This is a genomic window from Vibrio navarrensis (assembly GCF_015767675.1).
In the GTDB taxonomy this organism is placed as follows: Bacteria; Pseudomonadota; Gammaproteobacteria; order Enterobacterales; family Vibrionaceae; genus Vibrio.
On sequence record NZ_CP065217.1, the window covers coordinates 2,535,693 to 2,592,178 of the forward strand.

58 protein-coding genes and 1 pseudogene (2 of these 59 cut by a window edge) are annotated in these 56,486 nt (G+C 49.5%); 20 read left to right on the forward strand and 39 right to left on the reverse strand.

Translation table 11 applies throughout. The annotated features are described in order from the left end of the window. The 19 genes from I3X05_RS12070 to I3X05_RS12160 all read right to left on the reverse strand — a co-directional run. A protein-coding gene (locus I3X05_RS12070; RefSeq protein WP_193157790.1) for a flagellar hook-length control protein FliK crosses the window boundary here: on the reverse strand, window positions 1-246 show its 5' portion. Its footprint begins 1,965 nt before the window's first position; only the first 246 of its 2,211 coding nucleotides appear in the window; the start codon lies at window positions 244-246; the stop codon falls past the left edge of the window. Window positions 247-337: 91 nt separating this feature from the next. Further along, on the reverse strand, window positions 338-781 hold the full coding sequence (gene fliJ / locus I3X05_RS12075; protein ID WP_045570490.1) for a flagellar export protein FliJ: 444 nt from the start codon (window positions 779-781) through the stop codon (window positions 338-340). A gap of 6 nt (window positions 782-787) precedes the next feature. Next, window positions 788-2,107: a flagellar protein export ATPase FliI gene (gene fliI / locus I3X05_RS12080; RefSeq protein WP_045570489.1), complete on the reverse strand. Its 1,320-nt coding sequence runs from the start codon at window positions 2,105-2,107 to the stop codon at window positions 788-790. Continuing rightward, complete coding sequence (gene fliH, locus I3X05_RS12085; RefSeq protein ID WP_045570488.1) at window positions 2,107-2,904, reverse strand: flagellar assembly protein FliH; 798 nt, start codon at window positions 2,902-2,904, stop codon at window positions 2,107-2,109. Before fliH ends, fliI begins: the two co-directional genes overlap by 1 nt. A gap of 57 nt (window positions 2,905-2,961) precedes the next feature. Beyond that, window positions 2,962-4,017, reverse strand: coding sequence for a flagellar motor switch protein FliG (fliG, locus tag I3X05_RS12090; RefSeq protein WP_045570487.1), 1,056 nt, complete (start codon window positions 4,015-4,017; stop codon window positions 2,962-2,964). Beyond that, window positions 4,010-5,695 (reverse strand): flagellar basal-body MS-ring/collar protein FliF, encoded by a 1,686-nt coding sequence (gene fliF, locus I3X05_RS12095; protein ID WP_139046334.1) that lies wholly within the window; start codon window positions 5,693-5,695, stop codon window positions 4,010-4,012. Before fliF ends, fliG begins: the two co-directional genes overlap by 8 nt. 76 nt (window positions 5,696-5,771) lie before the next feature. Continuing rightward, window positions 5,772-6,083, reverse strand: coding sequence for a flagellar hook-basal body complex protein FliE (fliE, locus tag I3X05_RS12100; RefSeq protein WP_045570550.1), 312 nt, complete (start codon window positions 6,081-6,083; stop codon window positions 5,772-5,774). A 120-nt stretch (window positions 6,084-6,203) separates the two neighbouring features. Beyond that, on the reverse strand, window positions 6,204-7,616 hold the full coding sequence (locus tag I3X05_RS12105) for a sigma-54-dependent transcriptional regulator (protein ID WP_045570485.1): 1,413 nt from the start codon (window positions 7,614-7,616) through the stop codon (window positions 6,204-6,206). 18 nt (window positions 7,617-7,634) lie between these two features. Then, on the reverse strand, window positions 7,635-8,678 hold the full coding sequence (locus I3X05_RS12110) for a sensor histidine kinase (protein WP_045570484.1): 1,044 nt from the start codon (window positions 8,676-8,678) through the stop codon (window positions 7,635-7,637). 121 nt (window positions 8,679-8,799) lie between these two features. Beyond that, complete coding sequence (locus I3X05_RS12115; protein WP_193157791.1) at window positions 8,800-10,263, reverse strand: sigma-54 dependent transcriptional regulator; 1,464 nt, start codon at window positions 10,261-10,263, stop codon at window positions 8,800-8,802. A gap of 227 nt (window positions 10,264-10,490) precedes the next feature. Further along, the gene (fliS, locus tag I3X05_RS12120; protein ID WP_039437165.1) at window positions 10,491-10,901 is read right to left on the reverse strand and encodes a flagellar export chaperone FliS; all 411 of its coding nucleotides are present in this window, start codon (window positions 10,899-10,901) and stop codon (window positions 10,491-10,493) included. A gap of 12 nt (window positions 10,902-10,913) precedes the next feature. Then, window positions 10,914-11,216: a flagellar rod protein FlaI gene (locus tag I3X05_RS12125; protein WP_045570482.1), complete on the reverse strand. Its 303-nt coding sequence runs from the start codon at window positions 11,214-11,216 to the stop codon at window positions 10,914-10,916. A 6-nt stretch (window positions 11,217-11,222) separates the two neighbouring features. Beyond that, complete coding sequence (gene fliD / locus I3X05_RS12130) at window positions 11,223-13,334, reverse strand: flagellar filament capping protein FliD (RefSeq protein ID WP_193157792.1); 2,112 nt, start codon at window positions 13,332-13,334, stop codon at window positions 11,223-11,225. A gap of 20 nt (window positions 13,335-13,354) precedes the next feature. Then, window positions 13,355-13,783, reverse strand: coding sequence for a flagellar protein FlaG (gene flaG / locus I3X05_RS12135; RefSeq protein WP_193157793.1), 429 nt, complete (start codon window positions 13,781-13,783; stop codon window positions 13,355-13,357). 73 nt (window positions 13,784-13,856) lie between these two features. Continuing rightward, window positions 13,857-14,990 carry a flagellin gene (locus I3X05_RS12140; protein ID WP_045570479.1) on the reverse strand — a complete coding sequence of 378 codons (1,134 nt, stop codon included), beginning with the start codon at window positions 14,988-14,990 and terminating at the stop codon, window positions 13,857-13,859. 299 nt (window positions 14,991-15,289) lie between these two features. Beyond that, a complete protein-coding gene (locus tag I3X05_RS12145; protein WP_193188672.1) occupies window positions 15,290-16,423 on the reverse strand; it encodes a flagellin in 1,134 nt (377 codons plus the stop codon). A gap of 262 nt (window positions 16,424-16,685) precedes the next feature. Next, window positions 16,686-17,828: a flagellin gene (locus I3X05_RS12150; RefSeq protein WP_045570187.1), complete on the reverse strand. Its 1,143-nt coding sequence runs from the start codon at window positions 17,826-17,828 to the stop codon at window positions 16,686-16,688. A 120-nt stretch (window positions 17,829-17,948) separates the two neighbouring features. After that, complete coding sequence (locus tag I3X05_RS12155) at window positions 17,949-18,851, reverse strand: Dyp-type peroxidase (RefSeq protein WP_045570188.1); 903 nt, start codon at window positions 18,849-18,851, stop codon at window positions 17,949-17,951. A gap of 60 nt (window positions 18,852-18,911) precedes the next feature. Beyond that, window positions 18,912-19,388 (reverse strand): DUF2919 domain-containing protein, encoded by a 477-nt coding sequence (locus tag I3X05_RS12160; RefSeq protein ID WP_045570287.1) that lies wholly within the window; start codon window positions 19,386-19,388, stop codon window positions 18,912-18,914. A gap of 107 nt (window positions 19,389-19,495) precedes the next feature. Between I3X05_RS12160 and I3X05_RS12165 the strand changes: the two genes are divergently transcribed. Continuing rightward, a complete protein-coding gene (locus I3X05_RS12165) occupies window positions 19,496-19,843 on the forward strand; it encodes a DUF2956 domain-containing protein (protein WP_193157844.1) in 348 nt (115 codons plus the stop codon). Window position 19,844: 1 nt separating this feature from the next. Continuing rightward, window positions 19,845-20,201: a DUF4156 domain-containing protein gene (locus I3X05_RS12170; protein WP_193157843.1), complete on the forward strand. Its 357-nt coding sequence runs from the start codon at window positions 19,845-19,847 to the stop codon at window positions 20,199-20,201. A 40-nt stretch (window positions 20,202-20,241) separates the two neighbouring features. Here the strand turns inward: I3X05_RS12170 and I3X05_RS12175 are convergent, their stop codons facing one another. Together I3X05_RS12175 and I3X05_RS12180 are read right to left on the reverse strand one after the other, a co-directional pair. Continuing rightward, entirely contained in the window at window positions 20,242-20,529 is a 288-nt protein-coding gene (locus I3X05_RS12175) for a winged helix-turn-helix domain-containing protein (RefSeq protein ID WP_039430217.1), read from the reverse strand. 9 nt (window positions 20,530-20,538) lie between these two features. Then, a complete protein-coding gene (locus tag I3X05_RS12180; protein ID WP_139046315.1) occupies window positions 20,539-20,745 on the reverse strand; it encodes a hypothetical protein in 207 nt (68 codons plus the stop codon). Between I3X05_RS12180 and I3X05_RS12185 the strand changes: the two genes are divergently transcribed. Genes I3X05_RS12185 through I3X05_RS12200 form a run of 4 tightly spaced genes read left to right on the forward strand, consistent with a single transcriptional unit; the run spans window position 20,732 to window position 23,112 of the window. After that, window positions 20,732-21,079: an ArsC family reductase gene (locus tag I3X05_RS12185; RefSeq protein WP_193157842.1), complete on the forward strand. Its 348-nt coding sequence runs from the start codon at window positions 20,732-20,734 to the stop codon at window positions 21,077-21,079. The two genes, I3X05_RS12180 and I3X05_RS12185, sit on opposite strands and share 14 nt — an antisense overlap. A 16-nt stretch (window positions 21,080-21,095) precedes the next feature. Next, window positions 21,096-22,229: a succinyl-diaminopimelate desuccinylase gene (gene dapE, locus I3X05_RS12190; RefSeq protein ID WP_193157841.1), complete on the forward strand. Its 1,134-nt coding sequence runs from the start codon at window positions 21,096-21,098 to the stop codon at window positions 22,227-22,229. Further along, a complete protein-coding gene (locus tag I3X05_RS12195) occupies window positions 22,229-22,915 on the forward strand; it encodes a M15 family metallopeptidase (protein WP_193157846.1) in 687 nt (228 codons plus the stop codon). Before dapE ends, I3X05_RS12195 begins: the two co-directional genes overlap by 1 nt. Next, window positions 22,912-23,112 carry a DUF2897 family protein gene (locus I3X05_RS12200; RefSeq protein ID WP_045570194.1) on the forward strand — a complete coding sequence of 67 codons (201 nt, stop codon included), beginning with the start codon at window positions 22,912-22,914 and terminating at the stop codon, window positions 23,110-23,112. The genes I3X05_RS12195 and I3X05_RS12200 overlap by 4 nt, the downstream gene beginning before the upstream one ends. A 46-nt stretch (window positions 23,113-23,158) precedes the next feature. On the opposite strand, the gene I3X05_RS12205 is transcribed toward I3X05_RS12200, so the two are convergent. The 3 genes from I3X05_RS12205 to dapA all read right to left on the reverse strand — a co-directional run bounded on the left by I3X05_RS12205 (window position 23,159) and on the right by dapA (window position 28,427). Then, window positions 23,159-26,233, reverse strand: a complete 3,075-nt coding sequence (locus I3X05_RS12205; RefSeq protein WP_337970745.1) for a DUF748 domain-containing protein — start codon at window positions 26,231-26,233, stop codon at window positions 23,159-23,161. 247 nt (window positions 26,234-26,480) lie between these two features. Next, a complete protein-coding gene (gene bamC / locus I3X05_RS12210) occupies window positions 26,481-27,500 on the reverse strand; it encodes an outer membrane protein assembly factor BamC (protein ID WP_045570196.1) in 1,020 nt (339 codons plus the stop codon). Between the two features lie 48 nt (window positions 27,501-27,548). Further along, the gene (dapA, locus tag I3X05_RS12215; protein ID WP_039430229.1) at window positions 27,549-28,427 is read right to left on the reverse strand and encodes a 4-hydroxy-tetrahydrodipicolinate synthase; all 879 of its coding nucleotides are present in this window, start codon (window positions 28,425-28,427) and stop codon (window positions 27,549-27,551) included. A 309-nt stretch (window positions 28,428-28,736) separates the two neighbouring features. Here dapA and I3X05_RS12220 point away from each other — a divergent pair, with 309 nt between their 5' ends. Together I3X05_RS12220 and bcp are read left to right on the forward strand one after the other, a co-directional pair. Beyond that, entirely contained in the window at window positions 28,737-29,279 is a 543-nt protein-coding gene (locus tag I3X05_RS12220) for a glycine cleavage system protein R (protein WP_039430231.1), read from the forward strand. A 15-nt stretch (window positions 29,280-29,294) separates the two neighbouring features. Further along, window positions 29,295-29,765, forward strand: coding sequence for a thioredoxin-dependent thiol peroxidase (gene bcp / locus I3X05_RS12225; RefSeq protein WP_045570197.1), 471 nt, complete (start codon window positions 29,295-29,297; stop codon window positions 29,763-29,765). 55 nt (window positions 29,766-29,820) lie between these two features. Here bcp and I3X05_RS12230 read toward each other — a convergent pair whose 3' ends face one another. Further along, window positions 29,821-30,888, reverse strand: a complete 1,068-nt coding sequence (locus tag I3X05_RS12230) for an AI-2E family transporter (RefSeq protein ID WP_193157840.1) — start codon at window positions 30,886-30,888, stop codon at window positions 29,821-29,823. Next, window positions 30,881-31,120, reverse strand: coding sequence for a sulfurtransferase TusA family protein (locus I3X05_RS12235; protein WP_193254097.1), 240 nt, complete (start codon window positions 31,118-31,120; stop codon window positions 30,881-30,883). The genes I3X05_RS12230 and I3X05_RS12235 overlap by 8 nt, the downstream gene beginning before the upstream one ends. Before the next feature lie 185 nt (window positions 31,121-31,305). On the opposite strand from I3X05_RS12235, the gene I3X05_RS12240 reads away from it, so the two are divergent. Genes I3X05_RS12240 through I3X05_RS12255 form a run of 4 tightly spaced genes read left to right on the forward strand, consistent with a single transcriptional unit; the run spans window position 31,306 to window position 34,144 of the window. Next, complete coding sequence (locus I3X05_RS12240; protein WP_193157845.1) at window positions 31,306-32,760, forward strand: tetratricopeptide repeat protein; 1,455 nt, start codon at window positions 31,306-31,308, stop codon at window positions 32,758-32,760. Between the two features lie 16 nt (window positions 32,761-32,776). Then, window positions 32,777-33,121 (forward strand): arsenate reductase (glutaredoxin), encoded by a 345-nt coding sequence (gene arsC / locus I3X05_RS12245; protein ID WP_193157838.1) that lies wholly within the window; start codon window positions 32,777-32,779, stop codon window positions 33,119-33,121. A 6-nt stretch (window positions 33,122-33,127) separates the two neighbouring features. Continuing rightward, window positions 33,128-33,697: an NAD(P)H:quinone oxidoreductase gene (gene wrbA / locus I3X05_RS12250; protein WP_045570201.1), complete on the forward strand. Its 570-nt coding sequence runs from the start codon at window positions 33,128-33,130 to the stop codon at window positions 33,695-33,697. Continuing rightward, entirely contained in the window at window positions 33,698-34,144 is a 447-nt protein-coding gene (locus I3X05_RS12255) for a DUF2069 domain-containing protein (protein WP_039439877.1), read from the forward strand. Between the two features lie 78 nt (window positions 34,145-34,222). Here I3X05_RS12255 and I3X05_RS12260 read toward each other — a convergent pair whose 3' ends face one another. Further along, on the reverse strand, window positions 34,223-35,395 hold the full coding sequence (locus I3X05_RS12260) for a DUF2066 domain-containing protein (protein WP_045570202.1): 1,173 nt from the start codon (window positions 35,393-35,395) through the stop codon (window positions 34,223-34,225). Between the two features lie 237 nt (window positions 35,396-35,632). Here I3X05_RS12260 and I3X05_RS12265 point away from each other — a divergent pair, with 237 nt between their 5' ends. Further along, window positions 35,633-36,892 (forward strand): uracil-xanthine permease family protein, encoded by a 1,260-nt coding sequence (locus tag I3X05_RS12265; RefSeq protein WP_045570203.1) that lies wholly within the window; start codon window positions 35,633-35,635, stop codon window positions 36,890-36,892. A gap of 80 nt (window positions 36,893-36,972) precedes the next feature. Here the strand turns inward: I3X05_RS12265 and upp are convergent, their stop codons facing one another. Next, window positions 36,973-37,599, reverse strand: a complete 627-nt coding sequence (gene upp / locus I3X05_RS12270) for a uracil phosphoribosyltransferase (protein WP_045570204.1) — start codon at window positions 37,597-37,599, stop codon at window positions 36,973-36,975. Between the two features lie 177 nt (window positions 37,600-37,776). On the opposite strand from upp, the gene purM reads away from it, so the two are divergent. Together purM and purN are read left to right on the forward strand one after the other, a co-directional pair. Beyond that, window positions 37,777-38,817 (forward strand): phosphoribosylformylglycinamidine cyclo-ligase, encoded by a 1,041-nt coding sequence (purM, locus tag I3X05_RS12275; protein ID WP_045570205.1) that lies wholly within the window; start codon window positions 37,777-37,779, stop codon window positions 38,815-38,817. Between the two features lie 140 nt (window positions 38,818-38,957). Then, window positions 38,958-39,599, forward strand: a complete 642-nt coding sequence (gene purN / locus I3X05_RS12280; protein WP_045570206.1) for a phosphoribosylglycinamide formyltransferase — start codon at window positions 38,958-38,960, stop codon at window positions 39,597-39,599. Between the two features lie 56 nt (window positions 39,600-39,655). Here purN and I3X05_RS12285 read toward each other — a convergent pair whose 3' ends face one another. After that, window positions 39,656-40,501 carry a class II glutamine amidotransferase gene (locus I3X05_RS12285; protein ID WP_045570207.1) on the reverse strand — a complete coding sequence of 282 codons (846 nt, stop codon included), beginning with the start codon at window positions 40,499-40,501 and terminating at the stop codon, window positions 39,656-39,658. 39 nt (window positions 40,502-40,540) lie between these two features. Beyond that, window positions 40,541-41,116: a D-sedoheptulose 7-phosphate isomerase gene (gene lpcA / locus I3X05_RS12290; protein ID WP_193157837.1), complete on the reverse strand. Its 576-nt coding sequence runs from the start codon at window positions 41,114-41,116 to the stop codon at window positions 40,541-40,543. A gap of 343 nt (window positions 41,117-41,459) precedes the next feature. Here lpcA and fadE point away from each other — a divergent pair, with 343 nt between their 5' ends. Then, window positions 41,460-43,904 carry an acyl-CoA dehydrogenase FadE gene (gene fadE, locus I3X05_RS12295; protein ID WP_337970746.1) on the forward strand — a complete coding sequence of 815 codons (2,445 nt, stop codon included), beginning with the start codon at window positions 41,460-41,462 and terminating at the stop codon, window positions 43,902-43,904. Window positions 43,905-44,045: 141 nt separating this feature from the next. Here the strand turns inward: fadE and I3X05_RS12300 are convergent, their stop codons facing one another. Continuing rightward, a complete protein-coding gene (locus I3X05_RS12300) occupies window positions 44,046-45,296 on the reverse strand; it encodes a TIGR03503 family protein (protein ID WP_193167501.1) in 1,251 nt (416 codons plus the stop codon). A gap of 8 nt (window positions 45,297-45,304) precedes the next feature. Beyond that, window positions 45,305-46,042, reverse strand: coding sequence for a DNA polymerase III subunit epsilon (gene dnaQ, locus I3X05_RS12305; RefSeq protein WP_337970747.1), 738 nt, complete (start codon window positions 46,040-46,042; stop codon window positions 45,305-45,307). A 67-nt stretch (window positions 46,043-46,109) separates the two neighbouring features. Here dnaQ and rnhA point away from each other — a divergent pair, with 67 nt between their 5' ends. Beyond that, entirely contained in the window at window positions 46,110-46,571 is a 462-nt protein-coding gene (rnhA, locus tag I3X05_RS12310) for a ribonuclease HI (protein ID WP_045570210.1), read from the forward strand. On the opposite strand, the gene I3X05_RS12315 is transcribed toward rnhA, so the two are convergent. After that, on the reverse strand, window positions 46,568-47,329 hold the full coding sequence (locus I3X05_RS12315; protein ID WP_045570211.1) for a class I SAM-dependent methyltransferase: 762 nt from the start codon (window positions 47,327-47,329) through the stop codon (window positions 46,568-46,570). The genes rnhA and I3X05_RS12315 overlap by 4 nt on opposite strands. A 40-nt stretch (window positions 47,330-47,369) precedes the next feature. On the opposite strand from I3X05_RS12315, the gene gloB reads away from it, so the two are divergent. The 3 genes and pseudogenes from gloB to I3X05_RS12330 all read left to right on the forward strand — a co-directional run bounded on the left by gloB (window position 47,370) and on the right by I3X05_RS12330 (window position 50,472). Continuing rightward, complete coding sequence (gene gloB / locus I3X05_RS12320) at window positions 47,370-48,128, forward strand: hydroxyacylglutathione hydrolase (protein WP_337970748.1); 759 nt, start codon at window positions 47,370-47,372, stop codon at window positions 48,126-48,128. A 263-nt stretch (window positions 48,129-48,391) separates the two neighbouring features. Further along, a pseudogene (locus tag I3X05_RS12325) lies at window positions 48,392-49,786 on the forward strand (LysM peptidoglycan-binding domain-containing protein); the annotation flags it as partial. Further along, the gene (locus I3X05_RS12330) at window positions 49,783-50,472 is read left to right on the forward strand and encodes a YIP1 family protein (protein ID WP_045570214.1); all 690 of its coding nucleotides are present in this window, start codon (window positions 49,783-49,785) and stop codon (window positions 50,470-50,472) included. The pseudogene I3X05_RS12325 and the gene I3X05_RS12330, both read left to right, overlap by 4 nt. On the opposite strand, the gene I3X05_RS12335 is transcribed toward I3X05_RS12330, so the two are convergent. The 6 genes from I3X05_RS12335 to dnaE all read right to left on the reverse strand — a co-directional run. Beyond that, window positions 50,441-51,304 (reverse strand): endonuclease/exonuclease/phosphatase family protein, encoded by an 864-nt coding sequence (locus I3X05_RS12335; RefSeq protein ID WP_193157834.1) that lies wholly within the window; start codon window positions 51,302-51,304, stop codon window positions 50,441-50,443. The two genes, I3X05_RS12330 and I3X05_RS12335, sit on opposite strands and share 32 nt — an antisense overlap. A 67-nt stretch (window positions 51,305-51,371) precedes the next feature. Then, on the reverse strand, window positions 51,372-51,710 hold the full coding sequence (gene glnB, locus I3X05_RS12340; RefSeq protein ID WP_039431618.1) for a nitrogen regulatory protein P-II: 339 nt from the start codon (window positions 51,708-51,710) through the stop codon (window positions 51,372-51,374). Window positions 51,711-51,849: 139 nt separating this feature from the next. Further along, entirely contained in the window at window positions 51,850-52,161 is a 312-nt protein-coding gene (locus tag I3X05_RS12345; RefSeq protein WP_045570216.1) for a c-type cytochrome, read from the reverse strand. 109 nt (window positions 52,162-52,270) lie between these two features. Next, the gene (tilS, locus tag I3X05_RS12350; protein ID WP_045570217.1) at window positions 52,271-53,581 is read right to left on the reverse strand and encodes a tRNA lysidine(34) synthetase TilS; all 1,311 of its coding nucleotides are present in this window, start codon (window positions 53,579-53,581) and stop codon (window positions 52,271-52,273) included. Window positions 53,582-53,658: 77 nt separating this feature from the next. After that, window positions 53,659-54,618, reverse strand: coding sequence for an acetyl-CoA carboxylase carboxyl transferase subunit alpha (gene accA, locus I3X05_RS12355; RefSeq protein WP_039430271.1), 960 nt, complete (start codon window positions 54,616-54,618; stop codon window positions 53,659-53,661). A gap of 37 nt (window positions 54,619-54,655) precedes the next feature. Further along, window positions 54,656-56,486: the 3' portion of a DNA polymerase III subunit alpha gene (dnaE, locus tag I3X05_RS12360; protein ID WP_337970750.1), read on the reverse strand. The gene runs 1,649 nt beyond the window's last position; the window shows 1,831 of its 3,480 coding nt (coding positions 1,650-3,480); its start codon lies beyond the right edge, outside the window — the gene reads right to left on this strand; the stop codon is at window positions 54,656-54,658.

The window sequence follows — 56,486 nt, forward strand, 5'->3', positions numbered from 1 at the left end:
TTCACTGTTTTGTGTGACTTCAGATTCAGCGGTTAGATTGTCTGCTTTGAGAGGAGCCCCATCTTTAACGCTGCTGTCAGTTTTGTCGGCTTTCTTGTCGTCCGTTTGCCCAGAAAAGACTTTGGCGAGAGTTTGAAGAAAACCGCCTGATTCGGCCACCTCGCCAGTGACTTCTTTGCTTGAAGCTTCAGTTGTCGTTCCTGCTGTTTTACCTGTTATAGATACCGATTGCAGATTTACATTCATAGTCACAGTCTCTTCGCAGCACTCATTGGATAAGCGTCAGTAGGGATTTTAGGCAATTGACCTGCAAGAAACACGCCATTTTGAGAGCTGGCTAATAATGCGATTTGCGTCTAGCGTAACTGAGGGTCGAAAACTCGTCCATTTGCTTCTGTTCTCGTTTGGCTTCGGCTTTCTGTTTTTCTTGTTGCTTTCTTTCGATCATCCATTCATAGGATTTGCGCTGCTTGCGCACCTCTAACCAGTAGTGCTCACTATTTTCAACTTGCTGTTTAAAGTGTGCTTCTGCTCCGCGCTGTTTTGCCAGCGTTTCGTCAAGCTGGTTGAGAAAGCGATTGAGATGGACAAACTGACTGGCACTCAAACCATTTTTTCCGCGCTCGACCAGTTGCTGGCAGTAGTCGAGGCGGTACTTTTCGATCTGCTCCACCTGCCGGTAGTAACTTTCTAATTCGGCTTTCGCTTTGTTTAAGGTCAGAACCGCTTGGTTCTCCCTCTCTTTGGCCTGCTCAAGCAGAAAGTCCATCGCGTTTTCCATCAGTGATTACACTCCCAACACGTTTTTTAGCATGTTGACACACATGGCATACGGTACCGTCTCTTTCATTTGCTGCTGCAAATAGGCGTCCAATTTTGGTTTGAGGGTGAAGGCGCTATCGATGGCTTGATCCGTTCCCGGCTTATAGGCACCGATTGACACCAGATCTTGATTTTTTCGACAAATAGACAAAATTTGCCGCACGGCTTTAGACATCAACACATGCTCGTCGGTGGTGATCTGCGGCATCACACGACTGACCGATTTTTCAACGTCGATGGCAGGGTAATGCCCCGCGTCGGCCATTTCACGTGACAATACGATGTGACCATCGAGAATCGCTCTCGACGCATCAGCTATCGGATCTTGTAAGTCGTCGCCCTCGGTAAGCACAGTAAAAAAGGCGGTAATCGAACCTTGTTGTGGCCCACCATTGCCCGCACGTTCAACCAGCGCAGGTAACTTAGCGAAAACCGACGGTGGGTAACCTTTCGTCGCTGGCGGCTCGCCGACGGACAGTGCGATTTCACGCTGCGCCTGTGCAAAACGTGTCAGAGAGTCCATCAGCAGCAATACATCCAGCCCTTGATCACGAAAGTATTCAGCAATCGTCAAGGCTGTTTGACACCCTTTGAGGCGCATCAGTGGCGAAGCATCCGCAGGCGCGGCGACCACCACAGAACGTTTACGACCATCTTCTCCGAGGATCTCCTCGATGAACTCTTTCACTTCTCGTCCCCGCTCACCAATCAGCCCAACCACCACCACTTGCGCCGTGGTGCCACGCGTCATCATTCCAAGCGTGACCGATTTACCGACACCAGAACCGGCGAATAGCCCGATACGCTGCCCCTTCCCGACGGTCAGCAAACCATTAATCGCTTTTAATCCGACATCCAAAGGCTCTGTGATCGGTTTGCGCGTCAAAGGATTCATAGGTTGGGCATTGAAAGAAGCACGATGCTCGGTATAAATCGGCCCCAATCCATCAAGCGGATTGCCCACACCATCAATCACTCGGCCAAGCAGCTCCATGCCTACGGGCAAACCACTTTCACCTGTTAATGGCGTCACTTTAGCGCCGGGTAAAATTCCCGTGATCTGCTCACTGGGCATCAAAAACAGGTTATCGCCCGAGAAGCCAACCACTTCGGCCTCCATTTGCCCAGTCATCGTCTCGACCAAACAGAGGCTGCCGATAGGCGCGCGACAACCGGTCGCTTCTAATGTCAAACCAATCACGCGCACCAATTTGCCAGCGGCAACTGGGCGTGTAGTCAACCCTTGCACTTTGTAACTTTTCAGTCGCTCCGCCAGCGAAATCATTATTCGCCCCCGTGGTGACGATTGGTGCCACAGAAATTTTGTATCACGTGTTTGATGCGTTCTTCCATGCGATAGCTGACGCTCGACTCGCCAGCTTCAATCTGCACATCGCCACGATTGAGTGACGGCTCAGAGACCAGTGTCCAGTTACGAAACGCCAGATCGTCTTCACCGTATGAGGAACGGACAATGTCGACATCTTCAGGGTTAAGATGCAACGTGATGGGATGACCAGAGATAGGTAAGCTCTCTACCGAGGCTTTAATGGTATCAAGAATGATCTGCGGGTTGGTTTGCACCTCAACGTGAACCACCTCTTTCACCAAACAAAGCACCATGTCCACCAGTTGCTTTTCGACTTGGTTACTCATCAGCTCAAGCGGCTGAGCAAATTGATTGGCAAGGTTAACAAACGTTTCAACTTGTTGTTTCACATGATCTTCGCCGGCGGCAATGCCTTCCGCTTTGCCTTGTTCTAAACCTTCTGCTTGACCGACCGCAAAGCCCTCTTCCTTGCCTTTTTCAAAACCTTGTTTGAAGCCAGCCTCTTGACCTTGAAACAACCCTTCCTGATAAGCCCCTTGCTTTATGAGCTCAATTTGTTCTTCGGTTAATTCAAGAACTGGCTCTTCTTCTGCTTTCTCAAAGTCGGGCATCCAGCCGGGGTCATAGTTAAAAGCGGTCTCTTTCGCTTGTTTGTTTACCTCAGCACCGTAATCCGGCAAGCCCCAGCGTTTTGGCTGTGGAACCGCGTCATCTTCGCCAGGACGAATAAAACCACGTTTTCTTTCCGCCATGCATTTACACCTTTGTACAGAAAACAACGCCCCGAAACGGGGCGAGGAAATTGTCGATTAGAGGAACTCGTCTGCGCCACCGGAGAGCATAATTTCGCCACTGTCGGCCAGTCGCCTTGCGATAGCGAGGATCTCTTTTTGCGCGGCTTCCACGTCGGCTACCCGCACTGGCGGCATCGCTTCGATATCGTCGCGCATCATCTCAGCAGCACGTTTCGACATGTTCTTGAAGATCTTGTCGCGCAAACCATCGTCGGCGCCTTTGAGTGCTTTTTGCAGCACATCCTGAGGAACATCACGCAGCAACTTCTGAATACCTTGGTCGTCCACTTCGATGAGGTTCTCGAATACGAACATCAGATCTTGGATCTGCGTTGCCAAATCTTCGTCCTGATCGCGTATTTGCTCCATCAACAAGCCTTCGACGTTGTTGTCGAGGTAGTTCATGATTTCAGCCGCTGCTTTCAGGCCGCCAATTTTCGCCGCCTGCGCACCCGCTTGACCAGCAAACTGCTTCTCCATGATTTCATTCAGCTCTGCCAGTGCAGACGGTTGAACTTCTTCTAAGTTAGCGATACGCATCATCAAATCCAAGCGTACCCGCTCTGGGAACTGGGAGATGATTTCCGCTGATTGATCCGCTTCCAGATAGGACAATACAATCGTTTGAATTTGTGGGTGCTCGTTAACAATGATGCTCGCCACTTGTCTTGGGTCCATCCACTTCAAGGAATCCAGACCTTTAGAGCCTGTGCCGAGAAGGATTTGGTCAACCAAGTTATTGGCTTTGTCTTCACCCAGTGCCGCGATGAGCGCATTGCGCATGAAGTCTTCGCTGCCCATACCAATGTTGGTGTATTTCTGGATATCTTCCAGAAACGCTCGGTGCACCGCCGATACTTTGTCTTGGCTGAGATCTTTGGCTTTCGCCATGGCACTGCCCACCCGCTGAACCTGTTTCGGTTCCAAGTGACGGATAATGCCTGCCGCATCTTGCTCATTGAGGCTCAGCAGCAAAATCGCTGCTTTTTCTTCGCCAGTGATGGTCGAAATATCGATTCCTGTTGAATCCATCTCGCCGTTTGCTTCCTGATTTGCAATTTCGTTAGCCATTTGTCATCCAATTCTTCACAACTTGAGCCGCCAGCTCAGGCTCGTTTGCAACCAATGCACGCACTGCTTTCAACACATCTTCATCTTTGTGCAGATTTGGCAGGTCGATGCTTGACCCAAATTCAAACAACTCACTACTTTCGATGTCACTGCCAATCAAGCTGGTTTCACCATCGGCGCCAATCGGCAGACCATCAGGCCCGTACATTTCGTTTTCATCGTCACTAGCAGGGTTGAGCAGTTTCTTCATCGCTGGACGAATTAACACCAACACCACCACAATGATCACCAAGGCACTTGCGAACCAGCGCACCCAGTCGTTGAAGTTTGGATGTTCCCAAATCGGTACGTCAGCCAGCTTTTCAGGTTCCTGTTCAGCAAACTGCATACTTAATACATTGAGTAAGTCGCCACGGTTTTCGTTAAAACCTACCGTACCAATCAGCACTTGGCGGATAGCATTAATTTCCGCTTCGCTACGAGGAGTATAGGTGACATTGCCGTTATCCGGATTGAGCGCTGCGCGATCTTTGATCGCCACTGACACCGTCTGACGCGTCACGATACCTGTCTGCTTTCGTTCATGACTGATGGTAGTATCGAGCTCAAAGTTCCGCGTCGACTCTTTACGTACCGAACCTTGGCCCGTCACCGACCCGTCTTTCATTTGAGCGACATCTTGCGGGATAGAGGCATCTGCCGGCGGTTGATTGCTGAGTGCGCCCGGCACACCCGCCACCATGTTGGCGTTGTTGTAATCTTCTAACGCGTACTCACTACGCGTGGCTGGGGTATTGGGGTCAAACGCCTTTCGCGTTTGCTCGACCGCACTGAAGTCCATTTCAATATCAACTTGCGCGGTATAATTGCCAAAACCCAAAATGGGGATCAACACGGAATCAATTTTTTCTCGCAGCATCTGCTCTTGACTGCGCTCTAGCTCTTGCTCTTTACGCCGAGCTGCGGAAACTGGATCTTGTGAACCGGAGTTAAGCAATCGACCATGTTGATCAGTGACGGTGACGCGAGAGGTTTTCATGCCCGGTACGGCGCTCGCCACCATGTCGACAATCGAATCCACTTCTTGCTGTTTGAGGTTGGCACCTGTGCCTAACGTCAAAAATACCGAAGCGGAAGCCTCTTGATTGTGGCGCACAAACACGCTTTGCTTAGGCAGGGCAAGCAATACACGCGCTTTGCGCACTTGCTTCATCTCTTCAATGGCTTTGGCTAGCTGTCGTTCACGGCTGAGTTTCAAACGTTCTTGTTCTAGACGTTGAGAAACGCCAAAACCCATGTCTTGCAGCAGAATATCATCACCAGCTTGGGTATTTTGATTCAGTCCCGAGCGAACCATATCCAATTTAATCGAGTTAAATTCGCTGGCTTCCACCAAAATGGTGTTGCCATCGAGTTTGTAATTGATTTTTTGTTGATCGAGATGATCGAGAACCGGGATCAGCTCTTCGGTTTCGAAAATTCCCAACGGACGCATTTCTGGCTCTTTTACCCAGAAAAACAACATGACGATCAGCGCCACACAAATGGAAATGGAAACCACAAGAACAATCTGACGCAACAGATCAAGATCACCAACGGCCATATCAAATTTGGATGAACTGCGCTCATCCAAATCTGGGTTTTGTCCGTCGAGATCCATGTCTGATTGAGCAACCATGGCGTTGTTGGATGCTCCATCAGTCACCGTCAGATCCGTTGATTTCTTCTCTTCAGCCACAATGTACTACCTAAATTCAGACTGGCATATTCATGAGGTCTTTGTATGCCTCAATAAGCTTGTTTCTTACCTGCAAGGTGGCTTCAAACGCCACACTGGATTTGTTCCTGGCAATCATGACATCAGAAAGCGATACATCCGCATCGCCGCGGTCAAAACGGGTTTGCAAATCACTGGATGACTTCTGCAACGCGTTCACATTATTGATGGCCTGACTCAGTATATTGCCAAAATCAGCACTGACTTTCGCCCCCGTCGCTGGCGCAGATGCGTTGGTCGCCTCTAACATCATGGCGCGCATTTCACCTTGTAATCCGTCAATTCTCATCTTCACCTCAACGCCAAAAGTTTGACCAGACACTTCGCTGTAATATTGACAACGCAATTAGCATGCCATACCAAAGACACAGTTTACCCTTTCTTGACTAAACTGACCAACAGCGAGCTCTCATCCCGGGATATCGATACCAGCATCACGCATCTTAGCCAACTTATAGCGCAACGTTCGCGGGCTGATACCCAGTTTTTCCGCCATCTCTTTGCGGCGACCTTGGCATTCAATTAAAGTCTCTAAAATGATGGCATACTCTTGATCTCGTAATTCGCTACCTAAGCTATCTACGCCAACGATACTACGGCTAAACGCATCAGGCTGCGCGACCAGTTTGACGTCCGGCACTACGGCATCACTGGTCTGCTGCACCACATTTTGTAAACTGTTGGCATCTTGCCAGTCCACCCCTTCTAACAGGATATGATCCTGCTCGATATCGCTGTTTTCACTTAAGATGAGGGCGCGCTGCACCACGTTGTCTAGCTCGCGCACGTTACCCGGCCAAGGATAATGAGTGAGTTTGTCCAGCGCTTGAGGTGAGAAACGAGGCACCGCAATCCCCTGTTTCATGCAGTGACGCTCTGCCAGATGTTTGGCGAGCGGTACGATATCCCCTTGGCGCTCACGTAGCGCAGGCCAAGTCAATGGGAAAACATTCAGACGGTAATACAAATCCTCTCGGAAATTCCCTTCGGAAACATACTGCTTTAAGTCACGGTTACTGGTGGCTAGGACGCGCACGTCCAACTTGATGCTCTTGCGGCTACCCAAGCGCTCGACTTCTCGCTCTTGCAGTACACGCAGCAGTTTGGCTTGTAGGTTGAGATCCATTTCACTGATCTCGTCTAGTAGAATCGTGCCACCTTGCGCCTGTTCAAATTTCCCCGGGCAAGCTTGTACGGCACCAGTGAACGCCCCTTTTTCGTAGCCAAACAAGGTGGCTTCTAGCATGTTATCCGGGATCGCGGCACAGTTAATCGCGACAAATGGCCCGTCTTTGCGCAGCGACGCATTGTGAATGTAACGCGACAATACTTCTTTGCCCGAACCACTTGGGCCAAGCACCATCACGTTGGCGTCGGTGCGCGCCACTTTTTCGGCCAGCGCAAGCAGTCGTAAGCTCTTTTCATCCGCCACTACGGCGTCACCATTGTCGTCCGACTTGACAGGGGCGTAACGGCTGACCATGTTGAGCAAGACTTCTGGCGCGAAAGGCTTGGCCATGTAGTCAATCGCCCCTTCTTTCATCGCTGACACGGCGTCTTCAATATTGGCATACGCTGTCATCAGCAACACAGGCAAATTTGGCCAATTTTGCTTAATGCTGCGCAATAACGCGAGCCCTCCCATGCCGGCCATTTGTACGTCAGAGACCACAATATCCACCGAATGGGCTTTGAGTTTGAGTAGCGCATCTTCGGCGCAATCCGCTTCGAGCCATTCATACCCCGCTAATGCCAATGTATCGACCAGCGCTTCGCGCAGACCTTCGTCGTCTTCTACGATTAACACCTTGCTTTGAGCCATTTCAGATCTCCAATGTGGTTAATTCTCTGCTTCCGTCGAAGCAAGCTGAGTGCGCTCAAGAGGTAGACACATGGTAAAGCACGCGCCATCGCCCTCTTCAGAAAGTAGTTCTAGCCGTCCATCATGAGCACGACATACCATTTGCACGACCGCTAAGCCAAGGCCGGTGCCTTGTGAGCGAGTAGTGAAAAAGGGTTCCATTATCTTGTTTTGTAATTCTTTGGGTACGCCCGGGCCGCTGTCTTGCACCGAAATGCGCAGCTCGCCATTCACCGGGCGGAAATAGACATCGATCTGGGCTTCTTTTCCGGCGATCTGGATAGCATTCATCACCAGATTACTCAAAGCAGAAGCGATGGCATTCACATTACCGAGTATTTGCGTCTGCTCACCTTCTACTTCTTGGCAGTAGTCAATCTGGTTACTACGTAGCGCTGTTTCGACCATCGGTTGATATTCACTCACCAGTTGCTCGATAGTAAACGGTTTGATGACTTTATTGTCGCCCCCCTTGGCGAACAACAACATATCATTGACCTGCTTTTCCAAATCTTGCAAGCGATCCATCAACTTGGATTGAAAACGCTCCCGCGTAGCAGTGGGCAAATTGGGTGCCCCCAAGTTCGATGCATAAAGCATAGCACTCGAAAGAGGGGTTCTAACTTGGTGGGCCAGTGAAGCCACCATTCGGCCAAGCGATGACAAGCGTTGTAAATCACTCACTCGTGACTGTAACAAGCGAGTTTCGGTGAGGTCGGTAATTAGAATCAATTGGCCCGTTGCAGAGGCCGAGATCGCCAAGCGCACTTTACGCCCATTACGCAGCGACACTTCGTGTCCATCATCGTCACGCGGAGCAAATGCGGCTTGAATAACAGAAAACCACTTTTCGTTCACCAGTGGCACTTGCAGGATACGATGCGCCTCGGGATTGGCTTCTCTGACCACCCCTTGGGTATCGAGCAAAATAACACCCGCAGGCATCACATCCAAAACCTGTTTGTAACGTTCTACCTGACTTTCTACCGAATCTAAGTGAGACTGATTGATGAGGTTATCCATGGAGTGTCGAATTCTCGCCTATAAAACTACAATAGCCTGTCACGCAAAATGCATGCCAGGCTATTGTTTATATTTTTCAATACATTAACAAAGAGACAAGAAGTTGACGCATCAAAAGATGTTAACGCTGCATGTTGTACTTACGCATTTTCTCAACTAATGTCGTCCGACGCATCCCAAGCATGTCCGCCGCACGCGCGACCACACCACCTTGCGCTTCTAGCGCTTGGTTAATCATGTTCACTTCCAACTCTGCCAACAACTCTTTTAGGTTTACCCCTTCCGGCGGAAGAGACTGCGGCGCGTTAAGATTGCTGTCAAAGTCGCTTTTCTCAGAAAAATCAAAATTCTCAGAAAAAATATCCTCCAACACATCTCGTTCCTGCTCCTCAACGGAAGCAAACGAAGAGAGCTCCGGCTGAAACTCTGGGATATCACTGTAGCGATACTTGGTTGGCAAGTGATTGACATCCACCAAACTGTTGGGATAGAGGATCACCATACGCTCGACCAGATTGGCGAGCTCACGCACATTACCGGGCCAGTCGTGCTCCATCAGGGAGTTGATCGCTCTGGGAGTGAAACAGATAGGCTGTCCACCCTCGGCTTGCAAACGTCTCATCAACTCTTGCAACAAAAGCGGGATATCTTCTTTGCGCTCTTTCAATGCGGGCATTTCAATTGGAAAAACGTTCAGCCGGTAATAGAGATCTTCACGGAATTTTTCGTCGTCGATCATGCTTTCCAGATTGCGATGTGTGGCGGCGATGACACGCACATTCGCTTTTAACGTCGCATTGCCTCCGACGCGTTCAAAGCAACGCTCTTGCAGCACGCGTAAGAGTTTGACTTGCATCGCCATTGGCATGTCACCAATTTCATCCAAGAAAATGGTGCCACCGTCGGCCAACTCAAAGCGGCCTTTGCGGGTGGTTAATGCCCCAGTAAATGAGCCTTTTTCATGACCAAACAGCTCGCTTTCCAACAAATCAGGCGGAATAGCACCGCAGTTGATCGGCACAAAAGGGCCGTTGCGACGTGTAGAATGGTAATGAATATTACGCGCAACCACTTCTTTGCCCGTGCCCGATTCCCCTAGAATCAGTACGTTGGCTTCCGTATCCGCCACCTGTTCGATCAAATGACGCACTTCTTGGATGCCCATACTTTGACCAACCAAGCTACGGAAAAGGGTATTCTTACGCGCAGAAGCAACAACATTGACTCCTTTTCTGCCAAGAAACTCTTTGCAGTGTCTCAGCGCTTCACTGAGTTGCGGGTAATTTAACGGGATTTCCAGTTCACCAATCAAGTTTGGCATGTCGTCAACCGGATGCGCGAAATCGCCCATAACCAGTAAAGGGATATGATGTGCCGAGTGGAGCTTAGCCATCACCGCTGCCAGTGAACGATCATGCACGTAGCCAACGATCACACCCGACCATACCGTTGACCAATCAACACTTTCTATCTGAGCAGAAGGGAGTGCTTCGCAATTTTCCCCAACAAATTCCAATATATTGCTTAAATTGAGACGATTTTTTTCATCATCTTCGATTACAAGCAGCTTTGCCAAACCTTGCATAAGTACGAATAATTGCCTTTGTTTTATGGTATGTTGCGGCCAGATCTTGAGATACGGTAATAAGTGAGCGTTTTATCAACTTCACTCAACTAACGATAGACAAAACAGAAAAATCAGCAACAAAAAAAGCCATTAGGACTAGTAATGGCTTCTATTTTATTTGAATAAAAAAATAAGGCAACCAAGCAATTACGTGGTGTGAGCTCGGTTAAAAGTTTGATATCACATCAGATCCCAACTGCGGCGGCGGTCAAATTGTGATATTCGTTCGGAATCTGGTCCCAAGCTGACTTAATCTCACGAATAATGTCGATAACATCATCAATTGGTTGAGGATCGTTTTTGTGGTTGGCGTTGGAAATTTGCGTGATCATGAACTCGTACAATTGATCAAGATTGCGTGCAATATCACCACCATCGTCCATCGACAAACAGCTACGTAGCGCAATGATGATGTCAAGCGCTTTACCCAGACGCTCGCCTTTGACCGGAATATTACCCGCCTGCATTGCCGCTTTGCCTTGGATCAGACGCTCAATCGCACCGGCCATCAGCATTTGAATTACTTTATGCGGGGACGCTGCACTGAGTTGGCTATCCACTGAAACTTTTTTGTAAGCCTGTAATGAACCGCGCATAGTATTCCTCTTTTATGTAAACTTTTTGTACTGTTGAAGCGAACGCTGACCTCGTCTGAACTTTTGCAATTGTAAACCGGTTTTATTGGTCTCTTCTTGCATACGTTCCAGCAACCTTTTTGTCCGAGTGATCATCAATCGCCACTCTTCATCACTCTTCAACTGTGGGTTTTGCGCCACCTGTTGAAGAAGGCTCTGCAATAACTGTTCCCTGTTATCGACCAGCCGCTGCAAATCTTCAGCACTAATTTCGTCTTTTTCCAGTTCGAGAGAAATTAATTGATCCAAATCACACAATTGTGCCAGCAAGGTCATTCAACGTTATCCTAATGCATTCATCAGAGCGCCAAGTTGCCCTTGCATTTTACTCGTTGCGTCCTGCATTGCAGTAAATTTCGCGTGAGTGCGTTCTTGGAGACTGTTGATCCGGCGATCCAATGCCGCTTGCTCATCGGATAAACGGTAAGTTTGTTCCGATAGGCTCTTCTCACGGGTACGAATCGATCCAGTCACTCCGGTGATTCCATGAATGGCATCTTCAACACGTTTAGCAAATCCGGTGTTGCCACCAAAGAACTCTTCCAACTTGTTGAAGTTGTTATTGAGCTGGCGATCCAACATGTCGTAGTTGATCTCCAGTGTTCCCTGACGCGTGGTTGTGATACCAAATTCAGTCAGTGATTTGAGATTTTCTGGCGCTTTTTCAATCCGGGATGAGAAAACGCTTTTGAGTCGTGAATCAGCATTACGCACAGTGCTGTCCCCCGCCAGAGGGCCTTTTTGCCCGGTCGCCGGATCAACACCCGATAAGGATTTGGCGGTTTGGTAAAACTGATTGTATGCGTTGACGAAGGTCTCAATATCCTCGCGCACGCTATTTCTATCGTATTCAACGCCAATTTCTGCTGGCGCTTTGTTGCGTGGTGTTGTGCCTTTTAAGGCCAAATCGACACCTTCAATCGCATCTTCGATGATGTTGTTGTTACTCGACAACTGAGCAACACCATCCAGCACGACCATGGCATCCTGACCTTTTTGTACCTCAGCCATGCCATTGTAGGTATCAAAGGACTCTTGAGCTTGCTGTAGCGCCTCTTGCGCCTGATCGATACGTTCAAGGCGCTCACGCTCTTGTGGATCAAGCTTAGAGCGTTGAATTTGCTTGGCTTGCTCTTCCGTCAGTTCCCCTTTAGCGACCTTTTCATCCAACTGGGCTTTTTCTTGCGCCAGTTGCTCTTCAATGCGCGCTTTCTCTTGCGCCAGCTCTTGTTGGATTTTCTCTTGCTCAGCTTCTAATTTGACTTGTGCCTCTTTAGGCGTCACGTAAGAGTCGGTCAACGTTCCAGAAGCGGTATTGGTCCAGCCAGGAACATCAGGGGCTTTCTCTATCGCCTTTTCGTCCAGTTCAAGCTCGGGCGTATAGTAAGAGTCGAGTAAGGTGCCAGAGGCCGTTTCGGTCCAGCCCGGAATGTTGTCTTGTGGGAGTAACGAAGCAGCGGCTTGGGCGGCATCGAGCGCTTCTTGACCCGCTTTCGCTGCATCGGCACCAAAGCTGGAAATAGGCTCGTCGCTCTGCGTATCAGGAGACATATCATCGCCTTTAGCTGCGATATCAGTGTCTGTTTTCAGTTCGGTGTCACTGTTTGTATCCGTTGTCCCCTCTGTGGCGGGAATGGGATTGCCCTGCTCGTCAAACTGAGGTTCTACGCCTTGTTCCACACTGTCGGCAGAGGCTGTTGCCGAGTCAGGTTTTACCTCTTGCATCACCTCTTCTGCGGCAATACGCGCTTTTTCCAGCGCTTTGACACGCTCTTCAAGCGTTTTATATTCGAGTTTTTTCAGCGGATCGCCTCGCTCGGCGTCCACATGAATACGAATTTGGTTGTCCTTACCTGAAACAGTCGAAGCAAGGATCAGGCGGGGGCCTTCCACATCGTTAATAATCGATGCGCGAACGCCCGTGTTTTTACCAGAAGCGTTGATACCTCTAACGACGTCAATCAGTTTCGAATCGGCACTGACATTCACGTCAAAGGTTTTTTCTCCAAGCGAAATCTGCAGCTTCCCAGGGCCAAACTTTGCGTCTTCGGCCAGAACGTCCGAAGCCACCTTATGGCTCTGAGCAAGCTGCAACACATCGATGGCATATTTACCGGCAATCGCATCGGTAGTTGCAGTGGCTGAGACGATACTATCGTCAGTCGTGTCGACTTTGCGCACAGCAAAAGCCTTCTCCTGACGAAAGTTCGCCATCATATTTTTCATCGTATCCAACGATTCTCTGAGCCGCCCATAGGCGCTGATGCTGGTATCAATTTGGGCCCGCTCGTTGTCGATACGTAGCTGCTTTGGCACACGCTCTGCATCGACAACTTTGCCGACCATGGAATTGATATCCATGCCACCAGACATCCCCAAAGGGCCTAAACTCATTGAATCACCTCAACAACGACTTACACTTTATCTACCAACAAACCAGAGCGGGTAGCTTGTGAGACTAAGCGTCTGAATATCTCTAGCATCTCTTCATCAGGTATCTGACGAATTATGTTTCCCGTACGGGCTTCATAAATCGTCACAACATCTTTGCCTGATTCTTCGTCCACTTTAAAAGAGACCCCTTTATTAATGGAAGAGATAAATTCATTCATTTTCTCTACCATTTTGACCCTTTCTTCCCGATTGAGCTGCTGTCGCTCTTGCGACATTTTTACCGCAGCTTCAATTGAAAAGTTAGGATCATCATTTTTCACCGTTTCCGGCGAAGAGTTCTCTTTCGGACCTGACATGCTAGGCAAAGCACCGCTTTTGTCATAAGCAACATTTGTGCCATTTTGCAAGCCGTAAGGCTGGATGTTCGATGTGTAGGATGATATTTCCATAACAATCTCCCTTCCACCTTTATGAGCTACTACTCATCAAAGCTGAGCTAAACCTGAATTTAGCTCGCTCTGATTAGCCCAACAAGCTAAGAGCCGAAGATGGTGACTGTTTCGCCTGCGCCAGAATCGAAGTACTCGCTTGTTGCAGAATCTGAGTCTTGGTCATCTGAGTTGTTTCTTTCGCATAGTCAGTATCTCGGATACGGCTATTCGATGCGTTTACGTTCTCGTTGATGTTGCTCAGGTTGCTGATCGCATGGTTGAACCGGTTCTGGAACGCACCCAAAGAGGCACGTTGGCTATCAACCGCTTTCAGTGCGCCATCAATGATAGACACCGCTTCTTGCGAGCCTGCAACGCTAGTTACGTCGATTTTCTGTACGTTGGTTTTCTCACCGTCACCAATCGTTAGCTCAGACGCTAAACCACCACCAAACTCAACTTGACCATCTTGCACACGTTGAGAAGAAGCAAACAATTGCAGTTTACCACCTTCGCCCACTGCCGCTTTCACGTCTTCGTTTTGGCCGTTGATGTACGTTGCCACTTCTTCCAGATCATCACCCGCTTTCGCGTTAATGGTGATCTCTTTCTCTTCCCCTTCCTTATTAGTATAAGTCATGGTGAGGTCGGTATTGTTGGTTACTTTCCAATCTGCTGCAACGCCGTCTTCTGACTTGTAGCTCATACCGCCCATTGCGTCAGTATCGGTACGTAAGCTATCCATGGAGAGCATAACGGCTTCACCAGAATCAGCACCGATTTGGAAAGATTGCGAACCATACGTGCCGTTTAGCAGCTTGTTACCACCAAATGAGGTGGTTTCAGCGATACGGTTCAGTTCTTTGTTCAGCGCGGTCACTTCTTCCTGAATCGCCACACGTTCTGCTTTAGAGTTAGAACCGTTAGACGATTGCAGCGCAAGGTCACGCATACGTTGTAAGATGTTGGTACTTTCCGTCATCGCACCTTCCGCAGTCTGAGCAACTGAAATGCCGTCGTTCGCATTTCTTACTGCCATATCCAGACCACGACTTTGCGCGTTTAAACGGTTAGAAATTTGTAGGCCAGCGGCATCGTCTTTCGCACTATTGATTTTATAGCCCGAGGACAAGCGCTCCATTGATTTTTGTTGACCTTCAGCTGCCTGGTTTAGGTAACGCTGTGCGGTCATTGCTGACACGTTGGTGTTTACGTTCATAGCCATAATTGATCTCCTTAGGCTTTTGTTGATGTACCATCGTGTCTCTCACCTCACTCTGGTACATCTCATTTCTCTCAGTCCTGTAACGGCGGCGCTAAGAATACCTTTAGGAGAATTTTAGTTTTTTCCGCTATTTTCTCATCCAACGGGCGAAAGTGTGATCTCAAGTTGATTTATGCGGCTTTCGCTGTCGATTCATCAATGACTCTTCCTGGCAAAAAGGCAATAAAAAGCCTAACCGAAGTCAGGCTTTACTCGCTCATCTCTCACCACGAGCCAATGAGTTTTCTGTGGGGTTAAAATTAACCCAGTAGGCTAAGCGCTGAGTTTGGCGCTTGTTTCGCCTGAGCAAGAATCGAACTGGATGCTTGCGACAGAATTTGTGTTTTGGTCAATTGAGTCGTCTCTTTGGCGAAGTCAGTATCTTTGATACGGCTCTTCGACGCGTTCACGTTCTCATTGATGTTGTCCAAGTTGCTAATTGCGTGGTTGAAGCGGTTCTGGAACGCCCCCAACTCCGCACGGTGGCTGTCCACGTATTTCAGCGCCGCATCGAGAATTGCCACCGACTCTTGCGCACCTTGCACGCTGGTCACGTCAATGGTGTCTACCGTCACTTTTTTGCCGTCACCGATACCAAGCTCACCCGCTAGGCTGCCCGAGAAAGAGATTTCACCGTCAACTTTGTTGGTACCCGCGAAGATTTGTAGCTTGCCGCCTTCACCGATAGACGCTTTCAGCAGGTCGGTTTGACCGTTGATATAAGTAGCCAGCTCTTCGATGTCATCGCCCGCTTTCGCGTTGATGTTGATCTCTTGCTCGTTACCAAACGTGTCGGTCAGTGAGATAGTCAGGTCGTTGTCACCGGCAGAAACGGTCCAGTTTTTGTCTTTCCCTTCTTCCGCTTGGTAGCTAACGCCACCCATCATCTGGTTGTCTGAACGCATGTCTTTCAGAGACAGCATTACCGCTTCACCGTTGTCCGCACCAATCTGCATCGATTTGGTGCCGTAGGTGCCGTTGAGCAGTTTGTTACCACCAAATGATGTGGTTTCTGCGATACGGTTCAGCTCGTCGTTCAGCGCAGTCACTTCTTCTTGAATCGCCACACGCTCTGCTTTGGAGTTTGAGCCGTTAGCCGATTGCAAAGACAAGTCACGCATACGTTGCAGGATGTTGGTGGTTTCGTTCATCGCACCTTCTGCGGTTTGCGCGATGGAGATACCATCGTTGGCGTTACGCACCGCCACATCCAAACCACGGCTTTGTACGTTCAAACGGTTCGAGATTTGCAGACCCGCTGCGTCATCTTTCGCGCTGTTGATTTTAAAACCAGAAGACAGACGTTCCATCGACGTTTGTTGTGCGCTGTTTGCGCCGTTTAGGTAACGTTGTGCTGTCATTGCTGCTACGTTGGTATTTACATTCACTGCCATGATGAATTCTCCAATTGATTTTCCGATATTACGGTTTCCGACGTCTCGGAAAACCAAGTAGTTCTCTCAAAGTTACTTTTATTAACGGCTCAGTTGGAAAATCCTTTAGCAAAAAAAGACGATTTTTTTGAAAAAAGATTCTTTAGCGAGGAATACGTGATGGAAAGGGTAAAAGTGATAAAAAAGTTCAAAAAAGGGCTAAAGGTTTATTTTTTTCCGTCGATAAGAGCGGTTATTTTTCTTTAGCCGTGCTCTTACATGGTTATCCCAGCAAGGTGAGCGCTAAGTTGGGGCCGTTTTTAGCCTGTGCCAAAATAGAAGCGCTCACTTGCTGCAAGATCTGCTGCTTGACCATCTGTGTGGTCTCTTTGGCGTAATCCGTATCCTTGATTCGGCTATTGGATGCAGCCAAGTTCTCATTGATGTTGTCGAGATTGTTGATCGCGTGGCCAAAGCGGTTTTGGTAAGCACCAAGCTGAGCACGGCTACTGTCCACGTATTTTAGGGCCGTGTCGAGTGCCGCGACTGCGCTTTGCGCCCCGCCCACGGTAGTGATGTCCAACTCGTCAACCATTTGACTTCCCCCAGCCACCATTTGCAGGCTATCCGCCAGCCCTCCGGAGAATATCGGCTGACCATGAATGGGGTCAATCTGCGAGTAGGCCATGTAAAGCTGCAGTTGACCATGTTCATTGACCGAGGCAGAAACATGGTCCGTTTGGCCATTGATGTACGTAGCGATCTCTTCGATGTTATCGCCCACTTTGGCCTCAATATCGATGCTTTCCGTTTCCCCATAAGCGTTCACGTAGCTGATATTAAGATCGTTTTGCCCTGGAGCCACTTGCCAATCACCACCCGCTGCTAAGTTGGCGACATATTTAAAACCGCCCATCTGCGCCACGTCGCTGCGCATGTTGTTAAGCTGAACCTGAACCGCCTCGCCCGAATCCGCGCCAATCTGAAAGGATGAAGAACCAAAAGTACCATTGAGCAGCTTTCGTCCACCGAAAGAGGTGGTTTCGGCAATACGATTCAGCTCATCATTCAAAGCGGACATCTCTTCTTGCAAAGCAATGCGCTCAGCATGGCTGTTGGAACCGTTAGAGGATTGCAGTGAGAGATCACGCATGCGTTGCAAAATATTGGTGGTCTCATTCATCGCCCCTTCGGCAGTCTGCATAATAGAGATTCCATCGTTGGCATTACGCACCGCCATATCCAAGCCATTCATTTGCGCGCGCAAGCGATTAGAGATTTGTAAGCCAGCGGCATCATCCTTGGCACTATTAATGCGAGAGCCTGACGACAGTCGCTCCAAGGATTGATTGAGCATTTCGCTTGCGCTACTCAGGTGCCTTTGTGCCACCAGAGCAGAAACGTTGGTATTGACGGTAATGGCCATGAGTTCTCACAGACGGATTGAGGGATTAGCTTCCTATCGACCAATCCATCCACATCTTGAGCAAAAAATGGATAAAAATGGGGAGCCGATGCTCCCCGCGATGCCGTTTGAGGTTTGCGCTTATTTTACTGACAGTTCACTTAACATCGAAAGCGAAGGGGCAAAGAAGTAAGCACCAGTGACCGCTTTGGTAAAGCGCAGCAACTGGTCAGTTTTTCCATCGCTCACACCATACATGCTCTCTAGCATCACTTTAAAGTTATGCAGCGTGTGGCAATAAGCAATAAACAGCAGACCATGGGCACCAGTCACGCTACCGTAAGGCAAGCTATGACGAACAATTTTCAAGCCTTTGCCTTCTTCTTTGATGTCCACACGGCCAACATGAGAAGCGGCGGGAACCTTATCTAGCTCTATCGAATCGGGCTTCGTCCGGCCAATCACTTTCTCCTGCGCCACAATATTGAGACGATCCCAAGCAGGCAGATTGTGTTCAAAACGTTGCACCATCACATAACTGCCACCAGCGAATTCGCCATCCGGCACAAGCGCGACTTGAGCACGTTGCTCGTCTTTCGGATTCTCGGTGCCGTCAATAAACATGGTCATATCCCGCGCGTCGAGGTAACGGTAAGCGTATGTTTCATCAACCACCGTCACATCGTCGGCCATTTCTGTCAGTAATGTTCTGAGTAAATAGAAGTGCAAGTCATGGCGCTGCGAATGAAAATGCAGCAGAACATCAACCTCGGTTGAAGGTGCCACAATGTCACCTTCGCCAAGCAGAGGAAAATCGATGAGCTCTTCGGGCATTGAGACGTCTAGCTGTTGCCAAAACGCTTTACTGAAGGCGATCGATACGGTGAGATTGGCGCCGGGTTGCGATTGATTGAGCGTCTCCACCTTTTGCGGTAAAGATTGCAGTTCAGCCAGCACCTTAGCGGCATTGCGCTTCACTTTGAGTAAGGTGTATAGGGCAAAGGGCCCAGCTTCTGGCAAGATCGCGGATTGAGCAAGTGACATATAAACTCCTCTTTTTCGCCCCAGTGTAGAGCTAAATGGCGATAGATATTTTGATGATTATCAGTGATTTTCGCCCTGGTTTGGCAGTTTGGGCACACTAAAGCAATCTTTGACCCATTTACTGTTCAAAAGATAAATGCCAAACCACAGCAGTAGTAGCAAAGTTAATGCATTGGCCCAATGAAACTGGCCATGCTCTAAATATACGTGATAGAGAGTTTGCAGCAGTTGCACGGCGATAAGCGCCAGCGTCGCCGCTCGTCCTTTCTGAGTAATTTTGTCTACCCAGTGGCGATCCGGTTTCCTCAACCCCATCATCCACATTAAACCGACACTGGGAATGCCGATCAGCAACCCAAGGTAGAGCGTGTGGTTATCCGGATACACCCACTGCAAAATACGTGAACCGCTCTCTCGGCTCACGCCAGCTACCGCAAACACCACCCAGGCACGGGCTAAAAAAAACCATCCCAACCAAAGCATTAGCGGTGCTTTCAGGTATCCGTGGCTATCGTAATGGTCGAATGAGTATCGCAAAGCAAAGTACTGAATCAATGAAACAGCAGACACTTTAACGCAAAAGATTCAATTAGTAACCCGAGAAGGTTAGACTGCCTTAAGGAATTGACATGATTTAGACAAAGATGAAAAGAAATACCCTAACGCCTTCACCCGAGTCGCAACAAGAAGCGCTCAAGATAGCCCGAGCCACGCAAAAGCCGGGGCAGACCAAAGAGCAAACCAAACTCATCGCCCAAGGCATCGAAAAAGGCATCGCTCTGTATAAAAAGCAGCAGAAAGAGCGCCATCGCCAAGCAGACAAAGCGAGAAAAAAGCAGCTCAGGCTCAAAAGTGACAATCACACCGATTCAGCGCCAGAAGACAACGTTGAGATGGTTGATACTCCTAAGCCAACAACGCAAAAGCTGCCTTGGGTACTGCTCGCTTTCAGTTGGCTTGGCTTTGCCGTTTATCACTGGATAGGAAATTAAGATGTTAAAACGTTCAGTAGTCGCCTTAGCCAGTTTGGGCCTAGTAAGCGCCTGTAGCACGCCACTCAATCAAGCAACGGCTGAGTCTCAAAGCTTAGAGATCCGCCTTGATGGGCAGCTCAATCCCGATAGCTGTCACTATCTTGGGACGGTGACTGGCAGTGAAGGTCATTGGTACAGCTACCTGTTTTTTGGTAATGACGTCTTGATCCAGGGCGCCGTCAATCAGCTAAAGAATAATGCTCACCGGCTCGGTGCCAACACCATTTATGTTATCACCACGCAAAATTTCATTACTTCTATGAGCCTGCTTGGCACAGCTTATTACTGCGACGCGCAAGAGAGTGGCAAAGATTAAAGCAAGATGAAGAACAAGAAAAAAGCCAGCAAACGCTGGCTTAAGCACGAAATCCAAGGCTAGTAGCGATGTCTTTCTCACGCTCCATCACCCACTGACTATCAAACGGCCCCCAATCTGAGAGTTGATAATAGCCATCATTGTGACGTCGGCCATCTTGAACAAACATCAGCTCAATGCCGATCCCCGGCAGTGCCTTCAGTACATCTTGAATCGTACGACGAGGCCAACCCGTTTGCTCGATCAACTTCGGCACATTTGGCCTTTCTAGGTTCTCCACCAACAAGGCGAGATATAATCGCCTTGCAAAAACAGGACTCAATTCCATTGACACCTCCTAAATTTGTGCTGATTCATTATTTCCTTTTTCCTCTGCCTTTTGTTGAGGCGGATCAATAACCTTCCATTCACACTCAATAAAGTGCGATTTTTTTTCAGCAACAAAATATTCTTGCGCAAGTTTTGAGTGTTCTACGGCTTCTTGATAGGATGCAGAATCAAAATAATAAATCAGCTCGAAGGAAGAACTCATGACCATCATCATGTATGGCATCTCCAATTGTGACACGATAAAGAAAGCAAAAAAGTGGCTGGACGAGGCAAACCTTAGCTATGAATTTCACGATTTTCGCAAGCAAGGCATTAGCTCAGAGATGGTCGCGGAATTTTGTCAGCAGCTCGGTTGGGAACAAGTACTGAACAAACGCGGCACCACGTTCCGACAACTGACCGCTGAACAAAAAGAGAACCTATGTGAAGCAAGCGCGATTGCCCTGCTCGTCGAACAGCCAGCGATGATCAAACGTCCTATTCTTCGTGTTGACGACCAATTACATATCGGCTTTAAGGCCGAACAATATCAGCAAATTTTTCACTGATTAAGGATTATCAAGGATGACAGACAGTCCAGTACTGGCTTTAACCAAAGACCTCATTAGCCGCCAATCCGTTACGCCTGAAGACGCAGGCTGCCAAGACGTTATGATTAAGCGTTTGCAAGCGCTTGGCTTTGAAATCGAAAGAATGGTGTTTGAAGACACCACCAATTTCTGGGCACGTCGTGGCAGTGAAGCGCCTCTGTTTGCTTTTGCCGGCCACACCGACGTGGTTCCGGCAGGCAACTTGGAGCAATGGCACACTCCTCCCTTCGAGCCAACGGAAAAAGAGGGCTACTTATACGGCCGTGGCGCGGCCGATATGAAAGGGTCTCTGGCCGCCATGGTGGTCGCGACCGAACGTTTTATTGCGCAGTACCCAGACCACAAGGGTTCGATCGGTTTTCTCATCACCTCTGATGAAGAAGGACCGTTTATCAACGGTACGGTGCGCGTGGTGGAAACCTTGATGGCACGCGATGAAAACATTGATATGTGTATTGTCGGTGAGCCCTCAAGCACCGCCATCGTCGGTGATGTGGTGAAAAACGGCCGTCGTGGTTCCATTACTGGCGATCTCACCGTTAAAGGCACACAAGGTCATGTCGCTTACCCGCACCTTGCAGACAACCCAGTCCACAAATCATTGCTGGCGATTCACGAGTTGGCCACCACCGAGTGGGATCAGGGTAATGAGTTCTTCCCACCGACCAGCTTCCAGATCCCTAACGTCCAAGCAGGCACCGGGGCATCTAACGTGATTCCGGGTGAGTTTCATGTCCAGTTCAACCTGCGTTTTAGCACCGAGCTGAATAATGACAGCATCATTGAGCGCGTCACCTCGACCCTCAACCGCTACGATCTAAACTATGACCTGAAATGGACATTCAATGGCGACCCGTTTTTAACCGACACTGGCGCGTTGCTAGACGCTGTGGTTGCCGCTGTGGATGAGGTTAACCAAACCCAGCCTGCACTATTGACCACAGGTGGCACCTCTGACGGACGCTTTATCGCACGCATGGGTGGACAAGTGGTGGAGCTTGGCCCAGTGAATGCCACCATTCATAAAGTCAATGAGTGCGTCAAGATCGAAGATCTGGAAAAACTGACCGACATGTACCAGAAAACGCTGGAGCATCTATTGGCATGATGACACCTGAGCAGCTCACCGGTTATGTGGACACTCACTTGATCGACGCACAAGTGGGCACCCAATCCATTTTGCTTCACCCTCAAGTCGAGCGCGATCTGCAAACCTTGGTGCAAGCGGCTCAGTGTGCTGGTTTCCAGATGGAAATTGCCAGTGGCTTTCGTGATTTTGCTCGGCAAAAATCCATTTGGAACGGTAAGTTTTCCGGTACAAAGGCCATCTTAGACCAAAATTCGCAGCCTTTGGACAAAGCGTCTTTGAGTGAGCAGGAGAAAATGCTGGCCATTTTGCGCTGGTCTGCTTTGCCTGGCGCCAGCCGTCATCACTGGGGCTGCGATTTTGATGTCTATGCCCGTGATCGGCTACCAAACGGCGTTTCATTACAGCTTGAACCTTGGGAGTATACTCGTGGCCACCAACGAGAGTTTTCGCACTGGCTCACCCACAACGTTTCTCAATATGGCTTTTTCCTGCCCTATCGGCGAGATCGCGGTGGCGTGGCCAGCGAGCCTTGGCACATCAGCCATATTGCAACGGCCGCAAGCTGTTTAGCCCAGTTCTCCATCAACGATTTGCAGCGGCAATTAAACGCGCATCCAATTGATGGAATGGCGTGTGTACTGGAAAACCTCACGCTCATCTACCATCAATTTATCGCCAATATTTGTCCGCCGGAGGCGACATGAAAGAGATTTTAACCAATCCTTGGGTCATCAGTTTTATTGTGCTAAGCGTTATCGTCGGCAATATTGCGGCGCTAAAGTACACGGCCAAAATGAAAATTGGTCAGTTCGATAAACAGCGCGATAAAAGCGACTTAGACAAACTCAACGAGCTGGACAAAAAAGCTCACCAGCTTAATGACGAGAAACGCAACCACTGACCTTAGCCGCTAAGGCCAGTGGCTGTGCTTTAACGGTGGTGAATCGTTAATCTGCGCTCACTGAGAGTTCTACCGCACTCTCTTCGCTGCGCAGTTGCGTTTTACTGTCAAGCAGAAAAACCCTTTCTGGCGCCAATTGAGCCTCATCCACCAAAAACGCTTTGACAGCTTTAGCGCGTGCTTCGGCCAGATTGCTCAATTGATTTTTGCCGATCTCAATGGAATTAAGCAGCTGATTATAAAGACCGATCATGAGTGTGGTTTCCACTTGTTCCGCTAACACCGCCTCCTCACCCTCTTTTTCTGCCAACTGCGCGGCGACTTTGCTGCGCTCTTGATCAATATCCAAGGATAACCAAGTTTCAGCCAGAGCAATTACCGCTTGAGACAGGGGCTTAGATTCAGAGAGTCGACTGGCACTAAAATCACTCGGCAGCGTCTCTAAGCCACTTTTTTGCAATAACGTCTGCTGCAACTGCTGCTCAGCTAGCGCGTTACTGTCTTTCGCGAGTGCCACTGAAGCCGCCACGCTAATTTTTAGTTTGGGACGCGATGACAAGGCTTGGGCGAGTGTACTGAGGCGCTCTTGCTCCTTCGCATTTAACGTCGATGAGCCAAAGTCAAAGGCAATGAGATTAAGCTCCTCATCGGCGCCAACTAAGTCCGCTAGCAGTGAAAAAGGCGCGCTGACGGCTTTGACAATCACATTGCTGATCGCTTGCAAAATAATACCGCCGACACTGAAGTCTGGATCGTTGACATCGCCAGACACTTGCAACCCCAGATCGATGACCCCGTCTTTGTCTTGCAACAAGGCAATCGCCAAACTGATCGGCAGACTGGTCGCAAGATCCGACTCGCTGGGTTTGCCCAGTTGCAGTTGATCAATCACCAAATGATTGCTCCCGAGCAACTGGTCCTCTTGCAATTGATAATTGAGTGCCAGCGTCAGTTGTCCCTTGTCGATGTAATAGCCCGCATAAGTGCCCGAATAGGGATTCACCGAGGTTAATTCAACGCTTTTGAACAGTAAATCAAGATCCAGATAAGGCTTTTCAATCAAGGGGTTGATTTCCCCCTTGAGTGTCACTGGCGCATATCTATCGATTTTTCCGCTAATATCGACCTGTGCTTTGGTGCCGGGCGTCGAAGAGAGATGGCGCACACTTCCTTGTAAGGCCTCAATGCCAGATGCAAAATTTGGCGTCAGCGATTCATCAGCAAAATAGGCGGCTCCATTGGCAATGGTGATGGCTTGAATGTCGATCGCCAGCGGCTTGGACGCCACAGAGGCTTCATCGCCCTGCACACTAATGGTCGTTCCTTCTTGCGTATCGCTCTGCTGGACCAGAAAATGACCAATGTTGGTCTGCTTATCTTGCGCAATCATCACTTTGGCGTAAGGCGCGTTAAAGTGGATGGTCTGAATGTCCAACACATGCTTTTGCGCATCGAAATGGAGCGAATCTATCGCCATCTTCTGCCATTTCACCAACGGCTGATGGTGCATGCCATCTTTAAGCAGCAGTTGATCAATCGCCAATGTGCCTTGATAACTGGCTTGTCCGTTTGCATCAGCCTGATAACGGCCTTGGCTGGAAAGTTTGCCTTGAGAGAAATCGATATTCACGTACGGCGTCAGATACGGCTGCAATTGAGTGAGATCGAGCCCTTCAACTGCCATCTCACCTAGCACGTTCCGCGCTTTCGCATCAAAACTTCCTCGGGTGGTTACCTCTCCGCGCGCCGTTTTTGGCGGCGCTGCCGTACTAGAACTCAACCCCAGTGACAACTCGTAATCAATCGCAGCACTGAGGTCGCTGCTTACTGGTCCAGTAACAAGCGACAGCGGATAAACACGCCAGAATACCCCTGAGCTTTGCACTTGTTCCTTGAGATTGAGGTCCGTTTCACTTAGTGAGAATTGCTCAAGTCGAACCAACCAAGCACTATCAGCGTCGCTGCTCTCATCGACAGCGACGGCTTCTGTCTTGGCGGAGGGCTGATTCTTTAAGCGAAACAAACGTTGCAGATCAAGCCCTTGCGCGGAGAACTCGGCGTCAACCCAAAGCCCTTGTAGATCAATCGCAGCAATATCAATATCCTTCGTTTGGCTACTGAGCCGGATATCCTGCACAGCCAAACGAGGCAACTTGATTTTGGCCTGCTGCTCGGCGCTGACCGTCAAGTCGCTCAACTGAAATTGCCCATCACTGACTGCAAACTGAAAATCTTCTCCTGCTTGTTGCGCTAGGTAGTGGGCAGAAAAGTTAACCACACCATCGGTGACCACCGCATCCATCTGATCTTTGGCAAATGGCCAAAATGGTGGCAACGTTAACCCTTGCAGCTTAACCGTCCCTTCGACGAACAAAGGTTGCAATTGAAAATGGCCACTGAGTTGCAACTCACTCTTATCTGCTCCCTGAATAGCAAAAGCGTACTGATTGGCCTGCGTTTGGCTTGTCGACACCGACGGATTTTCCGCTGGCACAAGATGCATCGATTGAGTGTCGAACTGCTGCAAACGCAAGTTGAGCCCTTGATAGTTCAATTGCGCCCCGGTTAACTGGTCTTGAAAATGGAACTGCCCACTGGCGATTTCTATTTTTTCAATACGTAAAGCGGGAAGGGAGGATTCTGTGCTTTGCGGCGATGATGATTGAGTTGGCTGCGTTTGCTGAGCCAAAGTGTCCAAGATGTCACTGAAGTTAAAGCGCACTTGGTTATCTTGTGGCAGACGCTGTATGCGTACTTGAGGGCCCGAGAGCGTGACGTATTCTAGCGTCGGCGTCAGCGTGAACAGGCTGCGCCAAAAACTCAATTGCAGCTCTAAGCGTTCAAACTGACTGAACGCTTGCGCGCCATCGGCTTCTTGCAACGCAAAACCGTCAATACGAACCCGCAACAAAAATGGGTTGATAGCGACTTGGCTGAGTTTCACTTCACGACCTAGCTGCTCAGTCAGCGTCGGCGGCACTTTACTCTCTATCACCGCAGGTAGGATGACGCCCAAACTCAGCGCGTACAAGGCATAAGCTAAGAGCAGGTAAGTGGTATAACGGATAGGTTTTGCAACGCGGGTGAAGCGCTGAACTAACGGCGTGAGTTTGCTAGGCATGGCGAAGTCGTGCTCTTGTGGCAATTCGGTCTGAACTTTAATTCTACACAAAATTGCTTTTATGAGCGGGATTGCAAACCGGGCTTCATCACACTTTTGTCTTCCATCACCGTATCGATCCTATTGCTAACAGACTGTGACAGCCATTTGTCAGCAATCGCAAAAAGTAAAAAGTAAAAAAGCCGAATGTCTTTCGACACTCGGCTTTTCAATCTTCACGTCAACAAAAGGTCTCGTTCGCTGACGGCTACTCTTGCTTAGCAACGGCGGCCAACACTGGTGCAAGAGATTTTAGTAACTCTTCCTCCACAGGTTTACCCGATGAGTTGGTCACGTTGATGGACGTTCGGTTACCCAAATCCCCAAACAAAAACGTGTAGGTTCCTGATTTGAGTTCCATCGGTTTCACGCCAATCTCATTCCAAAACTCATCATCAGGTGACGCATACTTGGCTTTTAACGTCCCTTGAGACTGGTTGCGCTCCTCGATATTAAAACCGATACGCGGCAAAATCGTCGGCAAACGCTGCCATAACACATTGTATGGCGTACGCGCGATAATTACAGGGAATCCGCTGCGGTCACTGCCCATAGTAATGGGAATCTGCTTAACCAACGCTTGCGCTTTGCGCTGTGCTTCGTCCCGCTTGTTTTGATCATATTGCGAGGTGACGAGGTTGGTCATAAAGACGTTATAGCGCTCTTTATTAGTTAAGGTGACCGGTTTTATTTGCGTACCTTCCCGCCAATCAATCAAACTGATGCGAAAACCGTAACGATTGTTGGCTTCAAAACGGTCAACTGAGTAACGGCTGCCGATATCGGTCTCTTCATCTTCTGATTTCCAAACCAGCCAACCCGTTTCAACATGCGTCTCTGAGCTGGTTTGGATGGGGATTTGACGCTCCGCCAGCATGTTCAGCACCGTCTGCCAAACCTCTTCCGCTTCTTCTTGCTTGATAAGCCATAGCGTGATCTCACCTTGATTGCGTTCATAGCGCGCGCCAGGAATCAACTCCAAAATCTGCTGTGGTGGACGAATGTCGACCTCTTGGCCTATCCCGCCGGTAAAATTCCCCTGTGGAATATCGAAATTGGGATAAAACTGCGCTGTCGCGTCATCGGGGAGATTCCACGTTTGTAAATCAGCGGTTTCCAGATAGGTAAAATCGTCTTTGGCTTGGCGACGTTGGGTTGGACTACTTGAACAAGCAGTGAGCACTAAAACAGCCAGCGAGCTAAGCACTAACTGACGAGAAAACTTCATTGAAACTCCTAAAGCGCCGGAGAATGCTCCGGCGTTACTACATCTATCTTAGAAAATACCAGCGTCGGTCATTGCTTTGGCAACAATGGGCTGCGCTTTTTCTGACAATTCAGTCAGTGGTAAACGAAGGTGACCACACTCAATTAAGCCAAGCTGTTGCGCGGCCCATTTGACTGGAATTGGGCTTGATTCGACAAACAGGTTCTTGTGCAGTGGCATTAAACGTTGGTTGATGATTTCCGCTTCTTCAAAGCGACCTTCTCTTGCTAAACGGAACATGTCTGCCATGTCTTTCGCCGCAATATTATTGGTTACAGAAATCACCCCTTGACCACCGAGCTTAACAAAATCCAGCCCAGTCGCGTCGTCACCACTGAGTAAGATAAAATCTTCGCCACAAAGTTCACGGTGAAGTGCAACTCGTTTTAAATCGCCAGTCGCATCTTTAAGCGCGATGATGTTATCGATCTCAGCCAAACGCGCCACGGTTTCTGGCAGTAGGTCAACTGCCGTGCGGCCCGGCACATTATACAGAATTTGTGGTACCGTGCTGACTTCAGCAATGGCTTTATAGTGCAGATACAAACCTTCTTGAGTCGGTTTGTTGTAATAAGGAGTAACACTTAGGCAGGCATCGATGCCTGAATCATTCAGCAAACGGCTAAAAGTGACCGATTCATGGGTTGCATTCGCGCCCGTACCGGCAATGACAGGGATTCGACCATTGACGAATTCGACCGTTTTGTTGACTACTTTAACGTGCTCTTCCACGGTCAAAGTAGAAGACTCGCCTGTGGTCCCAACAGCCACAATACCGTTTGTGCCAGCCGCAATATGATATTCAACTAACTTTTGTAGACCATCAAAATCTACTTCGCCATCTGGCTTGAACGGCGTGAGTAACGCAACGATACTTCCTGATAACATGTCTTTCTCCCTCATTTGATTCTTCATGCATGGTACTGTAAGGCGATTGAAAAAAACAAGAGCGCAAACTCGCTTCCTGAGTACAAGTGGATGAATATTTGAATTGATATGGCTTTCTGTGACTTTCCCTTCGGGGAGAGGGCTCTCGCGCTCGACTATAGTTACTTGAGATGAGCCTCTTGTCAGCGCTTGGTGAAGAGTGGTCGATGTTTCTGCTTTGCATAAAAAAACGAACTTACTCGACATTTTGTGCAAACGGATATGCTACCATCCTGCGAAAAATGAAAATGAACAAATAAGAGCAACGCTATGACTCAACATCTGGTAATTACTGCCATGGGTACCGACAGACCGGGGATTTGCAACCAAGTCGTGCATCTGGTCACTCAGGCAGGGTGCAATATTATTGACAGCCGCATTGCCATGTTTGGCAATGAGTTCACCTTGATCATGCTGCTCTCTGGCAGCAGTAACGGCATTGCCAGAGTCGAAACCACCCTGCCGTTACTCGGCCAGGAGCAAGACCTCATTACCATCATGAAACGCACCTCGCCGCACAACCCCTTGAGTAACTGCTACACGCTGGAGGTGTTTATTGAGTCGGATGATCGCGTCGGCCTCACCGAACAGTTCACCCAGTTTTTTGCTGACAAACAAATTGGGCTGTCGATGCTCAGTGCTCAAACCATTGATAAATCTCTGGTGCAGCTGGAGAAAGATCAGTTCCACATTGCGATTACTGCGTCGGTCAACAGCGAATGCAACTTAATGCAGCTACAAGAAGACTTTAATGATCTTTGTACCAAGCTCAGCGTACAAGGCTCACTCAACTTCATTAAAAACACACTATAAAAAGGAAGCCCGATAATGAATACGCTGACAGCAGGCGTGCCAGCTCCCGCCTTCTCTTTGCTCGATCAAAATGGAAATACTGTCTCTTTGGCCGATTTCAAAGGCAAGAAAGTCCTGTTTTACTTTTACCCCAAAGCCATGACACCAGGCTGCACAGTGCAGGCGCAGGGGCTGAGAGATGTAAAAGCCGAACTTGACGCGCACAACGTGGTGGTTTTAGGTGTCAGCACCGATCCAGTGAAACGTCTCGGTAAATTTATTGAGCGCGACAACCTCAACTTTACGCTCCTGTCGGACGAAGACCACCAGGTCGCTGAACAGTTTGGCGTGTGGGGATTGAAGAAATTCATGGGAAAAACCTACGATGGTTTGCACCGCATCAGTTTCTTGATCAACGAGCAAGGGGTTATCGAGCAGGTGTTTGATAAGTTCAAAACCAAGGATCACCACCAAGTGGTTCTCAACTACCTTAACGCCCAAGGCTAGCATCAAGGTATTGCAAACTAGAAAGAGTAAGCCCGGACATTAACCGGGCTTACTTTTATTCCATCGCTTCTTGTCCTTCTTGGCTTGGCAACGCTTTCCACACCGCTTTGACTAATGTCGCCAGCGGAATAGCGAAAAAGACACCCCAAAAACCCCAAAGCCCACCAAACACCAACACTGCGACGATAATCGCCACCGGATGCAGGTTCACCGCTTCAGAAAAGAGCACAGGCACCAACACGTTACCATCCAGTGCCTGAATAATAGCGTAGGCAATCAGTAAAGTATAAAACTCACTAGAGATCCCCCACTGAAACAGCGCCACAATCGCAACAGGCACAGTGACAGCCGCAGCGCCGATATAAGGGATGAGTACCGAAAGGCCGACCGCGACAGCAAGCAGCACCGAATATCTCAGATTGAGCACCGCAAAAGTAACGTAACTGACGCCACCGACAATCAAAATCTCCAGTACTTTACCGCGAATATAGTTGGAAATCTGCTCGTTCATCTCATGCCACACTTTGTTGGCCAAACGACGGTTTTTCGGCAACAACCCACTGGCCGTGCTCATCATTTCATCTTTATCTTTGAGCAGGAAGAACACCAATAACGGCACCAAGATCAGATACACCGCAAGAGTAGCGATACTGATCAAAGAGGCCAGCGAGCCTTTTACCACGCTTTCCCCCATACCTAACACTTTGTTTTTTGCGTTGGTGGCAATCGACTCAACAATCTGTAAGTTGGCCAACTCAGGGTAACGCTCTGGCAAAGTGGCGATGAACTTTTGCAAACCGGTGTACATGCTAGGAATGTCATTAATCAAATTGCCGACCTGTGTCCAGATAGTCGGAATGAGGCCAAACAATGCCACAAACATGATACCGACAAACAGCAGGATAACCGACACAACCGCGATGGTGCGTGGTACACCTAAACGATGCATTTGTGCCACTGGCCATTCAAGCAAGTACGCAAGCACGATGGCGACCAACAACGGAGCAATGAGATGACCAAAAAAGTAGATGGTAATGAAACCGAACAGCAAAATGGCGACTAAGCTGGCAGCATGAGGATCTGAAAAACGTCGCTTATACCAGCGGCTTATCATTTCAAACATCTGACGACACATCCTTTTTGAAAATACGTAGAAGATAAAAGTCGGGCTTTACCTGAGTTTCAATCTCAAAGTGCTGTGCTTGCAGATATCTGACAATATCTTGCAGGGAACTTTGATCTGATATCAGAATAACTGATTGACTTCCTTTAACTAACTCTGCACTGTGGCGCTTAGCCAACAACAAGGCCATTGGGCAACGATGCGCTCGGAGATCCAATTGTGTGGGTTCCATTATTTTGTCCGTTGCTTATCATAGGCGTGTTATTGTAAAGCGTTTTTTTGCCGGTGCCAGCTTTTCTCCAAGTTTACTCCGGCGTTTTGTCACTTCGTGTGTGCTTTCTTTACTGATTATTTACGAAACCAATTTTATGCCCACGGGTCTTAATGTTGCAGCCATATGGAGACTCAATGATTACTATGTTAAAACGCGCTCGCAGCTTACTAAGCCTCTCTATCGCCATGAGTCTGGTGACCCCGGCACCGCTTTTTGCTAACACGTTAGACCTACCGGACATCGGCACTGCCGCAGGTGCCACGTTGTCGATTGACCAAGAACTCATTTATGGTGACGCTTATATGCGCATGCTGCGCAGCAGTCAGCCGATCATCAACGATCCGGTCCTCAATCAGTACATCGATACGCTCGGTCATCGCTTGGTTGCCAATGCCAATGACGTCAAAACTCCTTTCCGCTTTTTTATGATTCGCGATCGCAATATCAACGCATTCGCTTTCTTCGGCGGCTATGTGGCACTGCATTCTGGGCTGTTTTTACATGCTCGCACCGAAAGCGAACTCGCCTCCGTGATTGCCCATGAAATTGCCCACGTGACTCAGAGGCATCTTGCGCGAAGTATGGAGGAACAAGCTCGACGTTCCCCAGCAACATTAGCGGCCTTGGCTGGAGCTTTATTACTGGCGATCGCCGCACCAGAGGCAGGGATTGCAGCCATCACCGCCACCACGGCGGGAACGATGCAAAGCCAAATCAACTACACCCGCAGCAATGAGAAAGAGGCAGACCGTTTTGGCATCAACACGCTGGTCAAAGCGGGCTATAATGCCCAAGCAATGCCGCGATTTTTCTCTCGTCTTGCCGATGAGTATCGCTACGCCAGCACGCCTCCTCCCATGCTTCTGACGCACCCATTGCCAGAAGATCGCATCACCGACAGCCGAGCCAGAGCGCAAAGCTATCCTCCGCTGCGCGAGATGCCTTCGTTAGATTACCATTTAGCTCGAGCGCGCATCGTCGCGCGATACGCAGGCATCGATTCCGACGCGGCAATGGACTGGTTTGCACGCACAGAAAAGAAGGCCGATCCTGCGCTCAAAACCGCTTTTGAATATGGAAGAGCCTTGGTTCATCTCGACAAAAAGGAGTTCAAAGAAGCGCAAGAGATTTTGCTTAAGTTAAGCGCTGCCGAGCCCAACAACGTCTTTTATTTGGACGCGCTTGCAGACCTCTACATCGAGCAGAAACAAGCGCTGAAAGCGGCAACTATGCTTAAAAGTGCGCTCGAACGCATTCCCAACAACCCGGTCCTGACGATAAACTACGCCAACGCTTTGCTTGAGGCGGAAAAAACTGCCGACGCTGTCCGTCTACTTCAGCGCTACACCCATGATAATCCTGACGATACCAATGGATGGCATTTGCTTTCGCGCGCCAACATCAGCCAAGGTAATAGCGGTGAAGATTTGGCGGCGCGAGCAGAGATCTTGGCGCTGCAAGCCAACTGGAACAAAGCAATTCAGTACTACACCCAAGCCAGCCAACTGGCCACTTTGGGTAGCTTAGAACAAGCGAGGTATGATGCGCGCATTGATCAACTGATGGTGCAGCGCGATCGCTTCCTCGCCTTACAATAATGAAATGGAGAATGTCATGTCAGTCGTTATCTACCATAATCCTCGCTGCTCAAAGAGCCGCCAAACGCTGGAATTACTGGAGCAAAATGGGGTAACTCCCGAAGTGGTGAAATATCTGCAAACGCCTTTGGACATCAAGCAGTTACAAACCCTTTTCGCACAGCTTGGCCTCGATTCCGTGCGAGACATGATGCGCACCAAAGACGATCTCTACAAAGAGCTGCAATTGGCCGAAGCCAGTGATGAACAACTGTTCGCCGCCATGGCCGAGCACCCTACGCTCTTCGAACGCCCAGTGGTGGTTGCAAATGGTCAAGCGCGCATCGGCCGCCCACCTGAAGCGGTTCTGGAGATTCTATAACTGCCAATGAGTACGCATATTCTCATTCTCTATTATAGCCGCCACGGTAAAACCAAACTGTTGGCGCGACAAATCGCCCGTGGCGCCGGCTCCGTGAACGGATGTGAAGTGATTTTACGCACCGTGGCTGAACTGACCGCGAGCTCACAGCAGGCGAGCGATCCTGTTGTTACTCTGGACGAGTTGAAACAGTGTGACGGACTGGCGATGGGTAGCCCGGTGTGGTTTGGCAACATGGCGGCACCATTGAAACATTTTTGGGACCAAACCAGCCGCTTATGGCTCAATGGCGATCTGATTGACAAGCCTGCCTGCGTGTTTACCTCTTCCTCCACCATGCACGGTGGGCAGGAAACCACGTTACAGAGCATGATGACACCCCTTCTGCATCACGGCATGTTGATCTTGGGCATTCCCTACTCTGAACCACTGTTGCATCAAACTCGCTCTGGCGGAACACCTTACGGTGCGAGCAGTGTCGGCCACGAAGCCACCTTGACCACAGAAGAGAGCCAACTGGCACAGCAACTAGGAAAACGTCTGGCACAGATCGCCAGTAAGCAAAAGGAGTCGTAAATGTCCTCACTCTCTATGGGCGCCAAGACGCGTCGCTTTCGCTATTTGGCGCTGTTTGGCAATTTGGCGTTGCTGGCGTGGGTCGCCCTGTGGCAACTGGCTCTTTCTCCTCATCCACACTTGAGCAGCACGGCGTTAGCGATCGCTTGGTGTATTCCTTTACTGTTGCCGCTTCCCGGTATTATTGCGGGGAAACCTTACACGCACGCTTGGGCTAACTTTGTGTTAATGCTCTACTTTCTGCATGCGTTGACCATCTTGTATGTGGATGGCGGTGAAAGGTGGCTGGCTTTGGTTGAACTGCTGCTCACCGCCCTTGGCTTTGCGGGCAATATCCTGTATGCACGCACGCGCGGTCAAGAACTGGGATTGAAACTGCAAAAACTGTCGCAGATCGAAAAAGAAGAGAAAGCCAAGTTTGGCAACGAGAAAATGGGTAAGCAGTAATTTTTCTCACTGCTTAACTTAAATGCAAAAACGCCAACTAAGTTGGCGTTTTTTATTCCAAAATATCGCATTAGGATTCTAAGAGCGACCTTGCCACTCATACACCAAGGGATCGCCATTGGATAGAGGCTCAGCGACAGTTTCTGTAACGCTGATATCTTGTGCTGGCAGGGGGATTTGCGTTGACGGAGCCGCACCCTCTTCAGGAGAAAGGGCTGCCGGATCTGAATCCAATGTCTCCTCCTCTACCGGGCTCGATAGCGGGTCGTCAAACTTCACCACACGCGGCAACTGTTCCGCTTCTTTTTCAAATGCAGCTTGCGAGGCGAGCAAGTGAACACGCAGAGTCAGCTCATTACCTTTGATTTTAAGAATGTCGAGGCTTGCCACAGAATTGAGCGCAGTTAACGCTTTCTCTAAACTAAAGAAGTCGATGGCATTATTGATATTGAGAAATTTCACCACAACTGATTGCGAGGATTCACCGGATACCAGCACAGCGCTACGTTTGGCATAGAAGTCCGCAATGGTATTGATGAGAGTTGCACTCGCATCCTCACCGTTTGCTGAACCTGTCATCGGCACTTGGTTTGCCGTTTCCATCACTTCTGGCGGTTGATCGTATAAGCTCCAGCGTAACTGATTGCCTTGCGCGCGAATCACCAACACGCCATCAACCGGATAGCGTTGACTGGCGCGACTGATGGGTTGCACAAAGCCGCCCCACAGATCTGAAATGGCAATGCCAGTAATATCATCAAAATCACCGATCGGCATCGTGAGTGGTAAACCGCGCTCGCGAGCCGCAGACTTTAGCCCATCAACGACACTGCCGCCGGAATGCTCCCAGACGATCGCGCGGTCATAATTTTGCTCTTCCACCAACCAAACCAGCAAGTTATTGCGATTTTCCGACCAAAAAGGCAATTGCGCCTGAGTCAGTAAGGCTCGGATCTGCGCGCTATTAAAGAGCAGCTTCACTGACGTCTGCTCACCAAGTTTGCCGTAGCTAAGCTGGGAGATATAACGTGCGCTTGCTTGCAGCGCCTTGCTCACCACCGGGTTGTTTACCGAATCGACCGAACCCGACGCCCTAACAATCACTTGCTGCATCGCTTGCTGACGAGCCAGCTCTTCACCATTGCTTTTTTCAGCATCAATAGCCACTTCAGCACGATAAATATCAACCTGGGTCAACGCGTAGACCGGCAAAGCCAACCAGCCGATCATCAATAAAGCTAAATAGCGCATACTTTTCCTAACTTACTGCGTGGGAAGTAAGATGATAAGCAACTATCAAACCATGAGCAAGAAAACCGCAGAGATTGGCTCTATTTCTTTGTTTAATGAAAAATCGCCACACGGTTGCATAAGATCTCAGCAAACAGCACCATTATTGGAAAAAATTGATCAAAACTAGTTAGCAATCGTTTGCAAAGTGATAAAATCCCGCGAATTTATCTGCATATTTGTTAATAGGGAACCTTTATGAAAAACGCGATACAGGGCGCGCAAATGTTGTTTGTCGCCTTTGGTGCCTTGGTGCTTGTGCCTTTGCTGACCGGACTTGACCCAAACGTAGCTCTGTTTGGTGCTGGTGTCGGCACATTACTATTCCAACTGATCACCCGCCAAAGCGTGCCTATTTTCCTTGCCTCTTCTTTCGCTTTTATCGCTCCCATCATGTTCGGTATCCAAACCTGGGGTATCGGGGCAACCATGGGTGGCCTCATGGCAGCAGGGTTTGTTTACATCATTCTTGGCGCTTTCATCAAGATTCGTGGCGTGGCGTTCATTCACAAACTGCTGCCACCTGTGGTGGTGGGTCCGGTGATCATTGTTATCGGTCTCGGCCTAGCGCCTGTTGCCGTTAATATGGCACTCGGTAAAACCGGCGATGGTGCAGTACAACTGGTCGATGGCAATGCCGCGCTGTGGATCTCTTCCATTTCTCTGCTGGTGACCATCGCCATGAGCGTGTTTGCCAAAGGCTTCCTGAAACTTCTGCCTATTTGTGGTGGCATCGCCGCAGGCTACGCGGTCAGCCTAGGTTTTGGCGTGGTTGATTTCACTCCCGTCGCTCAAGCGGCGTGGCTCGCTATGCCAAACTTCACAGCGCCAGAGTTCAATATCAACGCGATTCTGTTCATGATCCCAGTGGCTATCGCTCCCGCCGTAGAACATGTCGGCGATATGTTGGCGATTTCCAACGTGACAGGCAAAAATTATCTGAAAAAACCCGGTCTACACCGCACGATTGCCGGTGATGGAATTGCGACCATCGCCGCTTCTATGGTCGGTGCGCCGCCAAATACCACCTACAGTGAAGTGACTGGCGCCGTTATGCTGACCAAAGCGTTCAATCCGGTCATCATGACTTGGGCTGCAATCACCGCCATCGTTCTCGCTCTGGTTGGTAAACTCGGTGCGCTCCTGCTGACCATTCCAGTGCCGGTGATGGGCGGCATTATGATCTTGCTGTTTGGCTCAATTGCGACTGTCGGTCTCAATACGCTGATCAAAAACCACGTTGACCTGCACAAATCACGCAACCTAGTGATTGTTGCCGTCACACTGGTGTTCGGTATTGGAGGCATGGCCTTTGGTATTGGTGAGTTCAGCCTACAAGGTGTTAGCCTCTGCGGCATCGTCGCCATCGCACTCAACCTGATCCTGCCACAAGACCTGGGCGAGAATCACGTGGTGGATAACGCACAAATGGAAGAAGAGGTCGAAGTGAAAGGCTAAGCTTTTCTTTCATCTCAGATAATAAAAACGCCTGACATTGCTGCCAGGCGTTTTTATTTGCAATCGAGTTTTACTTTGGCTTACTTGGTACCAAAGATTTTGTCACCCGCATCACCCAGACCTGGGACAATGTAGCCTTTGTCATTCAGTTTTTCGTCGATTGCCGCACAATACAGTTCAACATCTGGATGCGCTTTTTCCAGCGCGGCGATCCCTTCAGGAGCCGCGACAAGAACCAGCACTTTAATTTGCTGACACCCTTTCTCTTTCAAAAGGTCGATGGTTGCGATCATCGAGCCGCCAGTCGCCAACATAGGATCGACCACCAACGCGATACGCTCTTCCATGTTAGAAGCAAGCTTGTTGAAATAGGGGATTGGCTCAAGTGTCTCTTCATCGCGGTAGATACCCACAACACTGATACGTGCGCTTGGCATGTGCTCCAAAACGCCATCCATCATTCCCAAACCCGCACGTAAAATTGGCACAACCGTGACTTTTTTACCCTTGATTTGATCGACAGCAACTGGGCCATTCCAACCTTCAATAGTCACTTTTTCCGTTTCAAAATCGGAAGTGGCTTCGTAGGTTAAAAGACTGCCAACTTCCGTTGCCAATTCGCGAAAACGCTTAGTGCTGATATCACCTTCTCTCATCAAACCAATCTTATGTTTTACAAGAGGATGTTTTACTTCAACAACTTTCATGTCTATCTCCGGCAATATAGATAAATTTTAAACAAACTGGCCGATTATAAACGATTTCGTCACGAATTTCTCGTCACAAAGCGCAAGAAAAAAACTCGCGCAAACGTTTGCTCTTTATATTCGAGCACTGGTAGAATAGCGCCGTTTTCATATCCAACTTAAAACGAGGACTTCCCCGTGAGTGGTAATAACTCTTCTCTGAGCTATAAAGATGCTGGTGTAGACATCGATGCAGGCAACGCCCTAGTCGAACGTATTAAAGGTGCGGTTAAGCGCACACGTCGTCCTGAAGTCATGGGCGGCCTTGGCGGATTCGGCGCACTGTGCGAACTGCCAACTAAATACAAGCAGCCAGTTTTGGTGTCGGGCACCGACGGTGTAGGAACCAAACTGCGTCTCGCTCTGGATATGAACAAACACGACACCATCGGCATCGACTTAGTAGCGATGTGCGTCAACGATCTGATTGTGCAAGGTGCTGAACCCTTGTTTTTCCTTGATTACTACGCGACAGGTAAGCTGGATGTTGATACCGCCGCTGCGGTGGTTTCTGGCATTGCGGATGGTTGCGTACAGGCTGGCTGCGCTTTGATCGGTGGTGAAACCGCGGAAATGCCGGGAATGTATGAAGGCGAAGACTATGATGTCGCCGGTTTCTGCGTTGGCGTGGTCGAAAAAGAAGAGATCATTGATGGCAGCAAAGTGGCGGTTGGCGATGCACTGATTGCCGTCGGTTCAAGCGGCCCACACTCAAACGGCTACTCTCTTATCCGCAAAATTCTTGAAGTGTCTGGCGCAGACAAGAATGAGGAGTTGGCTGGACGTACCATTGGCGAGCACCTACTAGAACCCACCAAGATCTATATTAAGTCAGGTCTAAAACTGATTGCTGAACACGACATTCATGCGATTTCACACATCACTGGCGGTGGTTTCTGGGAAAACATTCCGCGCGTATTGCCTGAAGGTACCAAAGCGGTGATTGATGGCAAGAGCTGGCAATGGCCCGTGATCTTCCAATGGCTGCAAGAGAAAGGCAACGTAGACACGCATGAAATGTACCGCACCTTCAACTGTGGCGTTGGCCTGATTATCGCTCTACCACAAGCGCAAGCAGAAGCCGCAGTGAAACTGCTGCAAGAGGAAGGCGAAAACGCTTGGGTTATCGGCGCGATCGCGAAAGCGGAGAGCGGCGAAGAACAGGTCGAGATTCACTGATCCTTCAGTCAACGACAAACAAACAGAATGAGGACTTATGTCCTCATTCTGCTATTTACGCCACTAAAAACCCTGAAAGAGTTAGGTATTCTGCCACTCTTTAGCGCAATAAACAGACTCACCAGGACATTGACACCCAGATGAAAAATATCGTGGTACTTATCTCCGGTAGCGGTAGCAACCTTCAGGCGATCCTTGAAGCCTGCCAATCTTCCATCACTAACGCCCAAGTTCGCGCGGTGTTTTCTAACAAAGCAGAGGCTTACGGCCTTGAACGCGCGCGGCAATTTGATGTGGCGACCCATTTTGTTGATCCGACACCTTTTGCTAATCGAGCGGATTTCGACCAAGTGTTGATGGAGAAAATCGACACTTATCAGCCAGATATCATCGTCCTTGCCGGCTACATGCGAATTCTTAGTGGCGAGTTTGTGCGCCACTATGTAGGCAAAATGATCAATATTCATCCGTCGTTATTACCGAAATACCCCGGATTACACACTCACCAACGCGCCATTGACGCGGGTGAGTGTGAACACGGAGCCAGCGTGCACTTTGTGACAGAAGAACTCGATGGCGGCCCCGTCATTTTACAAGCCAAAGTTCCGGTGTTTTCTGATGACGATGCCGCGACGCTCGCCGCACGCGTGCAAACTCAGGAACATAACATTTACCCTTTGGTAGTCAAATGGCTGGCTGACGAACGCTTGATCATGCAAGATGGGACGGCCTATCTCGATAGCGTGCAGCTTGGCGCATCGGGTTACGCAGCAGACGAATAGTGCAAGTGATTCATTAGCAAGAAAAAAGGTTGCTTTGTGCAACCTTTTTATCTTGATTATTCCAGTGGCTCTGTCGGCGCTTGGCAACTGGGCTTTGGCGCAGCAAACGGCACATCCTTAAGTTGTGGCGCATTGGTGATAATCCGTTCACCAAAGTGAAACAGACCATATTCACTGGGCTTCATCCGTTGCCATGCTTCATTGCACGTCAATGGCTGGGTGGCAATCACCGAAACGACATCGTTAGGAGTGGTCTCTTCTTGAAAGTTGATCTCCACGTCCTCATCCAGCAAAGCCGCTTTGCCAAACGGGGCGCGACGCGTGATCCAGTACAGATGATTGGTGCAATAGGTCATCACATATTCCCCATCGCTCATCAGCATGTTAAACACTCCTTTTTCCTTCAGCACTTCGCAGCATGAGGCCAAATAGGTGAAAACACTTTCCATATCTTGTGGAATTTCAGGATAACGTTGCTCTAACTGGTTGAGCAGCCAACAAAATGCTTTTTCACTGTCGGTTTGTCCAACAGGGCGATGCCGCCCTGAATCGAGCGTGTGGTAGTCACTCAACTGACCGTTGTGGGCAAATGTCCAGTAACGTCCCCAAAGCTCACGGGTAAATGGGTGGGTATTTTCCAGCGAAACACCGCCACGGTTAGCTTGACGAATATGGCTGATCACCGAACAGCTTTTGATAGGATAACTTTGCACCAGTTCGGCGATTTTGGACTCACAGCTCGGTTTGGGATCTTTAAAGGTGCGAAAGCCCTTTCCTTCATAAAAGGTAATCCCCCAGCCATCGCGATGTGGCCCAGTTTTCCCGCCCCGTTGCATCAACCCCGTAAAACTGAAACAGATGTCGGTGGGGACATTCGCGCTCATGCCGAGCAATTCGCACATGCTAAAACAACTCCCTGCAAAAAAGAGGCAAAGCCTCTGTTATTCAATCTCTTTTTCAATCAACTGAATGATGATGTGGATGATCTTGATATGCACTTCTTGAATACGATCGGCGTAACCAAAGTGTGGGACACGGATCTCAACGTCTGCCAGACCAGCCATTTTGCCGCCATCTTTGCCGGTTAGCGCGATGGTTTTCATCCCTTTCGCTTTAGCCGCTTCAATCGCTTTAAGAATGTTGCCAGAGTTGCCTGAAGTGGACAGACCAAACAACACGTCACCTTGGCGCCCGACCGCTTCAACGTAACGTGAGAAGACGTATTCGTAACCAAAATCGTTGCTGACACAAGACAAGTGGCTCGGATCAGAAATAGCAATGCCGGCATAACCCGGGCGGTTTTCACGGTAACGACCGGTTAACTCTTCGGCAAAATGCATCGCATCACAATGGGAACCACCATTACCACAAGAGAGGACCTTGCCATCTTGTTTGAATGAATCAGCAATCATTTTTGCTGCCGCTTCAATTTGGGCAAGATTATGCTCGTCGCTGAGGAACTTATTCAGAACTTCAGCCGCTTCCGTCAACTCATTTCTAATCAGATCTTGGTACATAAGATGTTCTCTTTTTTGTTGTCATGTCACGCAATGCGCTCACGTTTGCAAGGCTAAGTTGCCACCTTGCTTGTAGATAGGCTGAGTTTACCCAAAAACAGGAAATTGTGTCGACACCAGAGAGCGAGATTTCGGCGATTTGTAAAGCGGTTTGAGGCGTTCTGATGCCGAAATCACCATTGAAATCTCAAATTTATCACTTTAGCTCAACCAAGATCACTTTTTGCTCAGAATTTGGTTTTACATTTCTTTAATAATTTGGTTACACTTGATTCAACTGGTTAGACCTCTTACCAACACCCAGACGTACCATAAATCAAACAGTCTGATAAGGAACACACATATGGACATCTTGCTCTCTATACTGGCGATGACCGCGGTGCTAGGCTTTACACTCTATCACCGTATGTCACTGACCAAATCCGTCACTCTGCTGACCCTCACTATGCTGGCGCTCACCTTTGCTGACTACGCCAGTTCGGTTGGTTGGCTGTGCTATTTTCTGCTTTTGGCTGCACTTGCAGTGCCCTCACTGCGTCAATCGCTCATCAGTGCTAAGGCACTGAAGCTGTTCAAGCAGGTATTGCCTGCTATGTCGCAAACCGAAAAAGAAGCGCTCGATGCCGGTACAGTTTGGTGGGAAGCTGAGCTGTTCAAAGGCAAGCCAGAATGGGAAAAATTACACGCCATTCCTGCGCCGAAGCTGTCGGCTGAAGAACAAGCGTTTCTTGACGGCCCTGTCAACGAAGTATGTGCGATGGTCAGCGATTACCAAGTGACCCACGAGCTGGCAGATTTACCACCGGAAGTATGGCAATACCTGAAAGATCACAAATTCTTCGCCATGATCATCAAGAAGAAATACGGTGGTCTGGAGTTTTCCGCTTATGCGCAGTCATTGGTGTTACAAAAACTGACTGGCGTTTCCGGAGTTCTTTCTTCTACCGTCGGCGTACCAAACTCGCTTGGCCCGGGTGAACTGCTGCAACATTACGGGACAGAAGAGCAGAAAAACTACTACCTGCCGCGCTTGGCGGAAGGTAAAGAGATCCCTTGTTTTGCTCTGACAAGTCCAGAAGCGGGCTCAGACGCGGGCGCAATCCCAGATTATGGCGTGGTTTGCAAAGGCAAATGGGAAGGTAAAGAAGTCCTTGGTATGCGCCTGACTTGGAACAAACGCTACATTACCCTCGCACCAGTGGCGACGGTACTCGGTTTGGCGTTTAAGCTGCGCGACCCAGAGGGCCTGCTAGGCGACAAAGAAGATCTCGGTATTACCTGTGCCTTGATCCCAACACACATCAAAGGCGTGGAGATTGGCAATCGCCACTTCCCACTGAACGTGCCGTTCCAAAATGGCCCTACCCGCGGTAAAGACATTTTTGTGCCAATTGATTTCATCATTGGCGGACAAAAAATGGCTGGCCAAGGCTGGCGTATGCTGGTTGAGTGTCTGTCGGTTGGCCGTGGTATCACCTTGCCATCTAACTCAACGGGCGGTATCAAATCCGCGGCGCTGGCGACGGGGGCCTACTCTCGCATTCGCCGTCAGTTCAAACAGCCGATTGGCCAACTAGAAGGGGTTGAAGAAGCACTGGCACGTCTTGGCGGTAACGCCTACGTGATGGACGCGGCGAGCAACTTAACCGTGGCAGGTATTGATCTGGGTGAGAAACCATCGGTGATCTCGGCCATTGTCAAGTACCACTGTACCCATCGTGGTCAACGCAGCATTATTGATGCGATGGACATCGTCGGCGGTAAAGGCATCTGCTTAGGCCCATCAAACTTTTTGGCTCGTGGCTACCAAGGCGCGCCGATTGCAGTGACCGTGGAAGGGGCGAACATTCTGACTCGTTCGATGATCATTTATGGTCAAGGGGCGATTCGCTGCCATCCTTATGTTCTGCAAGAAATGGAAGCTGCCTATTCGGAGAAATCGGATGCGATTGAGCAGTTTGACGCAGCGCTGGCTGGTCACGTGAGCTTTACCATGAGTAACTTGGTTCGCAGTATTTGGTTTGGTTTAACCGACGGCTACGGCTCTAGCGCGCCAACCAAAGATGTGACCAAGCGTTACTACCAGCAGTTGAACCGTTACAGTGCCAACATGGCACTGCTCTCAGACATCTCGATGGCGGTTCTCGGTGGTTCACTGAAACGTCGTGAGCGCTTGTCTGCGCGTTTGGGCGATATCCTAAGCCAGCTTTACTTAAGCTCAGCAACGCTAAAACGCTTTGAGCAAGATGGTCGCCCAGCCGAAGATCTGGCGCTGGTTCATTGGGGTCTGCAAGACAGCTTAAAACAGGCCGAAGTGGCCATCGATGAGTTCTTGGCGAACTTCCCGAACAAGGTGATTGGCAAAGCATTACGCGTGTTGATCATGCCATTTGGCCGTGTGCGCAAAGCGCCAAGCGACAAAATTGACAGCCAAGTGGCGCGCATTCTGCAAACACCATGCGCAACGCGCAGCCGTATTGGCCGCAACCAGTACCTGCAACCGACTGAGCACAACGCGGCCGGTAAGATTGAGCTGGCACTCTCTGTGATTTTGCAAGCGGAGCCGGTATTTGACAAAGTGTGCAAAGAGATCGGTGAACGTCGTCCGTTCATGCGTTTGGATGAAGTGGCACAAATTGGTCTGGAACGTAAGATAATCAGTGTCGAAGATGCCGAGCTACTCAAAGAAGCCGAGCAACATCGCCTCTACACCATCAACGTGGATGACTTTGCTCCCGAGCATCTTGCCGCGAGCCAAGCGAGTAAAGTGATGGATAACGTCGCTTAATCTTCACTGCATAAAAACCAAGCGGGAGCCGATGGCTCCCGCTTTTTTTGTTCGCTCGTATGCTCAGTCCCTTCTCTGACAAGAGTGCCTTACAGCCCTTGTAGCAAGTTTCCAAACCACTGTTTCTTTGTTTCAAACCCACTATTTCTTCGGTACTTCCAACTGCATTTCCGGAATTGCTTGGCGCTTCGCGCGGATCTTGCTCCACACAAACCAGCCGATCAAACCGAGAATAATCACCACCAAGTTACCCACCGCGATCATAATTAAACCTTGTTTGCGATCTTCTGCGCGTTGCGCCAACAAGCGTTGCTCTTCTTCAATACGGCGCTGCTCGGCAAGTTCCGCCTCTTTGGCTTTACGCGCAGCTTCAATATCGACTTCCTTAACCACGCTGAAGGTTTGCTCTGCAATAGGAAAGACGAGCGGGCGCTGAGTAGCCGCATCGGTGGCGTACACGTCACCTTTCCAAGAGTAAATGCCGATTTGATGGGTGCTGTCTAAGCTCATCTCCGCTTTCAGCGCCTCTTTCTCCGCCTGACCTTGTACATAGTTAACAAAAGAATCCGGCGCAGTTTGCTCAATATGCACAGCAAGAGAGCCCGGCGCGACCATCCCCTGCTCACCCGAGACAACAAAACGGTGCGGCTGCCCTTCACGGCGAGATTGAATAAAGGTCGTCGCCACCGGGCTCGGATAAACCAGCACATTTTGCTCTTTGGCGCGCAAAAACACCCCATTGCCCGAGGTGATTCGCGCGCGGTATTTGCCCGGTTCCACTTCGATCGTCAACCTCACGGTAAAGACACCATCTCCCGGCCTTTCATCCAAACCTTGCCCATCATCGCTAAAATCGCCGAGTACCACTGGCAAAGGGCGCGCTTCTTTCACCAGTTCCTGCTCATTTTCAACGTATTTGGTCAAGGTGACACGCAAGTTCACCCGATCGAGAAAATCACGTAGCACCAGAGGTTGTCCATCCGATGCCAAACGGGCGGTAAATTTAATCACTTCACCACGATAGAGCCGATTAGGGAACGGATCGGTGCTTAAGGTGAGATGGGAAATTAAGCGGATATTGTTCTTCGGCGTTACTTTGCCCACCGCTTGCCACGGCCCGGGCATCGGATTCTCAATCGAAACGATATCCATCGCGGGTTCTTGATACCAACGCACGTTGTCGTAAGTTTTCCATGCGTAATATTTATGTCCGTCCGGGCGAACCAACACCACAGGTTGAGACGGGTTTTCACGATAGATAAGAAAAGTGATCTGGTCAATGGTCGGGTCAACACGAAAACGGTTATCCAATAAGGACATGGTTGATTCTGTCGCCGCTTGACTCACGCAACTGACCAATAACATGACAACGACTGATAATGTCCTCAACATAGATTCTCCTATTGACGCCAGAGGCAAGTTCCGCTTTTTTCTACGATATCTAATCGGCTTTGATGCGCATCTAGTTCATCGGCCGTTGCGCGTAAAACCTTAAGGGATTTTCGTTTTCGCCCTTCAATGCGGCGAATACCTTCAACGCCACCTTCTTGTTTATTGGCGTTAAATTCCAGACTGGTTTGCCCACCCGTCATCAACAGATAGACGTCAGCGAGGATCTCCGCATCGAGCAAAGCGCCGTGCAACGTACGGTGCGAGTTATCGATACCGTAGCGCTCACAAAGCACGTCGAGGTTGTTGCGCTTACCCGGGAAGATCTTCTTCGCCAGCGCCAGCGTATCGGTCACTTGGCAGAAATCGGTGGTTTTGCCTATCGCCGCATTCAACAGGCCAAATTCATAATCCATGAAGCCAACGTCGAAGGGCGCGTTGTGGGCAACAAGTTCTGCGCCTTGGATAAACTGCAAAAACTCCTCATGCACCTGACGATATTCCGGTTTGTCGAGCAAAAACTCATCGGTAATACCATGCACTTCAATCGCTTCTGGCTGAATTTCTCGGTCCGGTTTTAGGTAGACATGGAAGTGCTTACCGGTCAGTTTGCGGTTGATGATCTCAACCGCTCCGATCTCGATAATCCGATGCCCGAGATAGTGCGGGCCACCTTCTCGGTTCATACCTGTGGTTTCCGTATCGAGCACAACGATACGATGGTGATCAGAATTGTTACTGGTATTCATAATGATATGTGTGTCAGACTATGCAGAATTCTGCTTTAAAAAATGCTTTCGCTAATAGTATCAAAACATGACTAAACAAGTTGAGATTTTCACAGATGGTTCTTGTCTCGGTAATCCGGGCCCAGGCGGTTATGGTGTGGTTTTACGTTACAAGCAGGTCGAAAAAACCTTAGCAAAGGGTTTTCACCTCACCACCAACAACCGCATGGAGATGATGGCATCGATTGTCGCTCTGCAAGCACTGAAAGAGTCTTGCCATGTGATTCTCACCACAGACAGCCAATATGTTCGCCAAGGCATTACCCAATGGATCCACAACTGGAAAAAACGCGGCTGGAAAACCGCTGACAAAAAGCCGGTCAAAAACGCCGATCTTTGGCAAGCGCTCGATAAAGAGACCCAGCGCCACCAAGTAGAGTGGCATTGGGTGAAAGGTCACGCTGGACACCGAGAAAATGAAATGTGTGACGAGCTTGCCCGCAGCGCTGCTGAAAACCCCACCGAAGACGATACTGGCTATCAACCTTAAGACGAACTTGTCGGCGGATGGCGTTCACGTAAGGCGTCCTGTTCACGATTCATTACCCCAAGCGGCGACAGGCGACGTTTCAACTGCCAATGGGGTTTAATTGGCTTGAGTGGATAGGTGCGTTTTCTTGCCACAATAAAGTAGAGGCTGCCTGCGGGGTTGGCCCAATCACCTAAACCGTTTTCCAGCCAGGTCCACATCGTTTGGTATTTTCTCATCGGAAACAGTGCATAGCGATCGCAATGTATCACTTGGTAATTAAGCAACCCAAGCCAGTCTTTAATCCGGTTGGGGGTGAACATGCGTCCGCTCCAGGGCAGACTGCGGCGGCGCCATGGCATTAAACTGGCGATGCCAGTCAAGCTGAGCGGGTTAAAGCCGCTGATAATCAGATAGCCATCATCCATCATCACGCGGTCAACTTCTCGCAACAAACGGTGCGGATCATTGGCGTAATCCAGTTGATGGGCCAGTATCGCCGCATCAAAGCTCTTTTCTAAAAAGGGCAATTCGTAACCATCTGCAATCACATTATGCAATGGGTTCTGGATATCGAGATTAACTTGGTGTTGAATGTTACACACTGCGCTGGTTAATTCGCAGCTCAAGCCTCCCAATTTCAGTAAGTGGTAGCCGAACAGCTTCGGACACCACTCATCAAGCCGGGTCTGAATCGACTCACGGACCCATTGTCCGTTGTTCATTCCGTCCCAAGTGTATGGATGTGGGAGTTTTTTACTGCTTAATGCTGGCTTCATTAACCACCTGACCTATATGAGAGCGAGCGGAGAATCAATCATGTTAGAGATCAAAAGCATACCCGCATTTAACGACAATTACATCTGGCTGATTCACAATAGTGAGCTTGGGTGTGCTGTGGTCGATCCGGGTGACGCCACTCCGGTGCTTCACTACCTCAAGCAACACGGCTTCACGTTAGAGGCCATTCTTATTACCCACCATCACAATGATCACATTGGCGGTGTGCCCGACCTTGTCAGAGCCTACCCTAACGTGAATGTCGTCGGACCACAGCATGAGCCGATTCCAACCTTGACCCACCCCGTGGATGAGGGGGATCAGATCGAAATGTTTGGTGAACGGTTCCACGTGGTCACCTTGCCCGGTCATACCCTCGGTCATATTGGTTATATCGGCGATGGCAAATTGTTTTGCGGTGACGTGCTGTTTTCTGCTGGTTGCGGGCGCATTTTTGAAGGCACACCACAGCAAATGTTTGACTCACTTGGCAAGCTGCAAGCTCTGCCTGATGAGACGAAAATCTATTGCGCGCATGAATACACCGCCAGCAACTTGGCCTTTGCCTTGGCGGTGGAGCCAGATAACCTTGAATTGCAGCAGTATCGTGATGAGGTCAATCGTCTGCGCGCACAAAATGCGCCGACCCTGCCCACGACGCTAAAACGCGAAAAAATGGTCAATCCATTTTTGCGCTATCAGCAGCCCAGCGTGATCAATTCTGTCGCGAGCCGGGCACAAAATAGCGATCCAGTTTCGATTTTTACTGCTTTGCGTGAGTGGAAGAACGAATTTTAACCTTTTGCTGCTTGTCTCCTGACTAAGGAGGCAAGTATTATCAGCAGCCCAAAAGTTAACAGGCTGGACCCATGCGTTTAAAGTACAGTTGGGTGTTGGCACTCTTATTGGCAGGCTGTCAGATCACGCAGCCAAATAGCAATATCAGTTCAACACCTGAAACCAATAGCCCGGATGCAGAGCAACACACTTCCGTGGCAACGGACAATCTTCCCGGCCAAAGCGGCAAGGTGAAAAATGACACTCAGGTCGAGCAACCGATTGTCACACCGCAAACCCAAGCAGATATCTGGCAGCGCATCGCCATGCAACTGACGCTGGAAGTACCGCAGCATAAAAAAGTCGATTACTATCGAACTTGGTATCTCAATCATCCAAATCACCTGAAAACCGTCTCAGAGCGTGCCAAACCGTTCCTTTATCTCATCACTGAGAAAATTGAGCAGCGTGGACTGCCGCTGGAGCTGGCCCTTCTGCCCGTGGTGGAAAGCTCGTTTGACGCTTTTGCCTATTCGCATGGCAGCGCGGCTGGTTTGTGGCAGTTTGTTCCAGGCACCGCAGAGATGTATGGCCTTGAGCAAAACTTCTGGTATGACGGCCGACGTGATGTCGCGGCGGCGACCGATGCCGCATTGGATTATCTCACCTACCTCAACAATCGTTTTGATGGCAACTGGAATCATGCTATCGCGGCTTACAACAGTGGTGGCGGTCGAGTCTCCAGCGCGATTCGTAAAAATCTTAAACTGGGCAAACCAACCGATTTTTTCTCGCTTGATCTGCCTAAAGAGACCAGTGGCTATGTGCCGAAACTGCTGGCATTAGCAGACATTGTCGCCAATCAAGAGAAATATGGTATAGAAATTCCGCCCATCGCTAATCAGCCAGTGCTGCAATTGGTCGATCCGGGGGAACAGCTCGATCTAGCGATTGCCGCGCAATACGCGGGCATGCCAGTCAAAGAGTTACAGAGTTACAACCCAGCCTACAATCAGTGGTCAACCGCCCCTGATGGTCCGTTTCAACTGCTGATTCCCATCGACAAAAGTGAACAATTTCTCGCCAAGGTGGAAGAAAATCGCGGTAAAGGGTTGAAATTGGTGCGTTATAAAGTGCGCGCAGGCGATACCCTGAGCGTGCTGGCAAGTAAATACAACACCACCAGCGACGTGATTCGTACCGCGAATACGTTAACTGGCAATACCATTCGCGTCGGTCAGTACTTGATGATCCCAACGTCAACCAAAGAAGTCAGCGCTTACACTCTCTCGGCGCAAAATCGCTTGGCAAAAACCCAAGCGACCGAAAGGGGCAAATATAAGCTGACCCATGTGGTACAAAATGGCGATAGTTTGTGGAGCATTGCCAAAGCAAACAAAGTCTCCCATCAAGCCTTGGCGAAATGGAATGGGATGGGGCCAAGAGACACACTACGCGTTGGGCAAGAACTGGTGATCTGGAAAGACAGCAGTGAAGGCGTGGTGATCCGCACGGTCTTTTATCAAGTGCGTGCCGGTGACACCATCAGTACGATCGCCAGCCGATTCAAAGTAAAGAGCACCGATATTGTTAAATGGAATGCTCTGCAAAATCAAAAATACCTGAAACCAGGTCAAAAACTTAAACTTTATGTTGATGTTACTAAGGTAAGTGTATGAATCCATCCAGTAACCCTTTTGTCATGCTCTTTGACATCTTCCGCTCGCCGACAGCGTGCTTTTTAGCACTCTATCAACGAGGCGCTTGGGGATGGCTGCCCTATGTTCTGCTGATTCTTAGCCCTTTTCTATTTTGGGGCGCCTATTTCTCTAACGTGGATTTTCAATGGCTGACTTCGGTACTCTCGCCACAATTTGAGCAGATCAATCCAGAACAATTAAAATTTCTCGACAATCCCAATACGTTGATGGCCAGTGAGATCATCAGTGACATTCTTAGCCGAACGTTGACGATTTTGTTCTTGGCTTTTTGGTTCACTTTAGCCACCAAACCGAGTCAACATCAGCATGGTTTTTGGAAGTGGTTTGCCGCCGCCTCTGTCATTACGTTTCCTGCCTTGATTGGCGATCTCGCCAGTTACGCCAGTTTGCTGCTCAAACATGGCCAAGTAGTCAGCTACGCGGCTGACTTAAACAGCTTAAATGGTTTGATCAAATTGCCACTTACCAACGAGTGGTCATCGTTTGCAGGCGGATTGCCTTTGCTTCTGCCTTGGTACATTGTGCTGGGTTATGCGGCCGTGCTGACCTGGACTGAATTTGAACGCGGGCAAGCTCTGGTGATCTCTGCCCTACCTTGGCTGGGTTATTACCTTATTTGGGCGCTGTCTCTGCTGATATTTTAAAGCTCACCAATAAAGGATTATGATCGGAAGCGTCCGTTGTGGGCGCTTTCGCTTTCTCTAGCGTGAGTCCTCGATAGAAAACATGGTCCAACACTCGGCCAGTGATAAAACGCGTACGTAAATCAGGCTGAAAGACCACTTCTTGCAGCGCTAATTTCTCAACGATATCCTGCAATGTGCTCCAGCGCTCCTCATTCCAGCTATTAAAATCGCCCGCCAGAATCACCGGGCCTTGATGCTTGGTGAGCGCATTAACTAAGGCATCAATTTGCTGCTGGTAGGCTTGCACGCCCAAGGTAAAATTCACTGCGTGTATATTCGCCAAAGCCAGCGTGCTGCCGTCGGAGAGTGGGTACTCGGAATAGAGTGCCGATTTGGGTAGACGTAACCAAGGTTCTAACTGGGTGTATCCGCACGCTAAAACCGGTTTGTGCTTGGCTAAAGTCAAAACCCCCGCACTTTTGTTAAACGCCTTAAACGCATTCACTTGCTGTGCATGCCAACCTCCAGAGGCTACCCAACGTTTGAGGGGATCATCTAAACTCGCTTCCTGCAGCAGTACCAGTTGCGCCCCATCAGCGTACTCGCTCAATGCTGTACTCCAATTGCGGCGGTTTTGTTTGTAAATATTCCACACCAACAGTGTCAGTTCCCCCTGCTGGTCAATACTCTGCCTGCTGTGGCTATGCAGACAATCTAGTTGCAAATTAATTGCCCCATCAGCGATGGTGACCATCTCTGGCTGTTCGGGAATATTAAAGATAGTGTGAAAGGCAAAATAGCCCGCAACAACAAAAAAAGTAGGATACAGGAGTAGGGAACGTTTTTTCATTGCACTCACGCGGCTTAGTATTGGGCAAAAAGAAAAGGAGCCAGACGGCTCCTTATGTTGCTTTGAATCAGATTGCGTCTTCGTCTTCTTCGCCAGTACGGATACGCACTACCCGCTCGACGTTAGTGACGAAAATCTTACCATCACCGATCTTGCCCGTTTGCGCGGTTTCAATAATGGTCTCGACGCATTTATCCGCGACGTCTTCATTCACCACGATTTCCAGCTTCACCTTCGGCAAAAAGTCCACCATGTACTCAGCGCCGCGATAAAGCTCAGTGTGGCCTTTCTGACGACCAAAGCCTTTCACTTCAGACACCGTCATACCAGTAATGCCGACTTCCGCCAACGCTTCACGGACATCATCGAGCTTAAATGGCTTGATAATCGCTTCAATCTTTTTCATGTTCATCCCTTAAACTTTCATTGATTTGCTTATTATTCATGAGCAATCAGCAACATTCAATCAGAAAACCACGTTTCCTTTGGCTTAATAACAAAGCCAGAGCATAAGCTCTGGCGATGGGTATTGGTTTGTGCGATCACTACTTCAAGCTGGCGTAGTAAGCGGCAACGTTAGCAATATCGGCATCACTGAGCATCGCAGCCTGCGCCTGCATCACCACAGCCAAACCACCTGTACGCTCTTTGTTCTTGTACGCCTTAATCGATGACACTATGTATTGCTCATTCTGACCTTTCAGGTGCGGGTAACCTGGAATGACCGCCATACCATCCGCGCCGTGACACGCCGCGCAAATGGCCGATTTAGCTTGCCCTGCTGCGATATCACCTGCCATCACACTTCCACTGATTAGGCCCAATCCAAGAGCCAGACCGATTGCGACTTTCTTCATTGCTTTTCCTTTTTATCTGTATTGGTCAAGGTTTATGGGCAATACCACTGACGATCCAACGAGACGGCGCCCAAAACTTATATCCTTACGATTTTTACATGAATTTGGATTACTTGCGCCAAAAGAGCTCACAATCCTGACCAATAAATTCACGGTCAACAAACAATCCGGCAACCGAAACCACCCTATCTGCACACATAAGTATCGGGGTGCGGCGTCGTAGCCAACTCGGTACTTGGTATTCTTGAAACAGTTTCTTCATTTTGCGCCGATGTCCACGTTCTGCTGGATGGGCGCTTAATCCCTCAGGGTCAAAAGTCACATAGAGCTTTTCGCCAGCAGGAGGAAGAGCCAAGTGCCCTCTGCCTGGAGTATGTTCTAACGCTAAAACGCCAAGATGATCTGGCAAGGTCAAGGATTGGCTCAGTTTAATCTCAGCTCGCCACTGGCTGATATCGCCACTCTGCGCCACAAAATAAAGACGCTGATTGAATCGGCGCACCTGTCCTTGCCCGAGCTGTAAGATCGGATTGGCATCGGCCTTGGCAATGGCGACTTGTTGCCACAGTATCTGCAAGTTCTGACGGCTTGGCATCGGCTGGCCGAGCGATGCCAACCACATACGCAGCAGGCGAAGTCGCGCTTGCTCGCTTTGTTGACCAAGCACCGCTAACGCTAGGCTGTGATCCGCTTGTAAAGCGCGAGCCAAAACGGGCGATAAAAGCTCGTCTAACAAACTTTCTTGCTCAGCACACAGCTGCGCGCTGCGCTGAACTGCGCTAGCGAAACCGGACCAACGCTGCGTGATTTTCGGCAGCACCTCTTGGCGCAGAAAATTGCGATCGTAGCGCGTATCTAGGTTACTTTCGTCTTCAACCCATTCCAACCTGAGTTGTTGAACAGCCAATTCAATTTCCGAGCGTGCGACCGACAGCAAGGGGCGGAGCAAAAAACCGTGCGCAAACGGCGTGCATTGGGCCATCGCTGAAAGCCCTTTCGGACCGCTGCCGCGCTTGAGGGCAAGGAGAAAGGTTTCGACTTGATCATCTGCATGCTGACCCGTGAGAAGCAGGTCGCCCGGCTCAAGGTGCTTAGCGAGCGCCTGATAACGCGCCTGTCTGGCCCGCTCTTCTACGCTGTCGCCAGCCATCAGCTCAAGTTGCACTTTCTCCACCACACACGAGAGCTGTTTCTCCTGACACCATTCGACACAGCGCTGGCTCCACAGATCGGCATTGTCGCTTAAACCGTGGTGGACATGCACCACAACACATTGCCTTTGCTGCTCGAAAGCGAAACGTGCAGCGCACTCAAGCAAGATCCTTGAGTCGACACCGCCACTAAAAGCGACAACTAGGCGCGAGGCTGGCAGCAAATGCTCTTCAATGACTTTTGTGAAACGGTGATAGATAGACTCCATGCATTCTTCTCGTGGACAAAAATAAAAAGGGCTGAACGAGAATGTTCAGCCCTTGATTGTATAAGATAGCGGTTAAATTAGCAGTAACCGTAGTTCATCAGACGCGCGTAACGACGCTCTAGCAACACGTCTTTATCAAACTGCTCAAGTTCAGCCAACTGGCGAAGCAAAGTGGCCTTCATATTGGCGGCCATCTGCACGTGATCGCGATGCGCACCACCGAGTGGTTCCTCGATGATCTCATCAATCAGCTCAAGTTCTTTCAAACGTGGCGCCGTTAGCCCCATCGCTTCAGCGGCTTGTGGCGCTTTATCGGAATCGCGCCACAAAATCGACGCACAGCCTTCTGGTGAAATAACCGAATAAGTTGAGTATTGCAGCATGTTAACGTAATCACCGACACCAATCGCCAGCGCGCCGCCAGAGCCACCTTCACCCACCACGTTACAAATAACCGGAACCGTTAGGCCTGCCATCTCTTTGAGGTTGGTCGCAATCGCTTCCGATTGACCGCGCTCTTCGGCGCCAACACCAGGATAAGCCCCAGCGGTATCGATAAAGGTGATGATCGGCATATTGAAGCGTTCTGCCATTTTCATTAAACGCAGCGCTTTACGATAGCCTTCTGGTTTTGGCATACCAAAGTTACGTTTCACTTTCTCTTTGGTTTCACGACCCTTTTGATGGCCGATGATCATCACCGGGCGACCTTCTAGGCGTGCCATACCCGCCACGATCGCTTTGTCGTCAGCGTAAGCACGATCGCCAGCCAACTCGTCAAACTCTTCAAAAACGTGCTTAACGTAATCCAGCGTATAGGGACGCAGTGGATGACGTGCCAATTGTGCTGTTTCCCAAGCCCCTAAATCAGCAAAGGTTTTCTTTTTCAGCTCTAAGCTTTTCTTCTCAAGCTGCTCAATCTCTTTACCAAGGTCAATGGCTGAGTCGCCTCCGTGACGCGAGACATCACGCAGGGCTTGGATTTTTGCTTCTAGTTCAGCAATCGGCTTTTCAAATTCTAGAAAGTTGAGGCTCATCTATGAATCCTTGTTGATTCGGCATATTACGCCAAATTTAGTTAAATTCGAGTTCTACCTGGTCTTTACCAAGTAACATCTTTAAGTCATCAAGTAATGTATCACTAGGCGTTACTCGCCATTCCGTGCCCAATGTTAACCGCGCTCTGGCGTCGGCACGCTGGTAGTATACATTGACAGGAACCGTTCCGGCTTTATGTGGCTCTAAGATCCGACTAAAGCGCGCAAAAAACTGGTCATCAATCTGTGATGCAGTGACAGAAACGGACACGCCTCGGGCGTATTTTTCCCGCGCCGAACCGAGGTCCATGACTTCGCGAGCCGTCATTTTAAGGCCACCATTGAAGTCATCAAAGCTGACCTGTCCGGAAACCACCAGAATTCTATCTTTTTCCAGCAGTTCTGCATACCGTTCAAGTGCATCTGAGAACAACATCACTTCCATGCGGCCACTGCTATCATCTAAGGTCATTATGCCGATGCGCGTACCGCGCTTAGTGGTCATCACTCGCGCGGCGATCACCAGCCCGGCTAAAGTCAACGATTGATCGCGCCGAGTCGGCGTTGCATCTTTTAATCGACAACTGGTGTACTTATTAAGTTCCGACAGATAAGCATTCACCGGATGCCCAGTCAGATAAAGGCCTAACGTTTCACGTTCCCCCTCCAGCCACACTTTTTCCGGCCAAGGTTCAACCTGAATGTACTTGTGCTCTACCTCTTCCGGCGCATCCGTCAACACGCCAAACATGTCCGCCTGACCAAACGCCTCCGCTTGGTGATACTGGCTCGCCGCTTTAACCGCGTCATCCAGCGAGGCCATCATCGCCGCGCGATGCGGGCCTAACCTGTCTAGCGCGCCGGCGTAAATCAGCTTTTCAATCACCCGCTTGTTAACTTTTTTAAGGTCAATGCGCGCGCAGAAATCAAATAGATCTTTAAAGTGACCACCTTTATTGCGCGCGGCTAAAATAGCGTCGATCGGTCCTTCACCCACCCCTTTGATGGCCCCGATGCCGTAAACAATCGCACCGTTTTCATCCACGTTGAAACGGTATAAACCAGAGTTGATGTCTGGCGGCAACACGGTGAGTTTCATGCGAAAACATTCGTCTACCAGACCTACTACTTTTTCGGTGTTATCCATATCGGCCGTCATTACCGCTGCCATGAATTCAGCTGGATAATGGGTTTTAAGCCACAAGGTTTGGTAAGAAACCAGTGCATACGCCGCGGAGTGCGATTTGTTAAAGCCGTAACCGGCGAACTTTTCTACCAAGTCGAAGATTTTCATCGCCAACTCGCCATCAACTCCGTTCTTCACCGCGCCTTCTTCGAAAGTTGCACGCTGCTTGGCCATCTCTTCCGGCTTTTTCTTACCCATCGCCCGGCGTAGCATGTCCGCTCCGCCTAGGGTATAACCCGATAAGACCTGAGCGATTTGCATGACCTGCTCTTGGTAGAGGATGATGCCGTAAGTTGGATCGAGTATTTCTTTTAGTGACTCGTGTTGCCACTTTTCATCTGGGTAAGAGATCGCTTCTCGGCCATGTTTACGGTCGATAAAATTATCCACCATGCCCGATTGCAGCGGCCCCGGACGGAATAAGGCCACCAGTGCGATGATGTCTTCAAAACAGTCCGGTTGAAGACGTTTGATAAGCTCTTTCATCCCGCGCGATTCGAGCTGAAATACCGCCGTGGTCTCTGAGTTTTGTAATAGGCGAAACGACGCCGGATCTTCTAGAGGGATGGATTCAATACGGACTGGCGGTTTGCCTTCTTTCTCCAAGCGCGGGTTAATCAACCCTAACGCCCAGTCAATAATGGTCAGAGTTCGCAGCCCCAAGAAGTCAAACTTAACCAGC

Excerpts from the sequence above, each read along its gene's own strand:
- flaG (WP_193157793.1), bottom strand. The coding sequence starts at position 13,783 with ATGGAAATATCATCCTACACATCGAACATCCAGCCTTACGGCTTGCAA.
- tilS (WP_045570217.1), bottom strand. The coding sequence starts at position 53,581 with ATGGAGTCTATCTATCACCGTTTCACAAAAGTCATTGAAGAGCATTTG.
- I3X05_RS12255 (WP_039439877.1), top strand. The coding sequence starts at position 33,698 with ATGTCCTCACTCTCTATGGGCGCCAAGACGCGTCGCTTTCGCTATTTG.
- gloB (WP_337970748.1), top strand. The coding sequence starts at position 47,370 with ATGTTAGAGATCAAAAGCATACCCGCATTTAACGACAATTACATCTGG.
- dapE (WP_193157841.1), top strand. The coding sequence starts at position 21,096 with ATGACAGACAGTCCAGTACTGGCTTTAACCAAAGACCTCATTAGCCGC.
- bamC (WP_045570196.1), bottom strand. The coding sequence starts at position 27,500 with ATGAAGTTTTCTCGTCAGTTAGTGCTTAGCTCGCTGGCTGTTTTAGTG.
- I3X05_RS12300 (WP_193167501.1), bottom strand. The coding sequence starts at position 45,296 with ATGTTGAGGACATTATCAGTCGTTGTCATGTTATTGGTCAGTTGCGTG.
- I3X05_RS12200 (WP_045570194.1), top strand. The coding sequence starts at position 22,912 with ATGAAAGAGATTTTAACCAATCCTTGGGTCATCAGTTTTATTGTGCTA.
- I3X05_RS12205 (WP_337970745.1), bottom strand. The coding sequence starts at position 26,233 with ATGCCTAGCAAACTCACGCCGTTAGTTCAGCGCTTCACCCGCGTTGCA.
- fliF (WP_139046334.1), bottom strand. The coding sequence starts at position 5,695 with ATGGTTGCTCAATCAGACATGGATCTCGACGGACAAAACCCAGATTTG.
- arsC (WP_193157838.1), top strand. The coding sequence starts at position 32,777 with ATGTCAGTCGTTATCTACCATAATCCTCGCTGCTCAAAGAGCCGCCAA.
- lpcA (WP_193157837.1), bottom strand. The coding sequence starts at position 41,116 with ATGTACCAAGATCTGATTAGAAATGAGTTGACGGAAGCGGCTGAAGTT.
- I3X05_RS12165 (WP_193157844.1), top strand. The coding sequence starts at position 19,496 with ATGAAAAGAAATACCCTAACGCCTTCACCCGAGTCGCAACAAGAAGCG.
- fliH (WP_045570488.1), bottom strand. The coding sequence starts at position 2,904 with ATGGCGGAAAGAAAACGTGGTTTTATTCGTCCTGGCGAAGATGACGCG.
- I3X05_RS12345 (WP_045570216.1), bottom strand. The coding sequence starts at position 52,161 with ATGAAGAAAGTCGCAATCGGTCTGGCTCTTGGATTGGGCCTAATCAGT.
- glnB (WP_039431618.1), bottom strand. The coding sequence starts at position 51,710 with ATGAAAAAGATTGAAGCGATTATCAAGCCATTTAAGCTCGATGATGTC.
- I3X05_RS12285 (WP_045570207.1), bottom strand. The coding sequence starts at position 40,501 with ATGTGCGAATTGCTCGGCATGAGCGCGAATGTCCCCACCGACATCTGT.
- bcp (WP_045570197.1), top strand. The coding sequence starts at position 29,295 with ATGAATACGCTGACAGCAGGCGTGCCAGCTCCCGCCTTCTCTTTGCTC.
- dnaQ (WP_337970747.1), bottom strand. The coding sequence starts at position 46,042 with ATGAATACCAGTAACAATTCTGATCACCATCGTATCGTTGTGCTCGAT.
- rnhA (WP_045570210.1), top strand. The coding sequence starts at position 46,110 with ATGACTAAACAAGTTGAGATTTTCACAGATGGTTCTTGTCTCGGTAAT.
- dapA (WP_039430229.1), bottom strand. The coding sequence starts at position 28,427 with ATGTTATCAGGAAGTATCGTTGCGTTACTCACGCCGTTCAAGCCAGAT.
- I3X05_RS12185 (WP_193157842.1), top strand. The coding sequence starts at position 20,732 with ATGACCATCATCATGTATGGCATCTCCAATTGTGACACGATAAAGAAA.
- upp (WP_045570204.1), bottom strand. The coding sequence starts at position 37,599 with ATGAAAGTTGTTGAAGTAAAACATCCTCTTGTAAAACATAAGATTGGT.
- fliS (WP_039437165.1), bottom strand. The coding sequence starts at position 10,901 with ATGCGCGGTTCATTACAGGCTTACAAAAAAGTTTCAGTGGATAGCCAA.
- fliD (WP_193157792.1), bottom strand. The coding sequence starts at position 13,334 with ATGAGTTTAGGCCCTTTGGGGATGTCTGGTGGCATGGATATCAATTCC.
- I3X05_RS12220 (WP_039430231.1), top strand. The coding sequence starts at position 28,737 with ATGACTCAACATCTGGTAATTACTGCCATGGGTACCGACAGACCGGGG.
- I3X05_RS12235 (WP_193254097.1), bottom strand. The coding sequence starts at position 31,120 with ATGGAACCCACACAATTGGATCTCCGAGCGCATCGTTGCCCAATGGCC.
- I3X05_RS12150 (WP_045570187.1), bottom strand. The coding sequence starts at position 17,828 with ATGGCCATTACCGTCAATACCAACGTTTCTGCTCTGGTGGCACAAAGG.
- I3X05_RS12260 (WP_045570202.1), bottom strand. The coding sequence starts at position 35,395 with ATGCGCTATTTAGCTTTATTGATGATCGGCTGGTTGGCTTTGCCGGTC.
- purN (WP_045570206.1), top strand. The coding sequence starts at position 38,958 with ATGAAAAATATCGTGGTACTTATCTCCGGTAGCGGTAGCAACCTTCAG.
- accA (WP_039430271.1), bottom strand. The coding sequence starts at position 54,618 with ATGAGCCTCAACTTTCTAGAATTTGAAAAGCCGATTGCTGAACTAGAA.
- I3X05_RS12335 (WP_193157834.1), bottom strand. The coding sequence starts at position 51,304 with ATGAAAAAACGTTCCCTACTCCTGTATCCTACTTTTTTTGTTGTTGCG.
- I3X05_RS12175 (WP_039430217.1), bottom strand. The coding sequence starts at position 20,529 with ATGGAATTGAGTCCTGTTTTTGCAAGGCGATTATATCTCGCCTTGTTG.
- I3X05_RS12230 (WP_193157840.1), bottom strand. The coding sequence starts at position 30,888 with ATGTTTGAAATGATAAGCCGCTGGTATAAGCGACGTTTTTCAGATCCT.
- I3X05_RS12125 (WP_045570482.1), bottom strand. The coding sequence starts at position 11,216 with ATGACCTTGCTGGCACAATTGTGTGATTTGGATCAATTAATTTCTCTC.
- fliE (WP_045570550.1), bottom strand. The coding sequence starts at position 6,083 with ATGAGAATTGACGGATTACAAGGTGAAATGCGCGCCATGATGTTAGAG.
- I3X05_RS12195 (WP_193157846.1), top strand. The coding sequence starts at position 22,229 with ATGACACCTGAGCAGCTCACCGGTTATGTGGACACTCACTTGATCGAC.
- fliI (WP_045570489.1), bottom strand. The coding sequence starts at position 2,107 with ATGATTTCGCTGGCGGAGCGACTGAAAAGTTACAAAGTGCAAGGGTTG.
- fadE (WP_337970746.1), top strand. The coding sequence starts at position 41,460 with ATGGACATCTTGCTCTCTATACTGGCGATGACCGCGGTGCTAGGCTTT.
- fliJ (WP_045570490.1), bottom strand. The coding sequence starts at position 781 with ATGGAAAACGCGATGGACTTTCTGCTTGAGCAGGCCAAAGAGAGGGAG.
- I3X05_RS12330 (WP_045570214.1), top strand. The coding sequence starts at position 49,783 with ATGAATCCATCCAGTAACCCTTTTGTCATGCTCTTTGACATCTTCCGC.
- I3X05_RS12115 (WP_193157791.1), bottom strand. The coding sequence starts at position 10,263 with ATGCAAGGTTTGGCAAAGCTGCTTGTAATCGAAGATGATGAAAAAAAT.
- wrbA (WP_045570201.1), top strand. The coding sequence starts at position 33,128 with ATGAGTACGCATATTCTCATTCTCTATTATAGCCGCCACGGTAAAACC.
- I3X05_RS12315 (WP_045570211.1), bottom strand. The coding sequence starts at position 47,329 with ATGAAGCCAGCATTAAGCAGTAAAAAACTCCCACATCCATACACTTGG.
- I3X05_RS12140 (WP_045570479.1), bottom strand. The coding sequence starts at position 14,990 with ATGGCTATGAACGTAAACACCAACGTGTCAGCAATGACCGCACAGCGT.
- I3X05_RS12240 (WP_193157845.1), top strand. The coding sequence starts at position 31,306 with ATGTTAAAACGCGCTCGCAGCTTACTAAGCCTCTCTATCGCCATGAGT.
- I3X05_RS12265 (WP_045570203.1), top strand. The coding sequence starts at position 35,633 with ATGAAAAACGCGATACAGGGCGCGCAAATGTTGTTTGTCGCCTTTGGT.
- I3X05_RS12155 (WP_045570188.1), bottom strand. The coding sequence starts at position 18,851 with ATGTCACTTGCTCAATCCGCGATCTTGCCAGAAGCTGGGCCCTTTGCC.
- I3X05_RS12180 (WP_139046315.1), bottom strand. The coding sequence starts at position 20,745 with ATGATGATGGTCATGAGTTCTTCCTTCGAGCTGATTTATTATTTTGAT.
- fliG (WP_045570487.1), bottom strand. The coding sequence starts at position 4,017 with ATGGCTAACGAAATTGCAAATCAGGAAGCAAACGGCGAGATGGATTCA.
- I3X05_RS12170 (WP_193157843.1), top strand. The coding sequence starts at position 19,845 with ATGTTAAAACGTTCAGTAGTCGCCTTAGCCAGTTTGGGCCTAGTAAGC.
- I3X05_RS12110 (WP_045570484.1), bottom strand. The coding sequence starts at position 8,678 with ATGGATAACCTCATCAATCAGTCTCACTTAGATTCGGTAGAAAGTCAG.
- I3X05_RS12105 (WP_045570485.1), bottom strand. The coding sequence starts at position 7,616 with ATGGCTCAAAGCAAGGTGTTAATCGTAGAAGACGACGAAGGTCTGCGC.
- I3X05_RS12145 (WP_193188672.1), bottom strand. The coding sequence starts at position 16,423 with ATGGCAGTGAATGTAAATACCAACGTAGCAGCAATGACAGCACAACGT.